The organism is Rhodococcus sp. 14-2496-1d (assembly GCF_002259365.1).
Classification (GTDB): Bacteria; Actinomycetota; Actinomycetes; order Mycobacteriales; family Mycobacteriaceae; genus Rhodococcoides.
The window spans coordinates 395704-453374 of record NZ_NPFV01000018.1 but is presented as its reverse complement, the minus strand read 5'-3'; the positions used below and the strand labels follow the sequence as shown (position 1 = coordinate 453374).

Annotated in this window: 56 protein-coding genes (2 of these 56 only partly in view); 17 read left to right on the top strand and 39 right to left on the bottom strand. The window is 65.0% G+C overall.

Translation table 11 applies throughout. The annotated features are described in order from the left end of the window. Both CH296_RS15795 and CH296_RS15790 read left to right on the top strand, forming a co-directional pair. On the top strand, positions 1-35 hold the end of the coding sequence (locus tag CH296_RS15795; protein ID WP_094685164.1) for an NlpC/P60 family protein. 1504 nt of this gene lie to the left of the window's left edge; 35 of the gene's 1539 nt are visible here — the last part of the coding sequence; the start codon falls outside the window, past its left edge; the stop codon is at positions 33-35. 36 nt (positions 36-71) lie between these two features. Continuing rightward, complete coding sequence (locus tag CH296_RS15790) at positions 72-863, top strand: acyl-[acyl-carrier-protein] thioesterase (protein WP_371828352.1); 792 nt, start codon at positions 72-74, stop codon at positions 861-863. Here CH296_RS15790 and CH296_RS15785 read toward each other — a convergent pair. From CH296_RS15785 to CH296_RS15755, 7 genes are all read right to left on the bottom strand, one after another. Then, positions 767-2218 carry an AMP-binding protein gene (locus CH296_RS15785; protein WP_094685163.1) on the bottom strand — a complete coding sequence of 484 codons (1452 nt, stop codon included), beginning with the start codon at positions 2216-2218 and terminating at the stop codon, positions 767-769. The genes CH296_RS15790 and CH296_RS15785 overlap by 97 nt on opposite strands. After that, the gene (locus tag CH296_RS15780; protein WP_094685162.1) at positions 2208-2834 is read right to left on the bottom strand and encodes an energy-coupling factor transporter transmembrane protein EcfT; all 627 of its coding nucleotides are present in this window, start codon (positions 2832-2834) and stop codon (positions 2208-2210) included. Before CH296_RS15780 ends, CH296_RS15785 begins: the two co-directional genes overlap by 11 nt. Then, positions 2831-3511 carry an energy-coupling factor ABC transporter ATP-binding protein gene (locus CH296_RS15775; protein ID WP_032393986.1) on the bottom strand — a complete coding sequence of 227 codons (681 nt, stop codon included), beginning with the start codon at positions 3509-3511 and terminating at the stop codon, positions 2831-2833. The genes CH296_RS15780 and CH296_RS15775 overlap by 4 nt, the downstream gene beginning before the upstream one ends. A gap of 10 nt (positions 3512-3521) precedes the next feature. Continuing rightward, a complete protein-coding gene (locus tag CH296_RS15770) occupies positions 3522-4655 on the bottom strand; it encodes a thiolase family protein (protein WP_094685161.1) in 1134 nt (377 codons plus the stop codon). Further along, positions 4652-5773 (bottom strand): AMP-binding protein, encoded by a 1122-nt coding sequence (locus CH296_RS15765; RefSeq protein ID WP_094685160.1) that lies wholly within the window; start codon positions 5771-5773, stop codon positions 4652-4654. Before CH296_RS15765 ends, CH296_RS15770 begins: the two co-directional genes overlap by 4 nt. Further along, the gene (locus tag CH296_RS15760; protein ID WP_176459369.1) at positions 5770-6321 is read right to left on the bottom strand and encodes a biotin transporter BioY; all 552 of its coding nucleotides are present in this window, start codon (positions 6319-6321) and stop codon (positions 5770-5772) included. The genes CH296_RS15765 and CH296_RS15760 overlap by 4 nt, the downstream gene beginning before the upstream one ends. A gap of 105 nt (positions 6322-6426) precedes the next feature. Then, complete coding sequence (locus tag CH296_RS15755) at positions 6427-8529, bottom strand: HNH endonuclease signature motif containing protein (protein ID WP_143546369.1); 2103 nt, start codon at positions 8527-8529, stop codon at positions 6427-6429. 75 nt (positions 8530-8604) lie between these two features. Here CH296_RS15755 and CH296_RS15750 point away from each other — a divergent pair, with 75 nt between their 5' ends. Then, positions 8605-9114, top strand: a complete 510-nt coding sequence (locus CH296_RS15750; protein ID WP_094685158.1) for a GNAT family N-acetyltransferase — start codon at positions 8605-8607, stop codon at positions 9112-9114. Here the strand turns inward: CH296_RS15750 and CH296_RS15745 are convergent. The 3 genes from CH296_RS15745 to CH296_RS15735 form a co-directional block, all read right to left on the bottom strand. Further along, the gene (locus tag CH296_RS15745) at positions 9104-10051 is read right to left on the bottom strand and encodes a CPBP family intramembrane glutamic endopeptidase (RefSeq protein WP_179273055.1); all 948 of its coding nucleotides are present in this window, start codon (positions 10049-10051) and stop codon (positions 9104-9106) included. The genes CH296_RS15750 and CH296_RS15745 overlap by 11 nt on opposite strands. Before the next feature lie 113 nt (positions 10052-10164). After that, entirely contained in the window at positions 10165-10431 is a 267-nt protein-coding gene (locus CH296_RS15740; protein ID WP_045201033.1) for a hypothetical protein, read from the bottom strand. Between the two features lie 35 nt (positions 10432-10466). Then, entirely contained in the window at positions 10467-11123 is a 657-nt protein-coding gene (locus CH296_RS15735) for a GAP family protein (RefSeq protein WP_179277735.1), read from the bottom strand. A gap of 66 nt (positions 11124-11189) precedes the next feature. On the opposite strand from CH296_RS15735, the gene CH296_RS15730 reads away from it, so the two are divergent. Genes CH296_RS15730 through CH296_RS15720 form a run of 3 tightly spaced genes read left to right on the top strand, consistent with a single transcriptional unit; the run spans position 11190 to position 12909 of the window. Further along, the gene (locus CH296_RS15730; RefSeq protein ID WP_094685156.1) at positions 11190-11795 is read left to right on the top strand and encodes a TetR/AcrR family transcriptional regulator; all 606 of its coding nucleotides are present in this window, start codon (positions 11190-11192) and stop codon (positions 11793-11795) included. A 60-nt stretch (positions 11796-11855) separates the two neighbouring features. Next, positions 11856-12398, top strand: coding sequence for a GtrA family protein (locus CH296_RS15725; RefSeq protein ID WP_032393981.1), 543 nt, complete (start codon positions 11856-11858; stop codon positions 12396-12398). Then, positions 12385-12909: a histidine phosphatase family protein gene (locus CH296_RS15720; RefSeq protein WP_094685236.1), complete on the top strand. Its 525-nt coding sequence runs from the start codon at positions 12385-12387 to the stop codon at positions 12907-12909. The genes CH296_RS15725 and CH296_RS15720 overlap by 14 nt, the downstream gene beginning before the upstream one ends. A 17-nt stretch (positions 12910-12926) precedes the next feature. On the opposite strand, the gene CH296_RS15715 is transcribed toward CH296_RS15720, so the two are convergent. Then, on the bottom strand, positions 12927-13127 hold the full coding sequence (locus CH296_RS15715) for a hypothetical protein (RefSeq protein WP_032393980.1): 201 nt from the start codon (positions 13125-13127) through the stop codon (positions 12927-12929). 163 nt (positions 13128-13290) lie between these two features. Between CH296_RS15715 and CH296_RS15710 the strand changes: the two genes are divergently transcribed. From CH296_RS15710 to CH296_RS15700, 3 genes are all read left to right on the top strand, one after another. Further along, positions 13291-13881 (top strand): hypothetical protein, encoded by a 591-nt coding sequence (locus CH296_RS15710; protein ID WP_256980469.1) that lies wholly within the window; start codon positions 13291-13293, stop codon positions 13879-13881. 101 nt (positions 13882-13982) lie between these two features. After that, positions 13983-15179, top strand: a complete 1197-nt coding sequence (locus CH296_RS15705) for a sensor histidine kinase (RefSeq protein ID WP_179277734.1) — start codon at positions 13983-13985, stop codon at positions 15177-15179. Next, the gene (locus tag CH296_RS15700; protein WP_094685154.1) at positions 15176-15826 is read left to right on the top strand and encodes a response regulator transcription factor; all 651 of its coding nucleotides are present in this window, start codon (positions 15176-15178) and stop codon (positions 15824-15826) included. Before CH296_RS15705 ends, CH296_RS15700 begins: the two co-directional genes overlap by 4 nt. Positions 15827-15836: 10 nt before the next feature. Here the strand turns inward: CH296_RS15700 and CH296_RS15695 are convergent, their stop codons facing one another. Then, positions 15837-17159, bottom strand: a complete 1323-nt coding sequence (locus CH296_RS15695; RefSeq protein WP_094685153.1) for an NAD(P)/FAD-dependent oxidoreductase — start codon at positions 17157-17159, stop codon at positions 15837-15839. 130 nt (positions 17160-17289) lie between these two features. On the opposite strand from CH296_RS15695, the gene CH296_RS15690 reads away from it, so the two are divergent. Then, complete coding sequence (locus tag CH296_RS15690) at positions 17290-18189, top strand: LysR substrate-binding domain-containing protein (RefSeq protein WP_094685152.1); 900 nt, start codon at positions 17290-17292, stop codon at positions 18187-18189. Here CH296_RS15690 and CH296_RS15685 read toward each other — a convergent pair. Beyond that, positions 18165-19127: an MsnO8 family LLM class oxidoreductase gene (locus CH296_RS15685; RefSeq protein WP_179277733.1), complete on the bottom strand. Its 963-nt coding sequence runs from the start codon at positions 19125-19127 to the stop codon at positions 18165-18167. The two genes, CH296_RS15690 and CH296_RS15685, sit on opposite strands and share 25 nt — an antisense overlap. Positions 19128-19220: 93 nt before the next feature. On the opposite strand from CH296_RS15685, the gene CH296_RS15680 reads away from it, so the two are divergent. After that, positions 19221-19595, top strand: coding sequence for a VOC family protein (locus CH296_RS15680; RefSeq protein WP_094685151.1), 375 nt, complete (start codon positions 19221-19223; stop codon positions 19593-19595). Here the strand turns inward: CH296_RS15680 and CH296_RS15675 are convergent, their stop codons facing one another. Beyond that, complete coding sequence (locus CH296_RS15675; RefSeq protein ID WP_094685150.1) at positions 19596-20534, bottom strand: endonuclease/exonuclease/phosphatase family protein; 939 nt, start codon at positions 20532-20534, stop codon at positions 19596-19598. A gap of 132 nt (positions 20535-20666) precedes the next feature. On the opposite strand from CH296_RS15675, the gene CH296_RS15670 reads away from it, so the two are divergent. Both CH296_RS15670 and CH296_RS15665 read left to right on the top strand, forming a co-directional pair. Then, positions 20667-22307, top strand: coding sequence for a GMC oxidoreductase (locus CH296_RS15670; protein WP_094685149.1), 1641 nt, complete (start codon positions 20667-20669; stop codon positions 22305-22307). Between the two features lie 47 nt (positions 22308-22354). Beyond that, on the top strand, positions 22355-22696 hold the full coding sequence (locus CH296_RS15665; RefSeq protein WP_045199047.1) for a hypothetical protein: 342 nt from the start codon (positions 22355-22357) through the stop codon (positions 22694-22696). A 6-nt stretch (positions 22697-22702) separates the two neighbouring features. On the opposite strand, the gene CH296_RS15660 is transcribed toward CH296_RS15665, so the two are convergent. Beyond that, on the bottom strand, positions 22703-24322 hold the full coding sequence (locus CH296_RS15660) for an alkaline phosphatase (RefSeq protein WP_094685148.1): 1620 nt from the start codon (positions 24320-24322) through the stop codon (positions 22703-22705). A 121-nt stretch (positions 24323-24443) separates the two neighbouring features. Between CH296_RS15660 and CH296_RS15655 the strand changes: the two genes are divergently transcribed. Both CH296_RS15655 and CH296_RS15650 read left to right on the top strand, forming a co-directional pair. Next, positions 24444-24866 (top strand): VOC family protein, encoded by a 423-nt coding sequence (locus CH296_RS15655; RefSeq protein ID WP_094685147.1) that lies wholly within the window; start codon positions 24444-24446, stop codon positions 24864-24866. Positions 24867-25117: 251 nt separating this feature from the next. Continuing rightward, entirely contained in the window at positions 25118-25315 is a 198-nt protein-coding gene (locus CH296_RS15650; protein ID WP_094685146.1) for a hypothetical protein, read from the top strand. A gap of 12 nt (positions 25316-25327) precedes the next feature. Here CH296_RS15650 and CH296_RS15645 read toward each other — a convergent pair whose 3' ends face one another. The 19 genes from CH296_RS15645 to CH296_RS15555 all read right to left on the bottom strand — a co-directional run bounded on the left by CH296_RS15645 (position 25328) and on the right by CH296_RS15555 (position 51739). Then, positions 25328-25717, bottom strand: coding sequence for a VOC family protein (locus tag CH296_RS15645; RefSeq protein WP_094685145.1), 390 nt, complete (start codon positions 25715-25717; stop codon positions 25328-25330). Between the two features lie 182 nt (positions 25718-25899). Further along, positions 25900-29856: a DNA-directed RNA polymerase subunit beta' gene (locus CH296_RS15640; protein ID WP_032393969.1), complete on the bottom strand. Its 3957-nt coding sequence runs from the start codon at positions 29854-29856 to the stop codon at positions 25900-25902. Positions 29857-29953: 97 nt separating this feature from the next. After that, positions 29954-33460: a DNA-directed RNA polymerase subunit beta gene (gene rpoB, locus CH296_RS15635; protein WP_032393968.1), complete on the bottom strand. Its 3507-nt coding sequence runs from the start codon at positions 33458-33460 to the stop codon at positions 29954-29956. Between the two features lie 493 nt (positions 33461-33953). Further along, positions 33954-36530 (bottom strand): aminotransferase class III-fold pyridoxal phosphate-dependent enzyme, encoded by a 2577-nt coding sequence (locus tag CH296_RS15630; protein WP_094685233.1) that lies wholly within the window; start codon positions 36528-36530, stop codon positions 33954-33956. A gap of 212 nt (positions 36531-36742) precedes the next feature. Further along, entirely contained in the window at positions 36743-37633 is an 891-nt protein-coding gene (locus CH296_RS15625) for a hypothetical protein (protein WP_094685144.1), read from the bottom strand. Between the two features lie 58 nt (positions 37634-37691). Further along, the gene (locus CH296_RS15620) at positions 37692-38369 is read right to left on the bottom strand and encodes a hypothetical protein (protein ID WP_256978877.1); all 678 of its coding nucleotides are present in this window, start codon (positions 38367-38369) and stop codon (positions 37692-37694) included. A gap of 84 nt (positions 38370-38453) precedes the next feature. Beyond that, positions 38454-39701, bottom strand: a complete 1248-nt coding sequence (locus tag CH296_RS15615) for an MCE family protein (RefSeq protein WP_032393965.1) — start codon at positions 39699-39701, stop codon at positions 38454-38456. Further along, entirely contained in the window at positions 39698-40966 is a 1269-nt protein-coding gene (locus tag CH296_RS15610) for an MCE family protein (RefSeq protein WP_032393964.1), read from the bottom strand. The genes CH296_RS15615 and CH296_RS15610 overlap by 4 nt, the downstream gene beginning before the upstream one ends. A gap of 29 nt (positions 40967-40995) precedes the next feature. Next, entirely contained in the window at positions 40996-42279 is a 1284-nt protein-coding gene (locus CH296_RS15605; protein ID WP_032393963.1) for an MCE family protein, read from the bottom strand. Then, on the bottom strand, positions 42279-43277 hold the full coding sequence (locus CH296_RS15600; protein WP_032393962.1) for an MCE family protein: 999 nt from the start codon (positions 43275-43277) through the stop codon (positions 42279-42281). The genes CH296_RS15605 and CH296_RS15600 overlap by 1 nt, the downstream gene beginning before the upstream one ends. Next, on the bottom strand, positions 43274-44341 hold the full coding sequence (locus CH296_RS15595; protein WP_032393961.1) for an MCE family protein: 1068 nt from the start codon (positions 44339-44341) through the stop codon (positions 43274-43276). The genes CH296_RS15600 and CH296_RS15595 overlap by 4 nt, the downstream gene beginning before the upstream one ends. Further along, positions 44338-45693, bottom strand: coding sequence for an MCE family protein (locus CH296_RS15590; protein ID WP_032393960.1), 1356 nt, complete (start codon positions 45691-45693; stop codon positions 44338-44340). The genes CH296_RS15595 and CH296_RS15590 overlap by 4 nt, the downstream gene beginning before the upstream one ends. Continuing rightward, complete coding sequence (locus tag CH296_RS15585) at positions 45690-46550, bottom strand: ABC transporter permease (protein ID WP_027498223.1); 861 nt, start codon at positions 46548-46550, stop codon at positions 45690-45692. Before CH296_RS15585 ends, CH296_RS15590 begins: the two co-directional genes overlap by 4 nt. 5 nt (positions 46551-46555) lie before the next feature. After that, on the bottom strand, positions 46556-47350 hold the full coding sequence (locus CH296_RS15580) for an ABC transporter permease (RefSeq protein ID WP_032393959.1): 795 nt from the start codon (positions 47348-47350) through the stop codon (positions 46556-46558). 5 nt (positions 47351-47355) lie between these two features. After that, positions 47356-48540 carry an ABC transporter ATP-binding protein gene (locus CH296_RS15575; RefSeq protein ID WP_176459366.1) on the bottom strand — a complete coding sequence of 395 codons (1185 nt, stop codon included), beginning with the start codon at positions 48538-48540 and terminating at the stop codon, positions 47356-47358. A 446-nt stretch (positions 48541-48986) separates the two neighbouring features. Further along, a complete protein-coding gene (rplL, locus tag CH296_RS15570) occupies positions 48987-49376 on the bottom strand; it encodes a 50S ribosomal protein L7/L12 (RefSeq protein WP_032393957.1) in 390 nt (129 codons plus the stop codon). A gap of 93 nt (positions 49377-49469) precedes the next feature. Next, on the bottom strand, positions 49470-50051 hold the full coding sequence (gene rplJ, locus CH296_RS15565; RefSeq protein WP_032380459.1) for a 50S ribosomal protein L10: 582 nt from the start codon (positions 50049-50051) through the stop codon (positions 49470-49472). A gap of 339 nt (positions 50052-50390) precedes the next feature. Continuing rightward, on the bottom strand, positions 50391-50891 hold the full coding sequence (locus tag CH296_RS15560) for a class F sortase (protein ID WP_235387007.1): 501 nt from the start codon (positions 50889-50891) through the stop codon (positions 50391-50393). Between the two features lie 98 nt (positions 50892-50989). Then, complete coding sequence (locus tag CH296_RS15555; RefSeq protein ID WP_045199020.1) at positions 50990-51739, bottom strand: CHRD domain-containing protein; 750 nt, start codon at positions 51737-51739, stop codon at positions 50990-50992. 144 nt (positions 51740-51883) lie between these two features. Here CH296_RS15555 and CH296_RS15550 point away from each other — a divergent pair, with 144 nt between their 5' ends. Beyond that, positions 51884-52417 (top strand): RNA polymerase sigma factor, encoded by a 534-nt coding sequence (locus CH296_RS15550; RefSeq protein ID WP_032393955.1) that lies wholly within the window; start codon positions 51884-51886, stop codon positions 52415-52417. Next, positions 52414-53154, top strand: a complete 741-nt coding sequence (locus CH296_RS15545; protein ID WP_094685143.1) for a hypothetical protein — start codon at positions 52414-52416, stop codon at positions 53152-53154. Before CH296_RS15550 ends, CH296_RS15545 begins: the two co-directional genes overlap by 4 nt. Here the strand turns inward: CH296_RS15545 and CH296_RS15540 are convergent. The 5 genes in view from CH296_RS15540 to CH296_RS15520 are tightly spaced (at most 1 nt apart) and all read right to left on the bottom strand, a layout consistent with a single transcriptional unit that may run on beyond the window. Continuing rightward, on the bottom strand, positions 53133-55373 hold the full coding sequence (locus CH296_RS15540; RefSeq protein WP_094646917.1) for an MMPL family transporter: 2241 nt from the start codon (positions 55371-55373) through the stop codon (positions 53133-53135). The genes CH296_RS15545 and CH296_RS15540 overlap by 22 nt on opposite strands. Continuing rightward, the gene (locus CH296_RS15535) at positions 55374-56528 is read right to left on the bottom strand and encodes a hypothetical protein (protein WP_094685142.1); all 1155 of its coding nucleotides are present in this window, start codon (positions 56526-56528) and stop codon (positions 55374-55376) included. Beyond that, on the bottom strand, positions 56525-57265 hold the full coding sequence (locus tag CH296_RS15530) for a phosphatidylserine decarboxylase (protein ID WP_094685141.1): 741 nt from the start codon (positions 57263-57265) through the stop codon (positions 56525-56527). The genes CH296_RS15535 and CH296_RS15530 overlap by 4 nt, the downstream gene beginning before the upstream one ends. Next, entirely contained in the window at positions 57265-57462 is a 198-nt protein-coding gene (locus CH296_RS15525) for a hypothetical protein (protein ID WP_032393950.1), read from the bottom strand. Before CH296_RS15525 ends, CH296_RS15530 begins: the two co-directional genes overlap by 1 nt. Position 57463: 1 nt before the next feature. Further along, a protein-coding gene (locus tag CH296_RS15520) for an SDR family oxidoreductase (protein WP_045199011.1) crosses the window boundary here: on the bottom strand, positions 57464-57671 show its final stretch. Its footprint extends 1031 nt past the window's final position; only the last 208 of its 1239 coding nucleotides appear in the window; its start codon lies off the right edge, out of view; its stop codon occupies positions 57464-57466.

Genomic DNA, 57671 nt, shown 5'->3' with positions numbered 1-57671 from the left:
TGTTCGACGGTATGCGGGCCCGGCACATCGTCTGACAGTGCACATTCGGCCTGTCCGCGTACAGTGCCATCGTGACCAATGCACGCGTGGAACCGGCAGGCTTCGACGACGAACTGGCACCGGAGCCGCCGCCCGGTGAGGGTTTCGAGGCCAGCTGGCCGGTGCGGACCGGCGACATCGATCCGAACAACCGACTGCGGTTCGACGGCGTTGCCCGCTACCTGCAGGACATCGGCACCGACAACCTCGATGCCACACCGTTGGGCAAGACCGATCCGATGTGGATCGTGCGACGCACCGTCATCGACGTCTTCGAGCCGATCCACTTCCCGGACCGCGTCCATATGCGGCGCTGGTGTTCCTCGATGTCGACGCGATGGTCCAACATGCGGGTGGCACTGACGACACCGAAGGGTGGGCGCATCGAGACCGAGGGCTTCTGGATCAACATCAGCAAGGACACCGGAATGCCGACCCGCATCAGTGACGGCGCACTGGAAATGCTGGGACGCACCACCGATCAGCACCGGTTGCGATGGAAGGCGTGGTTGACCGAGCCGGTGCAGGCCGAATCGCCGACCGACCTCGAATTTCCTTTGCGTGCAACCGATATCGATCCGTTCAACCACCTCAACAACGCTGTCTACTGGCATGCGATCGAGGAGTTGCTGGTGGACGTGCCCGAGCTGGCTGCCGCGCCGCACCGAGCCGTCATCGAATACCTGAGCCCGGTGTTGGCGAACGAGCGTGTCACTCTGCGCCACCGCTACGACGGAGGGGCGCTCACCGTCTGGTTCGTCGTCACAGGAGCATCGGGCGAGCCGACGGTGCGCACCGTGGCCAAGGTTGCCGCCAGAGCCTGACGATCGAGCTTGCCGCGCGGCGTACGCGGCAGGCTGTCCACGATGGCGAGCACCACCGGCAGGCTGGGACCCGGCAGTACGGTGCGTAGGTGCCGGCGAATCCGAGCCACCGATATCGGATCGTTCTGCGCCACAACGACTCCGGCCGCAGGTTCCTCGCCGGTTCGGTCGTGGGGCAACCCGACCACCCCGGCCTCGAGCACACCGGGAACTGCGAGCAGGGCTGCCTCGATGGGAGTCAACTCCACCGTGAGACCGGCCCGGACGATCGTCTCGCTGCCGCGGCCGCGCAAGGTCAGGCGACCGTCGTCGACTCTGCCGCGATCGCCGACCGTCATCCATCCGTTTCTGTCCGGACCGTTCGTCAGGGTCGTGTGGTCTCCCACTCGGCTCAGATAGCCGTCGAACAGCATGTCGCTGCGGACGTACAGCAGCTCGTCCCTGATCTCGATCTCGACCCCGTCGAACACCTGCCCACTGATTTCTGCGCCATCGCGTTCACTTCGGTCGTAGGACACGAAACTCAGCTCGGACGCCCCGTAGAAGTGTGTCAGCCCAGCGTTCGGCAGTACCGCCGCCAGCGCTGCCCTGCCCGATTCCGCCCACCGCGCCGCAGACGAGAGCACCTCACGGACACTCGCCGATCGCACTCCCGAACGAGCGATGTCCCAGGCGATGGTCGGGACCGAATACAGATGGGTCGCAGCATCTTCGAGCGCCGCTGTCGGCTCCCGCAGGTCGACCGTCGCCCCCCGGGTCAGTCCGTGCAACGCACCGTAGAGGAAGTGCGTGTGATCGAGAGTACCGGGCGCGGACACCCGATCCCCCGGACCGAGATCGAACAGGGCATCGGAGCGATCCAGCGTCGCCGCCCATGACGCCTGGTTGCGCGCGAACAACTTGGGCGGACCGGTGGTTCCGGAGGTGACGCCCACGAGCAACTCCGATTTCGGTGTGGGCATGGCCTTGATTTCTGTCGGCCCGAGTGCAAGATCGCCCGGTGCGACCACGTTGCCTGCACCCCAACCATGCAACCGCCCGTGCCGACGCGGATGCGCGACAATCAGCGAGGGCCGGCACACCGCCATGGCGTCGGCGAATTCATGAGCCAACAGATGTCGATGCAGCAGAACGACACTCACCCCGGCACGCATCGCCGCGACGACGACCACCAAGGATCCGATATCCGACGTCGGCAGCACCGCGATGCGACTCGTGCCCGCCAACGAGCCCGCGGTGCGTTCCACCGCACCCCAGAATTCGCGATAGGAGATCTCCCCGGTCGCATCGACGACCGCCGCCTCGGGACTGTCGGAATGCCGCGCTATTCGGGCGGCGAGCAACTCACTCGTCATCGTCTCTTCTCACGTCATCGTCATCGACACCGCGCGCGACGAGCGCGTCTCCCATGGCGTCGGCGGTACGGAGAGCACGCACCAGGACCGGGGTTGCCAGCGCCGTCATCGACCACTGCAGTCCGCGTGCCTTACGCGCCTGCGACACCTCCTGCACGATGGACGCGAGCAGCGGGATGCACCGAATGGCGAGGGCCAGGAGCAGTCCGATGCGATCCGGATCGACGCCGAAGCGTCGGACGGGACCGAGCGCCCTGGTGACGGTATCGAGCATGTCGGTCACCCGGGTGGTAAGGGTGACCAGAGCCGCCAGAGCAACGGAGATCACCAGCACCCCACACACCACCACAGCCCGCTGCCAGGTAGTGATGATCACCTGGAACACACCGATGATCAACAGCATCCACAGCACCGGACGTAGTTGCGCCAGTGCCACTTTCGCCGGAATGCGAGCCACTGCGAACAACGCCGCGACAAGCAGCGCCACCACACCTACTTCGAGCGGAGTGCGCGCGAAGATCACCGTCGCCAGGATCGCGACGATCAGTGCCAGCAACTTCGATCCCGGGCTCATCCGGTGCAGCAGCGAGGTCCCGGGCCGGTAGAGACCGATCATCCGATCAGCTCTCGGTAGGCCGGAACGGCAGCGGCGGGAGCCCCGTCGAATGCGACACGCCCGTCGTCGATGACGATGACGCGCTCGAAGCTGTCCAACAGTGCCAGTTGGTGGGTCACGACGATGACTTGCTGATCCATCGAATCCAGAGCCTGCGCGACGACGCGACCATTGCGCAGATCGAGCAGCGTCGTCGGTTCGTCCGCAACGACCACCTCCGGCCGTCGGATGAGGACCGCGCCGATGGCGAGCAGCTGCTTCTGTCCACCCGAGAGCAGGTGCGCCGGATGGTCGCGGTGCCGATCCAGACGGAACCGGACCAGAATTTCGTCCACCCGCTCGGCCACCTCGGCCTTGCTCAGGCCGGACCTGCGCAACGAGAACGCGAGATCCTCTGCGACCGTGGGCATCACGATCTGCGAATCGGGATCGGTGAACACGAAACCGACCTTCTTGCGAACCTGCGCACCCTTCTTCGCGGCATCGACGCCGTCGACCGTGACGCGGCCGGTATCGGGCTTGATCAGACCGTTGATCATCCGGGCGAGCGTCGACTTGCCCGAGCCGTTGGATCCGATGATGCCGATGCGCCGCTCGTCGAACTCGAGGTCGATGCCGCAGAGCACCTGCCGTTCCCCGAACGAGTGCGAAATGTTCTCGAACCTGACCGTACTCATACAACCTCGCTCATGTTGCTCGCTCCACCAGCATCGCTATCCCTTGCCCGCCGCCGATGGCGCAGGCCGCCAGGCCCAATGCCGGTCCTCCGGGTTGCAGCATTCGAGATGCCAACCGTACCAGTAGAATTGCGCCCGATGCTCCCCACGGGTGCCCCATGGCGATGGCCCCACCCTCCGGACAGATAAGACCCTCGTCGAGGCCCAATTCGTCCGAGACCGCGAGCACGACCGACGCGAACGCCTCGGTGATCTCGACGGTGTCGATATCGGCGATGCGCACCCCGGTGCGGGCGAGCAGTTTCTCGATCGCCGGCACCGGACCCAGTCCCGGAAGAGCCGGGTCGGACCCTGCGACCGCGCTACCGAGGATGCGCAACGCCGGCATCCCGGCTGCGCGCTCGGCCGTGGTGACGGCCAGAACCGCTGCGCCGTCGGATATTCCGCAGGAGTTGCCCGCGGTGACGGTGCCGTCGGAGGTGAAGGTGGGGCGCAGCCTCCCGAGCCGCTGAGCGGTCATGTTGGGGCGGATACGCTCGTCGGTTGCGACGTCGTTCACGGTGACGATCTCGGCCGAGAAGTCGCAGACCGCCGCGCGCGCGAAAGACTGTGCCGCGTAGGCATCTTGGCGTTCGCGCCCGATACCGCGGATTCGCGCGAGGTCGTCCGCCGCCACGCCCATGTCCGGGTCCGCGAAGCCGGGTGGCGCGAACGGCGCTCGCGTGTAGCGGACGGGTGCTTCACCGTCGACCGGTGGCCAGAATCGCCACGGGCTGGTGCTGGCAGATTCGACGCCACCGGCCAGAATCAGTGTCTCGTCGCCGCTGCGGATGCGCGACGCGGCCTGCACGACGGCGTCGAGTCCGGATCCGCACTGCCGATCGACGGTGACACCTGGAACGTCGAGACCGAGACCCGCGAGCAGCGCCGAGACACGTGCGACGTCGCCGCCGGGACCGAGGCAGTTGCCGAGGATCACGTCGTCGATCGGGATGTCGAGTGAGCCGATCTCTGCCGCAACAGCTTTCAGCACAGGAGCGGCCAACTCGGGGGCGGTGACATCGGCGAATCCATGCCCGGCGATACCGATTGCCGTGCGTTTCGCCGCAACGATGACGGGCGCATGCACAGCAGGGATCATCATTGCAGGGCCGTTCCCTGCAATGCCCCTCGCGCGATCTTGCCGCTCGAGGTGCGGGGCAACTGCTGCACCACCGTCCAGCGTCGCGGCAGTGCTTCCTTGGCCATGATGGCGCGGGCGTCGGCGCGGACGAGGTCGAGGTCGCGGGTTCCGTCGAGTTCGACTATGGCAGAGACTGTTTCGCCGAGAACCGCGTGCGGTATGCCGATCGCTGCCGCAGCTCGGACGCCGTCGAGTGCGGTCAGGATGTTCTCCACGTCCTCGGCGATCACGGTGGTTCCGCCCACGTTGATCGCTGCATCCCCGCGGCCGTGGACGAGGAGTTCGGAGCCGTTCAGTTCGGCCAGATCACCGACGCCGAACCAATCGCGCGCACCCAGTGCAGCGTACGGCGATCGAACGAACAGGTACCCGTCCTCGGTGCGTGCTTCGACGTCACGGAGCAGTCTCAGTGACAAGTGCTCGCCCACGACTCGTGCCGCCACCAGCGACAGCTCCGCCGAGCCGTAGTACTCGACCAGCCTGATGTCCTGCGCCGAGATCGTCTGCGCGGCAGCATCGTCGAGACCGGCACCGGCAGCGACGCCAACCCTCGCGTGAGGCATCCGGTGGAGGACGTCACGGAGTACCGCAGGCACCGCATGAACGGCAGTGGCCTGCGCAGGATCGTCGGTGATGCACGCCCCCACCCACAGTGCGTGCACCGCGGCGAACAGGTGCATCGTGGCGTGCAGCGGTCCGGTGATCAGCACGGTGTCGGACTGTCGGATACCGGAGATGGCGGTGAACTCCGAGAAGCTGTCGACCCACGACGCGACGGTGCGAGCGAGCGGTTTCGGGCGACCGGTGGAGCCCGAGGTCGCCACCAGCAGGAACGGGTCGGGACTCTGCTCGTCGGCACGTTCCGGCCTGATGGCCGGATCCTCGACCCGCACCGCGCTGCCCTGCCTGGCCGCCGCGAACACACAGATCAACGCCTCGGGCAGATCGAGCGCCGTTGCATCGTGCACCGGGAGGTGAGGCCACTGCTCGACGGCTGCGTCGAGGTCCGTGTACGTGAGCACGCGACCCGCCCAGACGATCGCGGTGCCGTTGCCTCGACCTCCCAGCTCGAGGGTCACGCCTTGATCAGGCCCGGGTACGCACGGTGGACGCTCTTGGCGACGACGGTCGCGACGACGACTTTGGCGATGTCACCGGGCAGGAACGGTCCGTTGGACGTGACGGCGGCCCAGAGTCCGACGTCGGTGCGCAGAACGAGCCCGATGATGCCGAATGCGTAGACGACCAAAATTCCGCCGACCGCGTTGATCAGCAGGCCGAGCACGATCGAGTACTTGGGCAGGATTCGCGCAGTGAGCAGGCCGATCAGGAATGCGGCCGGGATCCAGCCGATGAGGTACCCGACGGTGGGCCCGGCCACCGCTGCGAGGCCGGTACGCCCGCCCGCCAGCAGCGGCAGACCGATCATCGTCAGGGCGAGAAACACCAGGACTGCCGCCGTGCCCTTGCGGGGTCCGAGGATGGCACCGGACAGGATGATGCCGAGGGTCTGCAGGGTGATGGGCACACCCGAGAATCCGACCGTGATGGATCCCGGCAGGCCGAGCGCGGCGATGAGTGCTGCGAACACTGCGATCTGCGCCATGTCGCGGGCCGAGACGTTCATTCGCCCGACCTTACGGCTCGGCCGGCGAGTACTGCGGTCTACATCTGACACGGGTGGCTCCTCGAGGAGTGGGACGGTGACCTGCCCCAGAGACTTGAACGGCGTTCAAGGTAGCAGGCCAGAGGCCCGTGCCACACCGGCGCGGGTGTTCTTCAGAAGGGCGGAGGGTCGTATCGGGTGCGGTCGTACCGAACACGCGCATGGACGACACGACAGTGTTCGAGGTAGGCCCGCCTCTTCTCTGCGAGCTTCCGCCTCTCGTTTTCCGTTGCTGCACAACGAAAGTCCTTGAGTGTCGGCGGTGCACACCCGCTGTACTCGAGCTCCCAACGGGTGGGTTCGGCCGGGGACAGCGACGTCCCGGCCGATGTACTTTTGCGGTGGCGGCGGTGGCGTCGGTGGCGTCGGAGAGGCGATCGAGAAGTCCGGCAACGTGACCCTGCGCAGACCGACAGAGTTCGACCACAGAATGGCCCCTCCGGCGAGCATCACCGCCGACCACGCCCCCGAGGTCTTCGCCTGATGATGGAACACGCACACCGGCTGAAGATTGGTCACGATCGTCCAACCGCCGCGCTCAGGATCGTCGTGATCGAACGGAACCAGATGATCGATCTGGCACCGAGCCGACGGCACGTCGCAATTCGGAAACGTACAGGTGCGATACGCAGCCCTAACGAACGCGACGACGCGGGCACCGGGCCGATACGTCACCGCCGACTGCGACGGAGCCGATTCGCCGCCATGACCGTCGGGAAAGATGCCGCGAGCACACTCGGGCTGATCGGCAATCCATGCAAGCCACCGTGCGACGAGCCCGTCACGGACAGACTCCTCCCCCAGTATCGGATTCACGGGTGGGCAACAGTGGGCATCCACGAGACGCGCGGACGAAAGCTCGGCGGCACCACGCACCCGGCCCATGCCGACGACCCGACGCAAAAGCGGCGGAGCCGTCGAGAACGGCCCGAACGGACCCGACACCGAACCAGACACATCGCCGCTGCGGGAGTCGGCACGGTCGGGGCCGAAGCCGGCATCACCGTTCGACTGCCCGCGGCCGGAGTCCGAACCACCATCGGGGCGTTGCGGGGCCGGTCCGTGGGGGCTGCACGTGCTGCCACCACCGTCCGGGCCACCATCGTCTGGACCACCGTCATCGGGGCCATCATCGTCCGGACCGCCGTCATCGGGGCCACCGCTGTCCCGGCCATCGTCGTTCGATCCGTCGTCGCCCGAATTTCTCTGTTCGGGTTTCAGCATCTCGACCAGCTCGGTGAGCAGCGCCTGCCATTTCGCGTCCGTGGCAACGATGCGCGCCACTTCGGGGTCGATGGGCGTGCCGTCGGCGAGGGTTGCGGGCTCCGAGGACAGTCCCAGCAGCGTCTCCACCGCCACCACGATCTGGAGGAGATGCCCGCGTCGAGGAGGGATATCGTCGGCAGCGCCGGCCACCGGGCAGTCGTCGCCGCGATCGCACTGACACACCAGTGAATGCTCGCCGTGCAGCAACGCCATCAGACCCGCGGCCCGCAGCGTGCCCGTCGATCGTGGGTCGCGCTTGCAGACCGTCCCGACGATCTCGACGATGAGTGCGTCCGCTTCGGCTGCTTCGAGATCGGTGATCTTCGCGATGAGCGACGCGATCCCACCCGGACCGGTGCGGTCGATTCGCACACCGACCTCCTCGGACTTCGCGGTCTCTCGGGCAGCTGCGGCTCCGACCGGATCGGCTTTCATCCACAGCCGCCAGATCCGGTTGCGCAACGCCTGCGGACGCATTCGGCCACCCGCCGCACAGACCTCGTGCTCGATTGCCGCAATCACCTCGTCACCGGCGCGGTGCAGCACCGAGGTGATCGTGACCACCGTCGACCAGTCGAAGCTGCCGGTCACGAAACGTAAGGCGGTCAACGGCATTCGATGCAGACGCTCCGCGACATCGTGCACAACGGACGCATCGCGACGCGTTCCGGTCATCGTCACGGCGAGATCGCACAGGGCACCGCGGACGGTCTCGCCCGGATCTCCGCCGTCGGCTTCGGCTGCTTCGAGGCGCATCTCGAGCACGTCGCAGTACGCAAGCACGGTCGCCGCCCGAGCAAGGTTCTCGTTGACACGGTTGAGTGCAATGACGTCGAGAAAGCCCGCGATACAGTCGTCGACCGGCGGCGTCTGCGCCACCCCCCACCCAGCGTTATCGAACATACATTCGATAGTACGAGAGGGGTCCGACAAGAAAATCCGACGAACAACACGAGCCGTAGCGGTACAACTACAACCGTGGCCGGCTACACGATTCGCGAGATCCGCCCAGGCGACGAAGAACAGCTCGGTGCAGCGCACGTGGCGATCTGGAAAGCGACGTACGCGGGAATGATGAACAGAGCCAAGCTCGATGCAATCCGCCCTCGCGACCGCATCGAACGATGGGAGCAGATCATCACCCGCCGCGACGAGCAGTCGAGCCGCGGCGTGCGGACCCGCTGCGCCGTCGACACCAGTAGTTCACGCATCGTCGGTTTCGCCACCGGCGGACCACCACGCGACGACGATCCGCCGGCACCGACCGAACTGTGGTCACTGAACGTCGTGCCCGAGCACCACGGCACCGGAGTCGCAACAGAACTCATGGCCACCGTCGTCGACCGGGAGGCATCGACATACCTGTGGGTGGCAGCGGCCAACGATCGTGCGGTGGCGTTCTACCGCAAACATCGATTCGAGCTGGACGGCACCGAGAAATTCGACCCGATCTGGGAGTGCCTCGAAGCCCGCATGGTCAGGGCTTGACGGGCGGCTCTCGTCTGGACTCGTCGGGGTCGAGTTTCTCGGGGTTCAGGACCACCTCGGCCACCACCGGAGTCGTCTCGACGGTCGCATCGCCGTACCGAACGGCCACCGTGTTCGGCAGGAACGCCTCCAGCGCACGCGGGGTGAGCCACCACAGCAGCGCCGCGAACAGGATCAGAATGTTGATCCACTGCAGAACGGTCGCCGAATTCTCGGATGGAATCACTCGATCGAACACCTGAATGTTCATCACCAGTCCGTGGACGGCGATCAACACCCACAGCCGCCGGTAGCGGTAGAACACCCAGACCGCCGCGGCACCCCAGCACAGTGCCCACAGAAATCCGCCGCCACCGAAGTACATGTAGAGAAGGCCTCGCATCGTGGCCGACAACGCCATGATCGCCCAGATCGGGAGCCGGCCCACGAGCAGCAACACCGGTAGCGCCACCAGAATCGGCTCCTCGCGTAGGCCCACGGTGAGAGCCGAAACTACTGCGAGCCAATCGGATTCGACCGAGGCCGGAACCGAGAAGCTGAATCGGACGATGTCCATGCGAGACAAGACGAGCAGCGCAGCAGACGCGGCACCGATCGCCGCGCACCAGGTGAGCGCGGCCTCGAGCGCAGTGCCGCGACGCATCGGCCACACCGCGGGCAACGTGCGACGACGAACGAAATACACCGCAGCGATTGCCGCCGCCCCTACCGCCACCTGCACCAGACCGACCGCAAGGTCCATCCATTGATCCGACAACGTGAGTACGGGCGCAGGTGCATTCGGCTCGCGGAAACGCCACAGCGCACCCACCAGGCCGATGAAGTAGACGACGCCCCAACCGGCCACCAGGCACAGAATCATCACCGTAGTACCGGCTGCAGTCAGGCCTCGCCGGCGCGAGTGAGCCATGGCATTCGCATCAAGACTGCTCGCCACCAGGTCACCACCATCCACTCAGCACCGCATCGCCTGTTATCGAACAGCTGTCGACCCCCGGACCTGTTTATCACGGGGGGACCGAAAATTCAGTACCGTCGCGGGGATGTGAGTCACCGTCGACCATCGCGGTCCGGTGTGTCGGTCGAATCCTCGCGTCCGAAAATGTCGTCGCGCAACTCCCCGACAATTGCTCGCCTGCCGGTGGCGCGCCGCGAGTCCCATACGTCCACCACAGCGAGGACCATCAGGACACAACCGAGTGGTCCGCCCTGGAACCAGAACACCCGCAGGTCCCAGAAGAACAGCGCCAAGACTGCCCCGACGACCATCATGACGATGCTGCGCGCATCGGTTACCCGAAATTTTCCTGCCCTCATGACCCATCCTTTCCTCGAGTCGACCGGGGCCGACGTCACACCAGGTTCATCTCGATGGCCGCATCTGCGACCAGCAGCGCACCCACGACGAGCAGCACCGTTCCCACCATGTCCTGACTCCAGCGTTGGACGCGGTGCATCAGACGCCGCTGAAGCGACGGAAACTGTTGCGATGCAGCCACTCTGACGGTTAGCAGAAGCAGAGCAGGCAGCAGGGTGATGAGTACGTAGACCGCGAGAATCGAGACCGAGAACGCCCGTCCCCGGCCGGACGCGGCCACCGCGTCGATCGCGGCGACGTAAGGCAGCATCGTCGCCACCTCGACCGTGCCCACTGCAACAGCGAGGAGGGCCACCCCTCGAGCGCTCGCCGGTGCCCGCATCCACCACGTAGCGCTCGGGCGTCGACGTCGCCGATCGCAGACGACGCCCGCAACCAGAACGACCACACCCACTGTCATCCGCACCCACGCATTTCCGGGCACGGCATGGGCCATGGACGTAAGGGTCACGTCTTCGAGCAGCGTCAGCAGCATGAGCCCGACCCCGAGATACAGCAGCCCCAGCACGCCGAGGTGCACCAGTACCACTCGAACTCGAAATGACGGCCGCAGCATCATCCACAGCGGAACCGCAAGAGTCCCGATGCCGATGCTGTCCACCAGCGCGAGTCCGGTCAGCTGTATTGACACAGCTGTACCGTAACAGGATTTCAGTACAAGTGTGTGAAAACGATTTGCTCGTGCTAGAACAGACCGATGCCGAAGATCGTCGACCACGATGCGCGCCGGGCGGAGATCGTCGCCGCCGTATGGCGCGTCATCGAACGAGCAGGAATGGACGGGGCGACGGTACGCAGCGTCGCCGCCGAAGCCGGCGTGTCCCCCGGATCACTGCGGTACTACTTCTCCGACCAAGGAGAACTCGTCCTGTTCGCGGCCGAAGCCATGACGCAACGCGTCGTAGCGCGGTTGGAGGCGCACTCCACCGAGGGCGACGGCCTGGCGCGAGCTATCCGCGTCCTCGAGGAGATGCTGCCCCTCGACGAGGACCGCAGCGTGGAGGCGTCGGTGTGGCTCGAAGCGATCGTGCGAGCGAGAGTCGACGAACGACTCTCCGCCCTCAAGACGGCCGGGTGGTTCGGCAGCCGGTATCTGTGCCGACTCGCGTGGGCACACCTGCACGACCTCGATCGACCGAACTCCCCCGCCTTCACCTTCGACACCGCCACAGACGAACGCGCGGCTGCCGAACTGCGCGCCTTCGTCGACGGGCTGACGTTGCAGGCAGTGACATATCCCGAGCAACTCGCGACCGAAGAGGTCCGTCGAATGCTGCGGGACCACCTGAGGACGCGGCTCTAGGCCCTCTTCGCAGCCGCGACGAATCCGGCCCGATCCGTTACTCGAGGTAACGTCGATGGGATGCATGTGTCCGACCGCCTCACCGACCACGTTCCCCAGCGCTGGCTCGAGCCCCTCGTCAAGCACGCCGAGGCCCTCAAGTTCCTCATCGTCGGAGCGATCACCTTCGTCGTCACCGTCGTACTGTTCTTCGGCCTGAAGTGGACGATCCTGCAGGACAAGCCGGTGACAGCGAACGTTCTGGCCGTGCTGATCGCGACGATCGTGTCGTACATCCTCAACCGGGAATGGTCGTTCACAGCACGCGGCGGACGACGTCGCCACCACGAGGCAGCGCTGTTCTTCGCCGTCGCCGGAACCGGCCTGGCAATCAACCAGCTACCGCTGTGGGTATCGAGTTACATGCTGGATCTGCGTTCGCCGAACGTGTCCTTCCTCACCGAGAACATCGCCGACTTCGTCAGCGGGTCCATCATCGGCACGTTGCTGGCAACCGCTTTCCGATGGTGGGCGATGCGCAAGTTCGTCTTCCCGGAGCAGGTGGACGTTCTTCCTGATCCCGCCGCCCTGACCGTTTACGGTGGACGGCATGGCGACCACTAGGACCCTCGTGCTGATGCGGCACGGCAAATCCGGCTACCCCGACGGAGTACCGGATCACGAACGCCCCCTGGCCGCCCGCGGCCAACGTGAGGCGGCGCTCGCGGGAGTCTGGATCGGCGAGCATGTCGGCACAGTCGACGCAGTGCTGTGCTCGACGGCTCTGCGCACCCGCGAGACCCTGGCTGCTACCGGTCTCGGCGACTTACCCACCCGCTTCGAGCGAGACATCTACGGCGGATCCGCCGACGAGATCATCGACGAAATCCGGTTGGCCGACACCTACTTCGACGACGTGACGGTATCGACCTTGCTGGTCGTCGGGCACGAACCCGGAATCCCTTGGACCGCACTCGAACTGGCGGCCGACGACGACACCGACCTGGCCCGCGAGGTGCGACACCGCTTTCCCACCTCGGCCATCGCAGTGCTGACCACCGAGGCGTCCTGGGCAGAACTGGCCGCAGGCTCGGCAACCATCACAGAGTTCTGCATCCCGCGCGCCGATCAGTGATCAGTGTCTGTCGGTAGTCAGCGACGCCCGGCGTAGAGGTACCGAACTCCGCCTGCTGCGATGAGGAGCAGCAGGAACGCGGGGAACCCGAGCAGCCACCAGACCAGTCCCGCTACCGCCAGTACTGGCACGGCGGCGATCAATGCGATGCCGGGGTTCTCGCGCACCGTCTCCAACGCGGACTGTGCGTGCACTCTGTCGATCTTCTTGCCTGCCATGACGGACTCCCTGTCGCCTGCGTGTCCTGTATGCGTAATTCCACAGTAGCGCGTTCGGCTACGACTTTCGGTGGAGAGCCGCGTCGTACCTTCGGCCGAACCACCAGGTACGACGCCTCCGCGGGGGTATTGCGCGCGCGACGGCTGCGGTGAGATCGGGTCCATGAACAATCCGATTCTGCTGACGATCGCGATCTGCGAGGTCGGCTTCTGGGTTCTGGTGATCGGTGGCCTGTGCCTGCGTTACCTGGCACGCATGCGACGCGCCAGCACTGTCACCCTGGCTCTGCTCCCGGTCCTCGATGTCGTCCTCGTCGCCGCAGTGGCACTCGACCTGCACCGAGGCGGGGAGGTCGAATTCGCCCACCGCCTCGCGGGGATCTACCTCGGCTGGACCGTCGTGTTCGCGCACTCGACGGTCGCCTGGCTCGACGTGCGCTTCGCGCACCGATTCGCCGGTGGACCCGCACCGGTGAAGCCCCCGAAGACCGGCCCGCGGGCCTACCGCAACGAGATTCGGGGATTCGCGAAATGGCTCGTCGCCGCCGCCATCGCGCTGGTGATCACCTACGCATTGGCCTACACCGTGGCAGACTCGGAGCAGGCAGCAGCGCTGAAGACCGTGATCCAGCCACTGGGCGTCATCACGTTCTTCTGGTTCGTCACCGGACCGCTGTGGGTGCTGGGTTCCAAAACTGCGGGTACGAAGAGCTCGAGCTCGAAAGATGCGGCAGGAGAACGGAGTCGACTCTGATGCTGGGTGGTGCTCGGGTGCCGGCTGGTTCCAGGATGCTGCGCAGGTTCAGACCCGCGTGGCGGCCGCGCAATCCCGTGGTACTGCCGATCGAGATGCTCATGGCCACTCTCTTCTACGCCGGATTCCAACTCTCCACCGGCACGGTCGGTGACACCCGGGACGAACTGGTCAGCAGCCCACCCCTGATCGCGGTGAGTGTCGTTGCCCTGCTGGCGATGACCGCGGTGACGTGCGTGCGCCGATCCTTTCCCGTCACGGCATACCTGTCGGTGGTGGCGATCAGCGTCGCGCTCATTCTCGTCCTGCCGGACCGGACTCTCGGGTTCACCCCGCTGTACTGGTTCGCCATCGTCGCCTTGGCAATTCGGGTGACCGGGCCACGCCTGTTCGCCCCCATCGCCGTCGGGCTGATTCTCGAAATCGCAGTCAGCGTCGACACCCGCCTGTCCTACCCGGATGCCGCGGCCGGCCCCGGTGGCACGATCGGCGTGGTCGCCGAACAGATCGCGAACCTCGCCATCAACTACACGGTGCTCATCGCACTGGGCAAGTACATCGCACGAAACCGCGCGCAGGAACTCGAGAGCGAGGCCGCCCTGGGCCGAGCCGAACTCGAACACCGGCAACAGCTGAACGCAGCCCTGGACAACGAACGAAGAGCCATGGCACGCGAACTACACGACGTCGCAGCCCACCACCTGACCGGCATGCTCATCCAAGCCAAGGCAACCAAGACACTCATCACGAGCAACCCCGAGCAGGCACGCGAACTACTCACCGGCGCAATCGATCACGGCCAACGGACCCTCGACAGCCTACGCCAGATCGTCGGCATACTGCGCCCGAGCGAGACGAACGACAGCGCTCCGCAGCCGATGATCGCCGACCTTCCCGAACTGATCGAGCAGTCACGAATGTCGTTTGGGCGCATCGACACGAGCATCCTCGCAGACAGCGACGACACCGACAGCGCGGTGCAGTTGACGTGCTATCGCGTCGTTCAGGAATCGCTGTCCAACGCCCGACGCCATGCGCCGAACTGCGATGTCTACGTAGAGGTATCCAACCTAAACTCGGCCATCGAGGTGACCGTCACCAACACGCTCACGCCGGACAGCTCCGAGCTGCGCGAGTCCTCGGGTCAGGGGTTCGGCATCCCCGGAATGCGTGAGCGGACCGCACTACTCGGCGGCACCCTCGATGCAGGATCGTCCGACGACCGAACGACGTGGACCGTGCGTGCTCGACTACCTGTCGGCGGAAAGATCTCTCGACCACAGGAGATGCCGGCATGATCACCGTCCTCATCGCGGACGATCAGCCCGTGGTTCGGCAGGGATTCGAGCTGTTCCTCGCCGGCCATCCCGATATCGAGGTCGTCGGGCACGCGAGCTCGGGAAGGCATGCCGTGCAGCAGGTGTCGGCACTGCGACCGGACGTCGTACTGATGGACATCAGGATGCCGAACGGCGACGGACTGACCGCAACGCGCGAGATACTGGCACAGTTCGAGAGCGTTCGCGTCATCGTCGTCACCACGTTCGACCTCGACGAGTACGTGTTCGCAACTCTCGACAGCGGAGCGTCCGGCTTCCTGCTCAAGGACGCCGACCCCGACGAACTCGCCGACGCGGTGGTCACCGTCGCCGACGGCGGAGCGGTCCTCTCTCCACGACTGACCCCGCGCTTGATGACAGAGTTCGCTCGCCGGGGCAGGCCGATTCGAACCACTCCCGTTGCACAGCAACACGACCTGAGTCTGCGCGAAATGGAAGTGGTTCGACTACTTGCGGAGGGACTGGGCAACAACGAGATCGCCCGTTCACTGCAGGTCGAACAGAGCACCGTGAAGACCCACATCGGCAACATCTGCCGCAAACTCGAGGTCAATACCCGAGTGCACGTGGTGATCTGGGCCTACCGCAACGGCATCGCGACCTAGGTCTTCACAACTAGGCCGCTCTGCGCTCGTCTTCGTCGGCAGTGTCGCTGGTGTGCTCCTCCAGCGAAGCGGAATGGTCGGTGTACTGGAAGTGCGGTCGCTTGTCACCGATGTACGAGGTCATCCACGACACCACCGCAACGTAGCGGTTCCGGAAGCCGACCAGGTACATCAGGTGCACCGCGAGCCACATGATCCACGCGATCGGTCCCGACATGTCGACCTTGCCGAACAGCCGCGCCACCGCGCTGAAGCGGCCGACGATCGACATGCTGCCCTTGTCGGTGTACTCGAACGGCGTTCCCGCGTCGACCTTTCCGATGATCATCTTCGCAACGTGCCTGCCCTGCTGCATCGCCACCGGCGACTGACCGGGCAACTTGTTCAGCGACGTCACGTCGCCGATCGCGTAGATGTCCTTCGCCGAACCGACCGTCAGGTCGTCGTGCACGAGAAGCCGTCCGGCACGGTCGGTCTCACACCCGGTCCGCTCGGCAACGGTGGCCGCCAGGTCACTGGCCTGCACGCCCGCCGACCAGATGACCGTCTTGGCGGCGAACGTCCTCGACGTCTTGGTGTCCACGTCCTGCACCGTCACCACGTCGTCGGCGATATCGGTGACCATGGCACCGGTGACGACGTCGACGCCCGACTTCTCGAGCTTCGTACGGGCGTACGCGCTGAGCTTGCCGCCGAACGCCGGCAGCACTTCCTTGACACCGTCGACGAGGGTCACCGTGACGTCGTCGGGATCGATGTCCGGGAACGAGCCGGCGAAGTAGCGGTGCGCGAGATCCCTGATCTGACCTGCGAGCTCGACACCCGTCGCGCCTGCACCGACGACGACGAAGCTCAACAGCTCCTTGCGAGCAGCCGAATCGGTTGTCAGGTGCGCGGATTCGTAGCAGCTCAGAATCTGCTCACGCAGAGCGATCGCGTCGTCGACGGTCTTGAGCGCGAACGTGCGGTCCTTGAACTCGTCGCGACCGAAATACGCCTGCGTGGCTCCCGTGGCGACGATGAGACGACCGAAGCTGATGGTGTGGCTCTGCCCGGCACCGATGTAGGTGACCTGGTGCGCCTCGGGATCGACATCGACGACGCGTCCGAGACGCACGTCGGCCGACTCGTACTGCGCGAGAATGCGCCTGATCGGCGGGGCGATCTCGCCCGTCGAGAGCATTCCGGTTGCGGCCTGGTAGAGCAGCGGCTGAAAGAGGTGTTCGGTGGTGCTGGAGATCAGCGAGAACGTCACACCGGCCTTGCCCAGAGACTTGGCGGCGGCCAATGCTCCGAATCCCGATCCCACGATGACGACGTCGTACGTTTGCACAGCACTTTCCTTTTCGGCTCGAGTCTTTTCCTCTACGAAGAACTACCTCCATGAAACTCCGACCGCGATGCTCTATCAACGCGGAAGTTGAAATAGCATCTATGAGCAGAACTCATGATTGAATAGCCGCATGGAACTGCGGCAGCTGAAATACTTCCTCGCGGTCGGGGAGGAACTGAACTTCTCCCGCGCCGCCGAACGCTGCTACGTCTCGCAATCGGCGATCAGCCTGCAGATCTCCAAGTTGGAACGAGAAATCGGTGAGCCCCTGTTCGAGCGAACCTCTCGTACCGTCCGATTGACCGTTGTCGGAGCACAATTGGTGTCCATCGCCCGGCACATGGTGGAGCTGGAGCAAGCCGCCCTGGCGCTGACGACGCGCAAACGTAATCAGCTGCGCCTGACCGGAAACATGACCTTCGCAGCCAACGCCATCTCCGCCATCGTCGCGGTACGCGAGCGCCATCCCGACGCCGAGATCGACTTCGTCCTGAAACGATTCGCAGAACAGATCGAAGCGGTGACGTCCGGTGACTGCCAGGTGGCGCTGATCCGCGGCAGCGTCGAACGCTCCGGTCTTCACGTCACCGAGCTGTGGACCGAAGATCTCGTCGTCGTCCTCCCCGAGGGGCATCCTCTGGCGGGTGAGAGCAACCCGAGTCTGAGTCAGCTCGCCGGCTACCCCCTGCTACTTCCCAAACGGAGCGAGCAGATCCTGCTGCACCGGGTGATCGAGCGTGAGATGAAACGGAGCGGACTGCCACTGAGCTTCGGCCCGCCCGTGGCGTCCGATCACACCGCCAGCGCCGAACTCCTCAAGAACCCACAATGCTGGTCCATCCTGTACGCCAGCACCGCCGACAGCACCCCCAAGACCGGCCTGGTCTTCCGCACCGAGGCCGACCGCAGGCTGAGACTCCCGGTATCGGCAGTGGTCGACGCGACCGTGCCCATCACCGACATTCAACGCGACCTGGTGGCCGCCCTGGCAGCGACGGCACCGGTTCAGCGCGCCACCCCTGCGAGCTGAGCGAACGCGGCATCGGCGTCGAGCAATTCGGCGCGATCGTACGTCGACGTCGACGCCATGATCTCGTTCGCGCGGGTGCGCTCGACCACCTCCTCCAGCCGCGGACGGACCTGCCCGGCCGTGCCGAGGATGCTCGACGCCAACGACGCCTCGATTCGGTTCCGCGTCTGCGGCGTCCACTGTGATTCATCGATCCCCGACGCCGGTTGCAGAGCCGGGAACTCACCCTCACGTCTGGACCTGGCCATCGCCCACGCCTCCGGGACGGCGAGCCTGCGGGCATCGGCGGTGTCCGCTGCGATGGTGACGTCCAACGAAACGATCACGTACGGTGAGGGATTCGACGGCGAGGGACGAAAATACTTGCGGTAGAGCGCCAATGGATCGTCCTGATGCACTATCGGTCCGCCGACGACGACCGGAAGCCCGGCGCGAGCGGCAACCTCGAGACCGGCTCCCGTCGCGAGTACGAACACCGGTGGAGACGGGACAGTGGGCCGGGCCGTCACCGAACCCGAACCGTCCAGATACGAACGCAATTCGGCGATGTCGGCCTCGAACGTGTCGGTCCGCTCACTGCGCAATGCTGCCCGAACCGGCTCGGTGAAACCGAGGGAGCGACCGACACCGAGGTCGATCCGGCCGGGAAACAGAGACTCCAACATCAGAAATTGCTCGGCCACGACCAGCGGCTGATGGTTGGGCAGCATCACTCCGCCGGATCCGACGCGGATACGCGAGGTGCGCGACGCAACCGCCGCAGCCAGCACCGCCGGCGCACCCGACGCGATCCCGGGAACGCCGTGATGCTCGGCCACCCAGAACCGATGCAGCCCGATCTTCTCCGCATGAATCGCTCGTTCGACGGAATGCCGCAGTGCCGAGGCGTCGTCGAAACCGGATCGAGTGCGGGACCTGTCGAGCAATGAGAAGAACACGGATATCTCAACCGCCGAGGCGTCGGGCATATTTCTCGAAGTGTTCGTTCGACGCGGACCGAATGTGTCCGCAATGACGCTCATCATTGCGGCATGAACCTCACCATGAAGATCGAACTCGTCACCCTGGCCGTCACCGACGTGGACCGCGCCAAGGACTTCTACGTCTCGATCGGTTTCAACGCCGACCACGATGCCCGCCCCTGGGACGGCATCCGATACGTCCAGCTCACTCCCCCGGGCTCGGCGTGCTCCATCGCGATCGGCGAGAACATCACCGACGCCGAGCCGGGCAAGGGCGCCGGAATCCTGATGGTCGTCGACAACGTCCAGCAGGCCTACGAGCACCTCACCTCAGCCGGCCTGACCATCGACCCGCCGAAGGACGAGGGCTGGGGCACGTTCGTGTACTTCGCCGACCCCGACGGCAACAAGTGGTCGGTGCAGCAACTGCCCGCACAGTCCTGATCAGCGCTGACCGGGACCGAAGGCCAGCCGAGCCAGGATGCCGCGGTGGTCGGAGCCGGGAATCGTCACGCCTTCCACCGATCCAACGGCCAGATCTGCCACCAGAACGTGGTCGATGGCGATCACCGGCGGATACCACGTGTGCGCCGGGTACGTCCTGAGCATGCCCGCCCCCGTGGCCACCGCCGCATCGACGAACCGGCCGTCCTGTAGATCTCGGTACCGCCGATGGTCCTGCGTCGCGTTGAAGTCGCCCGCCACCACCACCGGACCGTCGTCGACGGGGATCTTGGCCAGCAGCTGGCGCAACAGCCCCAGCTCACGTACCCATTCGGACGGCTCCCGCGGCCACGGCGGCACCGGATGGACTGCGAACACCAGCGGCCGGCCCGGCATCTCCACCCGCGCGGAGAGCAGCTCTGTCACGAAACCGTCGTGACGCTGCTCGTCGACCAGCGGGAAGCGACTGTAGATTCCGGTGCCCTCGCCGCCGGGAGCGGCGCTGACGTGCGCGTACGGCAACGAGCCGGACAGCACCGGGCGAAGGCGGGCGTCGGCCTCCGGCGTCAGTTCGACGAGAGTGAGCACGTCGGGTCGGTGCCGCTCGACCAGCGCGACCAACGCGTCGGGATCGGCCTGACCCAACCAGATGTTGGCATGCAACACCGTCAGCTCCGACTCCGCCGCCGTCCGGGAGCGGTGCCTGTACAGAGGAATCTGTGTAGCGGCGGCGCCCACCGATACAACCGCGCCCGCCGCCAGCCCCCACCAACCGAACGCCACGGCCGCGAGAACAGTGCCCGGCACCACGGCGAGCATGAGGACATGTGCCAAAGCACCGAAGACGAGCATCGCCTGCCCACGGGCGTCGACAAGGTGCGCTGCGATGCCCACGACCGCTGCCAAGAGCAGTAACAGAGCCACCGATGCCGAAACCATGAGCGGAGTGTGACAGGCAAACCTGAGGCCGAGCTGGGAGCCGTCCCTATATCCGACCGAAGTGTTCGCTTTCTTACAGCAAACACGACACAATCGAGAGCGCTGTCCGCACGTACTAGGGGGAAGTTTTCCGTGAATCGAAGGCAACTGCTGCGTTTGGCCGCTGCCGGAATGCTCGGCGCTGCCGCCGCTCCGGTCCTGGGCTCCGCCGGGGCACCGGGTTCTTCCACAGCAGGCGCACTCCCCATCGGTGCCGAACGAATCCGATCACTGGTCCCCGAGCTGTTCGCCGATCCCCCGCGCCCACCGGACCACTCTCCCGTCCTCGTCATCGGCTCCGGATTCGGTGCCAGCGCTGCCGCCCTTCGTATGGCACAGGCCGGCACCCAGGTCACCGTCCTCGAACGTGGACTGCGCTGGCCACGTGACCCGTGGCGCGAGATCTTCACCGCCGACATGACCGCCGACGGACGCGGACTGTGGCAGCAGACCTCGTTCACCAACATCACCGGAATGCCCGTCGGACCGGTCGACCTGTTCGGCGGCGTACTCGACACCACCCGGTACGAGAACCTCTCGGTCTGGCGCGGCGCAGCCGTCGGCGGTGGCTCGATCGTCTACACCGGCGTCACCATCGCCCCCGACAAGAAGTTCTTCGACGCCTCCTTCGGCGGACGCCTGAACTACGACGAGATGGCCGCCACCTGGTACCCGAAGGCGCGCTCGATGCTCCGGCCGTCGCCGATGCCCGAGGACGTCTACAACAGCCCGAACTTCTCGCACTCGCGCACCTGGGACGACCACGCCCGGCGGGCCGGGTTCACCCCACAGGCAGTGGACGGCAACTGGAACTGGAACGTCGTCCGCGACGAGCTCGCCGGACGCTCGCGGCCGTCCGCGACCGTCGGCGCGAGCACCTTCGGCAACTCCAACGGTGCCAAGCACGACCTGACGCAGAACTACATCCCCCAGGCCGAGGCAACCGGCCGCGCGACGGTGTGCCACAGCCACCGCGTCGCAGCGATCGGCACCGAATCCGGCGACCGCTACCGCGTCGAGATCGAACGCCTCGACCCGTTCGGCAACATCGTCGAGACACGCACCGTCACCTGCGACACGCTCGTCCTCGGAGCCGGATCCATCGGCACCACCGAACTGCTGATGCGCGCCCGCACCACCGGCGCACTGCCGAACCTCAACGAATTCGTCGGCACCGGCTGGGGCACCAACGGCGACGCGTCGATGACACGGTCGCTCGGGCCGATGTCCGCCGGACCGCAAGGTGCGCCCTGCGCCTCCCGCATCGTCGACGACTCCTCACTGCCACTGACCGTCGAAAACTGGTACGTGCCAGGCGTTCCCGTCAACCTCGGATTCATCGGCTCACTCGGCATGACCATCGACCCACTGCGCGGAAACTTCGGATTCGATTCCGCCACAGACCGATTGACGCTGAATTGGCCGAAGGGCGGCAGCCGGGACACCGTCGAAGCCCTACGCGCAGTACAGAATCGGATGGCCAAGGCCGGCGGAACCATCGTCGCGGCCGAACCGTTCACCCGCGACGTCGACGACACCTTCACCGCCCACCCCCTCGGCGGCGCGGTGCTGGGCGACGTCACCGACGGCTACGGCCGGGTGAAAGGCCACCCCGGGCTCTACGTCGTCGACGGTGCGTTGATCCCGGGCAGCACCGGAGCCGCGAACCCGTCGCTGACCATCACCGCACTCGCCGAACGCAACGTCGCACAGATCATCGCCGACGGTCGCTGACCGGCCGACATGTGGGTAGACCCGCGCGCAGCGGGTAACCCACCGGTATGCCCGCCAACGATCCGACCGAACGCACCATCGCCGACCGCGACGTCGAAAAGCGCTGGAACGACCCCGTCGTCTTTCGCAGAGCGGCCGGATACTGTGCGGTCGTGGTGGCGGTGGCTGCGGCACTGACCGCGCTGTTCCTGGTCGTCGACCGCACGAATCCCGTGTTGGCAGCGTCGGTGCCCGCAGTGTGCTTCCTCGGCGGCATCGGAGCTCTGACGTTGGGATACAGGTCCTACCGTGCCGGTGGCACGTGGCCGATCTGGCAGGGCGCGGCATGGTTGCTGTTCACCGTGATGCTGCTCGGTCTGGCGATGCCGATGTTCGCGATCCGTCAATGACCGGCGTCAGCCCAGCTGAATCTCGGGGCGGCCTTCGGGGACGGTGACCGTCGCTGCGGTTCGTACCGATGCCCCCGGTGTGGAGACGCGATCGAGAACCCTGACCTCCGAACGCCATTCGGTGTTCGTCAGCGTGCCACGGAGATAGCCGCGCCGAGCATTTCCGTACTTGACGTGCGGAGAAGCTTCGGCGATGGCCGCACCGGCCGAGTCGACATCGGCACCGTCCTTACCCGACGCGATCGAGGTGGTCGCGATCTCCACACCTTGGATCGGCGACGCCTGATCCTGGTAGTCGCGGCGCAGTTCGGAGACGATCGTGCGATGAATGTCGCCGACGATCGACGCGACGTTCTTCGTGCCGCGATCCCTGGCCCCGTCCAGAATTCGGTGCCGAGACGCCTCGTATCCGCTCCACGGGTCCATCCCGACCTTGCGATCGCTGCCGAGCCCACGGGCCAGGTCCGAGATGACCGTCTGGTGCGCCAGGAAGTTCCACCTCGACGGTGATGCGAAACCGTCGAGTATCCACTTCTCCTGCGCTGCACCAGTGATCGTGCGCGACGGATCTGCCGTCTCGGCGTCCTGCGCATGCTCGCCGTCGCCGTGCGCCTGATCGCTGCGGTACTGCCGCGTGTCCAGTACCGAAAAGTCCACCAGATCTCCGAACGAGAACCGGCGATAGACCGTCATGTCCGGTCCGACGGGCTTCAGATTCGCCCGAACCGGAGTGTTCTCCCACCACGCCTTGAACGCATCGGCTCTGCGCAACAGGAACTCTCGCGGATCGTCGTCGTCCTGGCTGATCTGCGAGGCCCAGTTGTTGTCCACCTCGTGATCGTCGAACGTCGAGACGAACGGTGCCGACGCGTGGGCCGCAGCAAGATTCTCGTCCGCCTTGTACAGCGCATATCGGTCGCGATAGTCGCTGAGCACCATGGTTTCTCGGGCAGCGGATTCGGTGCGCGGCTCGCCGTGCCTGGCACCCTCGTCCTTGATCGCGTACTCGTAGATGTAGTCGCCCAGAAAGAACACCACATCGAGATTCGACGCGGCCAAGTCCTGGTACGCGCCGAAGTAGCCGTCCTCCCACTTCTGGCACGACGCCCACGCGAAGTCGAGCTTGCTCAACGGTTGACCCTGTGCCGGTGCAGTTTTGGTGCGGCCCACCGGGCTGGCATGCGGTCCGACGAGGAAGCGATAGAAGTATTCGCGAGCTGGCTCGAGACCTCGGACGTCGACGTGAATCGACCAGCCGTCGAACTCGGTGGCCAGCTCGATACCTTCGCGGGTGATGCTCGCGAATCGCTCGTCCGCCGAGATCTGCCACCGCACCGGCACAACGCCGGGAGTCATTCCACCCAGTGGCGCGAAGGGATCGGTGGCGAGTCTGGTCCACAGCACCACCGAATCGGGCAGTGGGTCGCCGGATGCCACGCCGAGGCGGAACGGGTAGTCCGGGGTCACCACGGACTGCGCACCTGCCGTCGCCGTGGTTCCCGCGAGTTCGGGAGTGAACGCCAGCGCCCCCACCAGCGCACTCCATGTCAGGAACTGTCGACGCGTGGCCCCAGCACGCACAGAGATGTCCTGCCCGAACCGTATCTCATTACCCCGTCTCACCATCCTTCGAGGCTCTCGCGCCCGAGCGAACTGTGCCCGTCATCGATCGAACGGGAAAGTGAACACGACGTTGTCATTCGATTCAGGACCGAAGTCGTCCGCGACCTCGGCCACACTCGAGCGCATGACGAACATCGACCGCACCGGCTCCCAAATCGACCACCTCAACATCGGCGTCACCGATCTCACCGCCAGCGCCGAGTTCTACGGTGCTGCACTCGCACCGCTGGGGATCAGCGAAATCATGCGGGTACCGCACACCCCCGAGGCCAACCAGCTCGCCATGATCGCGTTCGGCTGGGCGAGCGTGAAGCCCTTCTTCTGGATCGTCGACGCACCGGGATCGGCCATCGGACCCCACACCCATCTCGCGTTCAGCGCCCCGGATCGCGCCACCGTCGACGCCTTCCACGCGGCAGCACTCTCGGCAGGAGCAGTCGAGCTCCGGCCGCCGGGACTGCAGCCGGAATACCACGCCACGTACTACGGATCCTTCGTGCGCGACCTCAACGGCATCGACCTCGAAGCCGTCTGCCACCACGAGTGAGCACCCCGGAGCCACCTGATGGAGGTGTCACTGCGGCCGAGGCAGCGTCCCGTTGGTTCGCACGTGGTCGCGCAGACGAGTGAGGATCGATCCGAGAGCGTCGACCTCCTTGGTTGCCAATCCGTCGAAGAACAATCGATGCACCAGCTCGACGTGACCCGGTGCCGACGCGTCCAGAGCCGCCCGGCCCGCCTCGGTCGGAACGGCATCCGTGGCGCGGCCGTCGGTGGTCGAGACCGTCCGCTCGGTGAGTGATCACCGCACTCCTCACCGACTCCGCCGGCCTGTCCTTCTCCGTCACAGTCGAACCCGCCGTGCTGGGCGACGTCGCACGCATTTCCTGGGCACTCTCGCCACCCGACGCCCCAGCCGTCGTCACCGGCCAGGACTTCGCCGTCATCAAGGACGGCACGATCGCCGAGCTGTACACGTTCATCGACCGGAGATAGCCGGTCGAACCGTCAGGCTTGCACGACCCACACCGAATTGCCGTCGGGATCACGCAGCGCGAACATGGGCGGAACACCCTCGACTTCTTCCATGAAGTCGTCGAGATCGACTCCGCCGAGTGCACTCAGACGCTTGTGTTCGGCCGCGACGTCGGCTGTCTCGACACCGATGGATCCGCCGCCGGGCGTTCCTCCCATCGGCGGGTTCAGGGCGAGCCGTGCCGTCGATCCCGGCGGGGCCACCTCCAACCACCGGTATTCGTTTTCGGGGCCGAACCGCAGATCGCCGCGAATCTCGAAGCCGAGCACGCGCGAATAGAAGTCGAGAGCCGCGTCCTGATCTGCGACGGTGAACATGGCCACGCCGATGTTCACGATGGTGCTGGATTCTGGGTTGGTCATGCCGTTACTGACCCGAGTGGCACGGAGAACTCACCGCGGACGCCGATACGAACTCCCCACCAGATACGACAAAGCCCCGCACCGACCGAAGTCGATGCGGGGCCTTTGTCTGCAGGCTCTGTCGTCGTGAGCGGAAATTCGTAGTGGGCTACGAAGTTCTGCTCACATGCGACGGAGTCGCTCTAGCGGTATTCGTTGGAGAAACCGTAGTCGTCGAGCGGCACTGCAGCGCCGGTTCCCTGGCCGAAGCCATCCGGGCTGTAGTACTGATCGTCGTACGACGGCACCGCGTATGCCGCGGCACGCGCCTCCTCGGTCGGCTGCACCGTGATGTTCCGGTACCGGTTGATGCCGGTACCAGCCGGGATGAGCTTACCGATGATGACGTTCTCCTTGAGACCTATGAGCTTGTCGCTACGGCAGTTGATCGCCGCATCGGTCAGCACACGAGTGGTCTCCTGGAAGGACGCAGCCGACAGCCACGAGTCGGTGGCCAGCGATGCCTTGGTGATACCCATCAGGACCGGACGTCCGGCTGCGGGCTCGCCACCCTCGGAGACGACGCGACGGTTGCTCGACTCGAACTCGCTGCGCTCGGTCAGTGACCCGGGCAGGAACTCGGTGGAGCCGCTGTCGATGATCGTCACGCGACGGAGCATCTGGCGCACGATCGTCTCGATGTGCTTGTCGTGAATCGACACACCCTGCGACCGGTACACCTCCTGGACCTCGTTGACGAGGTGGATCTGCACCTGACGGGGACCCATCACACGCAGCACCTCGTGCGGATCGGCAGCACCTTCCATGAGCTGCTGGCCGACCTCGACGTGGTCACCGTCCGCCAGCAGGCGCTCGGTGCCGTCGTCGTGCTTGAAGACGCGCAGACGCTGACGCTTGGAGAGCTTGTCGTAGACAACCTCTTCGCCGCCGTCGTCCGGGACGATGGTGATCTTGTAGAAACGATCGCCGTCCTCGAGCTGGATGCGTCCCGACACGTCCGCGATCGGAGCCTTGCCCTTCGGCACACGTGCCTCGAACAGCTCCTGCACGCGAGGCAGACCACCGGTGATGTCATCTCCGGCGACACCACCCTGGTGGAAGGTACGCATGGTCAGCTGGGTTCCGGGCTCACCGATGGACTGCGCGGCAACGATACCGACGGCCTCACCGATGTCGACCAGCTTGCCGGTGGCCATCGAGCGGCCGTAGCAGGTGGCGCAGACGCCGGTTCCCGTGGTGCAGGTGAGCACCGAGCGAACCTTGACCGACGTGATGCCCGCAGCGAGCAGCGCGTCGATGGCCGGGTCACCGAGATCATGTCCGCGAGCGACGATGACCGTGCCGTTCTCGTCGACAGCGTCGTTCGCCAACGTGCGGGCGTACGTGCTGGTCTCGACGTGAGCGTCGCGGATCATCTTGCCGTCGGCGGTCTTCTCGGCGATCGTCGTGACGATGCCGCGCTCGGTGCCACAGTCGGTTTCCCGAACGATGACATCCTGCGAGACGTCGACCAGACGACGCGTCAGGTAGCCCGAGTCGGCGGTACGAAGCGCCGTGTCGGCCAGACCCTTACGAGCACCGTGCGTGTTGATGAAGTACTCGAGAACCGTCAGGCCTTCCTTGAAGGAGGACTTGATCGGACGCGGGATGAACTCACCCTTCGGGTTGGTCACCAAGCCCTTCATGCCGGCGAGCGAGCGAACCTGAGTCATGTTTCCGGCTGCGCCGGACTTCACGATCATCGGGATCGGGTTGTCGTCGGGGAAGTGGGCCTCCATGGCCTTACCGACCTGCTCGGTCGCGTCCTGCCAGATCTTGACCAGTGCGGAGTTGCGCTCGACCTTGTCGAGTGCGCCACGCTGGTACTTCTTCTCGATCTGATCGGCCTGAGCCTCGAAGGTCTCCATGATCTGCGGCTTCTCCGGCGGCACGAGGACGTCGGAGATCGAGATGGTGACACCCGAACGCGTGGCCCAGTAGAAGCCTGCATCCTTGAGCTTGTCGACGGTCTGCGCGACCACGATCATCGGGTAACGCTCGGCGAGATCGTTGATGATGGTCGACTGACGCTTCTTCGGCATCTGCTCGTTGACGAACGGGTAGTCCGCCGGAAGCAGCTCGTTGAACAGCACGCGTCCCAGAGTGGTCTCCGCGGTCCACGCGTCGCCGCGGTTCCAGCCCTCGGGGAACAACTCGTTCTCGATGTCACGCGGCGGGCGCTGCGTGGTGAGACGAACCCGAATCTGCGACTGCACCGTGAGCGCTCCACGGTCGACGGCCATCTGAGCCTCGGCCGGGGAGGAGTACGCCCCGAACTCGGCCTGATCGGTCGATGCGTCGACGCGCTCGCCGACAGCACCGGCGTCGAGACGCGTCAGGTGGTACAGACCCGTCACCATGTCCAGACGCGGCATGGCGAGAGGACGGCCCGATGCCGGCGAGAGGATGTTGTTCGAGGACAGCATCAACACGCGTGCCTCGGCCTGAGCCTCGGCGGACAGCGGGAGGTGGACGGCCATCTGGTCACCATCGAAGTCGGCGTTGAACGCCTCACACACGAGCGGGTGCAGCTGGATGGCCTTGCCCTCGACGAGCTGCGGCTCGAACGCCTGGATGCCCAACCGGTGCAGGGTGGGTGCACGGTTCAGCAGCACGGGGTGCTCGGCGATGACCTCTTCGAGAACGTCCCACACCTGCGGACGCTGACGCTCGACCATGCGCTTGGCCGACTTGATGTTCTGCGCGTGGTTCAGATCCACCAGGCGCTTCATCACGAACGGCTTGAACAGCTCGAGAGCCATCAGCTTCGGCAGACCACACTGGTGCAGCTTGAGCTGCGGGCCGACGACGATGACCGAACGGCCCGAGTAGTCGACGCGCTTGCCGAGGAGGTTCTGACGGAAGCGACCCTGCTTGCCCTTGAGCAAGTCGGACAGCGACTTGAGCGGGCGGTTACCCGGTCCGGTGACCGGACGCCCACGACGGCCGTTGTCGAACAGGGCGTCGACCGACTCCTGCAGCATCCGCTTCTCGTTGTTGACGATGATCTCGGGGGCACCGAGATCGATCAGACGCTTGAGGCGGTTGTTGCGGTTGATGACGCGGCGGTACAGGTCGTTGAGGTCGGACGTCGCGAAACGTCCACCGTCGAGCTGCACCATCGGACGAAGCTCCGGCGGGATGACCGGGACAGCGTCGAGAACCATGCCCATCGGCGAGTTGCGGCCGGCCTGGAACGCAGCGACGACCTTCAGACGCTTGAGCGCACGCAGCTTCTTCTGACCCTTGCCACTGCGGATGGTCTCGCGAAGAGACTCCGCCTCGGCATCGATGTCGAAGGTCTGCATGAGCTTCTGGATCGACTCGGCACCCATGGCACCGGTGAAGTACTCGCCGTACCGGTCGATGAGCTCGCGGTAGATGAGCTCGTCGACGATGAGCTGCTTGGGAGCGAGCTTGGTGAACGTGGTCCAGATCTCCTCGAGACGATCGAGCTCACGCTGCGCGCGGTCACGGAGCTGACGCATCTCACGCTCGCCACCGTCCTTGACCTTGCGGCGCACGTCGGACTTGGCACCCTCGGCTTCGAGCTCGGCGATGTCGGCCTCGAGCTTCTGCGCACGAGCCTCGAGATCGGCGTCGCGCTGATCTGCGACGGCCTTCTTCTCGACCTCCATCTCGGCCTCGAGCGTCGAGAGCTCGTTGTGACGGAGCTCGTCGTCGACCGTGGTGATGACGTAGGCAGCGAAGTAGATGATCTTCTCGAGATCCTTCGGAGCCAGGTCGAGCAGGTAGCCCAGACGCGACGGCACACCCTTGAAGTACCAGATGTGCGTGACGGGAGCCGCCAGTTCGATGTGGCCCATGCGCTCACGACGCACCTTGGCGCGAGTGACCTCGACGCCACAGCGCTCACAGATGATGCCCTTGAAGCGGACGCGCTTGTACTTGCCGCAGTAGCACTCCCAGTCCCGAGTGGGGCCGAAGATCTTCTCGCAGAAGAGGCCGTCCTTCTCGGGCTTGAGCGTGCGGTAGTTGATGGTCTCCGGCTTCTTGACCTCGCCGTAGGACCACTGACGGATGTCGTCCGCAGTGGCAAGGCCAATGCGAAGTTCATCGAAGAAGTTGACGTCGAGCACGTAACTTCCTTTCCCCGTTATGGGTGTTGTGATACCGAATCAGAAAAAGCGTGATCACCCCCGTGCCTGCAGTGACGCAGGCACGGGGATCACAGAACTACTGAGCGAGGTCGTCGACCGTGGCTGCTTCGTTGCGGGAGAGGTTGATTCCCAGGTTGGCTGCGGCACGCTCGAGGTCTTCGTCGTCACCGTCGGCCATCGTGATGGCTGCGCCGTCCGAGGACAGCACCTCCACGTTGAGGCACAGCGACTGGAGCTCCTTGAGGAGCACCTTGAAGGACTCGGGGATACCGGGCTCCGGGATGTTCTCGCCCTTGACGATCGCCTCGTACACCTTCACGCGGCCGACAACGTCGTCCGACTTGATGGTGAGAAGCTCCTGCAGCGTGTACGCGGCACCGTAGGCCTGCATGGCCCAGCACTCCATCTCACCGAAGCGCTGACCACCGAACTGTGCCTTACCACCGAGGGGCTGCTGCGTGATCATCGAGTACGGCCCGGTCGAACGAGCGTGGATCTTGTCGTCGACCAAGTGGTGCAGCTTGATGATGTACATGTAGCCCACCGACACCGGGTACGGGAACGGCTCGCCGGAGCGGCCGTCGAACAACGTGGCCTTTCCGTCGGGTCCGACCATCTGCTCGCCGTCGCGGTTGGGGATCGTGCTCTCCAGCAGGCCGGCGAGCTGATTCTCCTTGGCACCGTCGAACACCGGGGTGGCGATGTTGCTGTCGGCCGGAGCCGCCAACATCTCCTCGGGCAGACGCTCGGCCCAATCGGGCTTCGTGCCGTCCGCGGCGATCTGAACGTTCCAACCGGTCTTGCCGATCCAACCCAGGTGGGTTTCGAGGACCTGACCGATGTTCATACGACGCGGAACACCGTGGGTGTTGAGGATGATGTCGATCGGGGTGCCGTCGGGCAGGAACGGCATGTCCTCCTGCGGGAGGATCTTGCCGATGACGCCCTTGTTGCCGTGACGGCCGGCGAGCTTGTCGCCGTCCTGGATCTTGCGCTTCTGAGCCACGTAGACGCGGACCAGCTCATTGACGCCGGGAGGCAGATCGTCGTCGTCGTCGCGCGAGAAGACGCGGATGCCGATGACCTTTCCGTTCTCGCCGTGCGGAACCTTGAGCGAGGTGTCGCGAACTTCGCGAGCCTTCTCACCGAAGATGGCGCGCAGCAGGCGCTCTTCGGGGGTCAGCTCGGTCTCGCCCTTCGGCGTGACCTTTCCGACCAGCACGTCGCCGTCACGAACCTCGGCACCGATCCGGATGATGCCGCGCTCGTCGAGGTCTGCGAGGACCTCGTCGGAGACGTTCGGGATGTCGCGAGTGATCTCCTCGGCACCGAGCTTGGTGTCGCGAGCATCGATCTCGTGCTCCTCGATGTGGATCGAGGTGAGAACGTCCTCTTCCACGAGGCGCTGCGACAGGATGATCGCGTCCTCGTAGTTGTGGCCCTCCCACGGCATGATCGCCAGCAGCAGGTTCTTGCCGAGTGCCATCTCACCGTTCTCGGTGCAGGGGCCGTCGGCGAGGACCTGGCCGGACTCGACGCGCTGACCCTCGTCCACGATCGGACGCTGGTTGGCGCACGTGCCCTGGTTGGAGCGCGCGAACTTGCGCATCCGGTAGGTCTTGCGCGATCCGTCGTCGGCCATGACCGTGACGTAGTCGGCGGAGACCTCTTCGACGACACCGGTCTTCTCGGTGATGACGACGTCACCGGCATCGACGGCTGCACGCAGCTCCATGCCGGTTCCGACGATCGGCGACTCGCTGCGAACCAGCGGGACGGCCTGACGCTGCATGTTGGCGCCCATCAGGGCACGGTTGGCATCGTCGTGCTCGAGGAACGGAATCATCGCGGTCGCGACGGAAACCATCTGTCGCGGCGAGACGTCCATGTAGTCGATGTCGTCGGACGAGACGAACTCGACCTCTCCACCCTTACGACGGACGAGAATCTTGTCCTCGATGAAGTGGCCCGAATCGTCGACCGGAGAGTTCGCCTGCGCGAGCGTGTGGCGATCCTCCTCGTCGGCGGTCAGGTAATCGACCTCGTCGGTGACCTTGCCGTCGACGACCTTGCGGTACGGGGTCTCGATGAACCCGAACGGGTTGACGCGTGCGTACACCGAGAGCGATCCGATCAGGCCGATGTTCGGGCCTTCCGGGGTCTCGATGGGGCACATGCGGCCGTAGTGCGACGGGTGAACGTCGCGGACCTCGAGGCCGGCGCGCTCACGAGAGAGACCGCCGGGTCCCAGTGCCGACAGGCGACGCTTGTGCGTCAGACCCGACAGCGGGTTGTTCTGGTCCATGAACTGCGAGAGCTGGGACGTTCCGAAGAACTCCTTGATCGCAGCGACGACGGGACGGATGTTGATCAGGGTCTGCGGCGTGATCGCCTCGACGTCCTGAGTCGTCATACGTTCGCGCACGACGCGCTCCATGCGGGACAGGCCCACGCGGATCTGGTTCTGGATGAGCTCGCCGACGGTACGCAGACGACGGTTGCCGAAGTGGTCGATGTCGTCGACCTCGACCGGAACCTCGACGCCGTCGGGTGCGGTCATCGAGGTCTCACCTGCGTGCAGACGCACCAGGTACTCGATGGTCGCGACGATGTCTTCCTCGGTGAGGGTCGACGCCACGATGGGCTGACCCGAGTTGAGGCCGAGCTTCTTGTTGATCTTGTAGCGACCCACGCGAGCGAGGTCGTAGCGCTTGTCCTTGAAGAACAGGTTCTCCAGCAGGGTCTGCGCCGACTCCTTGGTCGGCGGCTCGCCCGGACGCAGCTTGCGGTAGATGTCGAGGAGTGCCTCGTCGGTACCGGCGGTGTTGTCCTTCTCCAGGGTGGCCATGAGGATCTCGGAGAAGCCGAAGCGCTCCGTGATCTGCTCGGTGGACCAGCCGAGAGCCTTGAGCAGCACCGTGACGGGCTGGCGACGCTTGCGGTCGATACGGACACCGACGGTGTCGCGCTTGTCGACGTCGAACTCGAGCCATGCGCCGCGGCCGGGGATCACCTTGACGCTGTGCAGGTCCTTCTCGGTGGTCTTGTCGATCGAATGATCGAAGTAGACGCCCGGAGAACGCACCAGCTGCGATACCACGACACGCTCGGTGCCGTTGATGATGAAGGTGCCCTTGTCGGTCATCATCGGGAAATCACCCATGAAGACCGTCTGGCTCTTGATCTCACCGGTGTTGTTGTTGATGAACTCGGCCGTGACGAACAGCGGAGCCGCGTACGTCATGTCCTTGTCCTTGCACTCATCCGTCGAGGCCTTGACCTCGTCGAACCGTGGGTCGGAGAAGGACAGAGACATCGAGCCCGAGAAATCCTCGATCGGAGAGAGCTCGGTCAGGATGTCCTCGAGTCCACCGGCGACACTGCTGTCTCCCCGGGCGGCGGCACGGTCACGCCAACTCTGCGCACCTACCAGCCATTCGAACGAATCCGTCTGTACATCGAGGAGACCGGGTACCTCCAACGGCTCGCGAATGTTCGCGAACGAAACCCTCCTCGGGGCTCCCGGTGTTCCGACAACTGCCTTGGTCTGGCTAGAGACTGCCAAGATGCGTCCTTCCAGCACCTCACGCGGGTCGCTCGTGCAGTGCGACCGCCGCTGTATCTGTTTGCTATATGTGGGGCGAATTTCGGCTGGTGCAACCAGACCGAATCCCCATCACAGCGGCCCGAAAACGTGCTTTCGGGTAACAGCGATCGAGAGGTGGACAGGAGGCAGCCAGCGCAACGTCCAAAGGTACCCCAAATGTGCGCACAGCGCAACGGGGGCATCAAAAGTAGCACCCGGGGTCCATTCACGCGCTGACTCGGCGAAAGCGTGTCGCCTGCCGGACGCCCGATGCCGAAACCACTGCGCTTCGAAAACCACTGGGGGTGCTCCTGACGACAAGACTGACCCGTGCCGCCCCCTTCGTCAAGAGGTTCGGCCCGATCCGTTTTCCGTGAGACCGCACTCGAACCGGTCGCGTCGATGGACCACTGCACCGCCGAGACGTATGCAATGGTCCATTGACGCAGCCGGAGGCGGGGACGCCGACGCGCCCCCGCCCCCCTGCCGTCTACCGGTCGGCCTCGCGCCACCGCGTGGCCTCGGCGAGCGTGAACCCGTGGACATCTGCCAGCTCACCCAACCGCTCCACGCTGTCGCCGTCGAGGGTGGTCCCGATGCTGCGCAGACCGAACTCACCCGACAACGCGATCAGCATCGTCTCGGCCATGCAGGCGTACGTCAGCCCCGGAGCCAACCCGTAGGTCAACCCGAAATCCGAACCCGACGGCACCCGCACGATGCCGCCGTCGAACACCGTGACGTCGGGCCGCTCACTGCGCACGTCCCGGCCGATGTTCGGTGGCTGCGCCACATCGCAGACGATGGCACCCTCCATCAGATCCGTCGGATCGATCAGCGCATGCGGTGCCGACGTGGCAGCGATGACGATCAACGAATCCTTCACCGCAGCAACAGGATCGGTGAAGAACTCGACATGGCGCGATCTGATCAGATCGTCCAGATCGCCGTCGACCGCGTGCGCGGCCCCGGCCAGATCCCCCGAACCCGCACCGACCCGAGCACTCGACACCATCTCCTGCGCGGCCGCCCACAACTTGGGCGCGATGACCGAACTCTCCCCCTTCCTGCCGACCAACACGATGCCGCCGACCTCGCCGGCCAACTGCTTGCCGATGGTTCGCCCGATCGCCCCGGCGGCACCGAGAATCGTCACCCGAGCCCGCGCGACATCGATACCGCGTTCACGACACACGCGTCGGACAGCCCGCAGACTCGCCGCAGCGGTGAACGTGTTGCCGGTGGTGATCGGTCGCGTCGTCGCGCCGAGGCCCAACCCGTTCCCGGTGATCACCGACGAATAGCCGCCCAACCCGACAACCGTCGCACCGCGCGAGATCGCCAGCTCGACGGCCCCGCCCACCACAGCGAGCGCACGCTCGGTCGGCAGACGCAGCAACTGCTCGGAGGTGTACGGCAGCCCGACCAGATCGCCGTGCGCCGTCGCATCCCCACCTCCGACGACCCGGCCACTGCCGATGACGAACGACGCAGGTTCGAGCTCGGACGTCGACGCCGCGAACCGCTCGAGCAGATCCTGCCGCTCGCCGTGATCGAACACCTCGAGTGCCGGATCGAACGCCGCGAAGAACCCCAGATCGAGAGGGTGCGCGATGAACGCGAAGCGACGATCCGTCGCCCGCACCGCGATATCGGGCGTTCGACCCGGACGCAACGCCTCGAGAGCGGGCGGAGTGGCGACGGTCGGGCGGCCGAGCAGATGCCCGAACAAACCGTCCATGTCCCCCGCTGCCGCGTACCCCAACGCCCGATCCAGTGCTGCGACCAGCCGCGAGCACTGCACCGCCGACACCGTCAGCGGCGGTTCGATCCGAATCACCCTGTTACCGAACAGGGTCGGAGCCACTCGAATCCCCTCGACGTTGAGCAGGTACGAGCAGATCACCACGGCCAGATTGTGTTGATCGGCAATCGATCCCAGCAACGACTGCCGCCCGACCATGTTGACGTCCGCGGTGAATTCCATGCCGAGCAACAACCCGCGTCCGCGCACCTCGGTGACCACCGACGGGTACTTCTCTGCCAACGCACTCAGATCGTGCTTCAACTGCCGCCCGAGAACGGCTGCGTTCTCCACCACCGCGTAGTCGTCCCGGGTCAACTCGTCGAGAACCGCGATACCCACCCGCGCAGCCAATGCGTTGCCCGCGAACGTGGACGTGTGGCGCAGCGCGAAACTCTCGTTCACCAGCCTCGGCGCACACAACACCGCACCCACCGGCACGATGCCGCCACCGAGCGCCTTGGCGACGGTCAGGATGTCCGGCACCACGCCCTCGTGCTCCACCGCGAACATCCTGCCGGTCCGGCCGAGCCCGGTCTGCACCTCATCGAGGGCCATCAACACCCCGTGCCGATCACAGATCTCCCGCACGCGGCGCAGGTAACCGTCGGGCGGACACACCACGCCACCCTCACCCTGAATCGGTTCCACCAGAAACACCGCATAGTGCCCGGGGGCTGCCGCCAGTGCCGCGTCGAGCGCATCCGAATCACCGAACTCGATGTGATCGAATCCCTCGACCGGAGCACCGAAACCGCTCTGGTACTTGACGTTTCCCGTTGCGGACAGAGCACCGAGAGTCTTGCCATGAAAACTGTTCCCGGTCGTCAGTACCCCCAGCCGACCGGTGTGCGCTCGCGCGATCTTCAGCGCCACCTCGGTGGCCTCGGTACCACTGTTGACGAACGTCGCCCGCGTCAATCCGTCGGGTGCGATGCGCCCCAACCGATCCGCCAGTTCACCGGCCGCGCTCAACACCGAAGGCTGTACGAAAATCGCCTCTCCACTGCAACGAACGTCGTTGACCGCCTGCCAGATCGGAGTGGGACCGTGCCCGAACGGGAGTGCACCGTACGCCCCGGCGAAGTCGAGATAGCGACGACCCGAGGCGTCGAACAGGACCGTCCCGTCGCCGCGCACGTACTCGCGATCCAGATTCAGCGCAGACAACAGCCGATACAGTTCGGGATTGACGTGCTCGGCAAACCCCGATCGACCGGACCTGGATTCCACCACGGAATATTCGATAGTTGTGTCAGTCATGACCAGCATGCTCCGTTTTCATCGGATCCACCCCTGGCTGTCGAGCTTCGATTGGTTGTCCCGAACAACCAGGGCTCGTCCCAAGCCAGGACGCAATCGCGATGGTAACGCGATGGAAAGCCGGTGACAGATGGCGGAAAAGCCGACGAAAAAGCCCCGTCCGAGCAGGGCTTCTGCGTCGAACGGGGCCGAATCGAATGCTGGCTGAGCTCCTACTGATCGTCGATGGCCGACAGCTTCCAGGTGCCGTCGACCTTCTCCATGTTCACCGTCAACGGACCCTCGGCACTGCCCGAGGCAACGCCGTTCTGGGTGGCACTGATGTTCACGTTGGCGATCAACTCGGCCATGCCGTTCTCCAGCCGCGTGACTCCGATATCGGTGACCATCGCTTCGGTCCCCGTATCCGTCTGCACCACAGCTGATTTGGTGGTTTCGGCAGTGGAGTTGAACTCGTCGAGCATCGACTGATTGAGCACTGCACGCGCCGCGTCGAAATCGGCGTCGATCGTGGCGGCCTTGTACGTGTACAGAGTCTGCAACGCATCGGTCGCAGCCGAGGTGACTTCCTGCGTCGCCGCGGAATCCACCCAGGCCGCATTGTCGATCGTGGCGAACGGCTTGAACGCGGCAACGGCAGCGAACGCGCCGAGCACGACGGCAATGACCGCAACGACGATCACGTGCTTCCAGCCGATACCCGACCCCGACGCGGTGGACGAGCCAGCGACCGTGGACGACTCAGCGGCGGTGGACGACTCGGCTGCGGTGGATTCGTCGGCAGATTCGCCTTCTGCAGGCTTGTCGAGTGCGGGTTCCTCGGTCGCGACCTTGTCGAGTGCAGGCTTGTCGAGAACAGGCTTGTCCGTTGCAGCCTTGTCCGTTGCAGGCTTGTCCGTTGCGGGCTTGTCCGTTGCGGGCTTGTCGAGAATCGGCGTGCTCGGCGGCGGAGTCGTGACAGCCGTCGTGTCGTCGGCAGCGGATCCCTCGGTGGTCGAGCCCGTGACGGTGGATGCAGCAGTCGGCTTCCCGGTGCCGGCCACCTTGCGGCGTACTTTGCTGGTGGTGGTGGGTGGAACGATCTTGCGACGCTGGGGAGGCACTACAGAACTCCTTCGAAACTCACTTCGGTACAGACGGAAGACACCACTGCCGGGTACCTCAGTTGCCGCCGGTGTCCGGCTGGGGAGCCGGCGTCGCTTCCGCACTGGGGTCGGCCGCGTTCGGGTCGGCGGGGCCGCCCGGATCGGTCGGGACGACGGGGTTGGTGTTCGGGTTGTCGAGCGAGATCCGTGAACCGATGGGGTCGACCTTGTTGGTCTTCCACACCCCGTCGACCTCCTCCATGGCCAGACGCATCGTCAGCTTGCTTCGCTCGACGCGATCGGGCCAGGTGGTGGTCGTCGCAATGACCACCAGAGCAGTGGCGGTGTTCTCGTCCGTGCTCAGCTCCGTCAGCGTGCCGTGCAGGACTTCGGCCTCGCTCTTGGCACCGGACTGACGAACCTGATCGGTGATGCCCGACCGCGTCTGCTCGAGGTCGTTGAGCATCAGGTCGCCGGTGATGGACGACTTCATGTTGTCGAACGACTGATCGATCTGCGCCGCGTCGACGGTGTTGAGGTTGACTGCCGCCTGCTGTGCTCCGGTGAGCGCCGCGTCCCTGGTGTCCGCGGTGGGCTTCTGGCTCAGAAGCGCGTTGCCCCAGCCGTACCCGAAGAACACTGCCGCTGCGAGGGCGGCCACGGCGATCACCGTCACGACGGCAAACAGGATTTTCGCGGTCTTGTTGCGCCCTGGAGTCGCTGGGGACTCCAGGGCTTCGGTGCTCGAGTTCACACTTTCCACCCTACTACTCGGTAATATCCGGCCGAACCGCCCTCGGCCCGACGATAGTGCTGAGCAGCAGTTTCACCGATTCCACTACTTCGGCGTCACGCCGATCAGCGGTGCCAACTGGGTGGCGATGGGGTTGAGGTTGAGCTTCTCCGGATCGACCTTGGGCTTGAGGTCCCACGGCTGCGGCACGTCCGGATCGGCGAACACGATGCGGTTCGCGCTACGCACACCCGTCACGCTGCCCTGCGGTGTAGCGCAGTTCGCGTCGAGGTTCAGCGGGTAGTTCTCCCGAGTCGGATCGAAGTTCGGGTTCTTCCGCTTCTCCTCGTCGAGGATCGCCTGGCTTCCCTCGTAGCCGACCGTGCACGGCGGCGGATTGTTGACCTCGAGCAACAGACCCTGATGGATCGTTCCGTCGTTCGGGACGATCGTCGAGATACCGGCACCGAGGGCAGGCAGGAACGTCAGGAACGGACGAAGCGCGACGTAACGCGGTTCGGCCTGAGCGGCAACCAGCGCAAGGTTGTTGATGTCGGTGGTCAGCGCCGGACCCGCATCGGTGATGAGACCACCGAGCTGATCGCCCGCCGCGGTACCCGTGTCGATCAGGCGGCGGATGTCGGGATCGCTGGACTTCAACTGAGCCGTCACCTGGTCCAGACTGGTGCTGAACTCACGAATCAGATCCGACTGCTCGGACTGCGTGTCGAGCACCGGCACCGCGTCACGGACCAGAGCAAGCGTCTGCGGCAGCGCCTCGTTGCCTGCCTCGGAGATGTTCCCGAGCGAATCGACGAGGGACGCGAGATCCGTGCCCTTGCCGTCGAATGCCACGCCGAGCTCGTTGACCACTCGCGTCAACGTGTCGAGCGGCACGGACCGAACCAACGTGTTCGTGTTGGCGAGGACGTCCTCCACCGGCACGGGTGTGGTGGTGTCGGCCTGAGCGATCTGCGAACCGTCGACCAGGAACGGGCCCTGATCGGTCTCGGGCTGGAGGTCGACGTACTGCTCACCGATCGCAGACCGGTTGGCCACGACGGCCTTCGTGTCGGCCGGGATGTCGGGCCCGCCGTTGTCGAGCATCAGTGCGACACGGACACCGTCCTGCGTCAGTTCCAGATCTCCGACGGTTCCCACCGGGACACCTCGGTAGGTGACCTCGGCGTTGGAGAAGATGCCACCGGAATCGGCCAGGTTCAGATCGACCTGGTACTGCCCGAAGCCGAGCATGTTGTCCAGGCGTACGTACTTGGCACCGACGAAAACCAGACCCAGAACCGCTACGACGACGAATAGGACCAACTGAATACGAACCAGTCTCGATCTCACTGTCCAACTCCGAATCGCTCGAGCAGATCGTTCAACGGTGCCAACGGATCGGCAGGTGCGGGCGCAGCGGCTGCAGCCGCCTGCTCGTTCGCAGGTGCACCCGGGCCGGGAACCGGTGACGGGATGATCGGCGGCAACGGCAGCAGTGAGATCGTCGGCCAACCCGGCCGAGGTCCGTTTCCGTTGTAGTACGGATTCGACGGGTCGACCACCGGCAGCGTGTTGCCGTACTTGGGCTGGATGTAGACCGGATCGCCTTCACCGACGCCGAAGTTGCGCAGCGCAGTTCCGATCGACAGGTCCAGTGAGAGGAACAGGTTGGCGGAGTTGCCCTCGATGATCTTCTCGGTGCCGTCGGCGAACGGCAGCGTGGGGATGACCGCGAGCGAGGTGACCACGTCGTCCGCCGAATCGGCCAGGGCCTGCAGCGTCGGGCGCAGTGCCCGCAGGTCTGCGATCAGATCGTCCTTGGAACGGTCGATCACGTCGGTGCCCACGGCTCCGAGTCGGTCGAGCGCGCCGAGCATCTCGGTCAGCTGCGGACGCTGCTGCTCGAGAACTTCGGTGGCGATCGGCAAGTCCTTCAGCACTGCGTCGATCTTGTCGGTCTGCGTGTTGACGCGGCCGCTGAGAGTGTCGAGACCATCGATGGCACGGGTGATGTCGTCCCGCTGCTGGTTGAGGCCGTCGATCAGCGTGTTCGCCTGCTGCAGAAGCTCTTTGGTCCTGCCTTCGCGACCGTCGAAAGCCGTGCTCAGTTCCTTGATGATCGGCGAGAGCTGCCCGACGCCGCCACCGTTGAGCAGCAGCGACAGCGCGCCGAGTACCTGCTCGATGTCGGTGGCGTGACGGGTGCGATCGAGTGGAATGGTGTCGCCGTCCTGCAGCCGCGCTGCCGACTCGTCACCGGGAGGTGCCGAGAGCTGCACGAACTTCTCACCGAGCAGGTTGGTCTGCTGCACCGATGCGATCGCATTGGCGGGCAGATCCACGTCGGAGTTGAGGATGACCTCGACGTCGGCCGTCCACCCCTCGTTCGGCACGGAGATGGAGTCGACCCGGCCGACGGCCACACCGTCGACCTTGACGGTCGACTGCGGGACGAGGTCGAGCACGTCGTCGAACTGCACCGTCAGGTTGAACGGGTTGTCACCGACATCGGCACCGCCGGGAAGCGGGATGGCATAGATGCCTGCCGACGAGCAGGCTCCGGCCGACAGAGCGACCACACAGACGCCCGCTCCGACGACCAAGGAACGCTTCACACGAGCTCGATTCCGTTTCACAGAGGTTCTCACTGTCCCCCACCTCCGATGTACGACTGCTCCAGTCCGGGCATCGTGCTGTTTCCGAGCCTCGGCGAGACGACGCCGGGAACGGTGCCGGGAACGGACACGTTCTGCTCGATGTCGTTGGTGAGAACACCGAACGGCAGCACGATCCGGTTCTGGTCGGCGATCGGGGCCTGGATCATCGTGGTGATGTTGGCGCACTGATCGATGATCGGCTGGATCTGCGCACCGAGGGCCTCGAAGCGCGGATCGCCGGGAACGAGCTTGCCGAGATCGATGAGCCGGCACACGGTGCCGAGCGGATCCTGCGTCTCGTTCTGGAGGTTGGCGCGCGAGGCGAGCGTGCCTGACTCCGCGTCGTAGGCGTTCACCAGGTTGCTGATGGCCAGCGGCAGCAATGTGAGCGTCTGCACCAGCTGCTCACGTTTGTCGGCGAGCGTCTGAGTCGGAACCACGAGACCGTTTGCGGCATCGGTCAGTTCGGTCCGGTTGTCCGCGACGAACGTCGCCACGTCGCCGAGCGAGACCGACAGCTGTTGAAGTGCAGCTCCCAGGTCCTCGCGCTGGCCCGACAGGAAACCGGTCAGGTCGGCCAACTGGGTGTTGAAGTTGCGTACCTGCTGGTCGTTGACGGCCAGGGCACTGACGAACGTCTGCAGGTTCTTGATCGTGTCGAAGACGTCGGTGCGCGAGTCGCTCAGCGTGCGGCCGGCAGCCGAGAGCTGAGTGATGCTGTCGCCCAACGCTTCACCGTTGCCGTCGAGGTTCGCCGCGCCGGTGTTGACCAGGTCGGTGAGCGCGCCGTCCTTGTTGGCACCGTCGGGACCGAGGGCGGTCGAGAGGTCGTTGATGGACTTGTACAATTCGTCGACCTCGACGGGGGTGGCGGTGCGATCGCGACCGATCGTCGTGCCGTCGGCCATGGTGTCGCCGCCGGTGTAGACGGGCGAGAGCTGGACGTAGCGATCGGCAACGAGCGACGGGCTGACCTGTACGGCCTTGGCGTCGGCCGGAATGTCGATCCCGCGGTCGACACGAAGCACGACCTCGACGTCGTCACCGAGCGGCGTGACGGAGTCGACCGTGCCGACCTTGACGCCCAGCACCCGCACCTCGGAGCCGGAGTAGATGCCGACCGATTTGTCGAAGTACGCGGTGATCTTGGTCGTGCCGGCCCTGGTGAACAGCCACCAGCCGGCGACGGCCAACACCAGCGCCACGATCACGACGACGGCGATGAGCGCGAGCTTGTTCTTGTTTCTCGGTGCTGCCTGCGTGTCTGTCATCATTCCCCCGGCAACTTGTCGAGCGAGGGCTGGCGGTAGCCAGGTATCAACGGAACTCCGGGAGGTGTGAGGTTGGCCAGCGTGATGTCGAGCCATCGACCGTTGCCGGTGACGTTTGTGTAGAGCCGAATGAACGGTTCGTACAGCTCGAGCGCGCGGTCGAGGTTGTCGTTGTTGCGCTGCAGGATCTCGATGACGCCGTTGAGCTGCTGCAGCATCGGGTTGATGGTCGCCTCGTTGTCGCGAACGAGACCGGTCAGCTCCTGCGACACGCGCTGCGTGCCGGTGAGCAGCTGCGAGATCGCCTGCTGGCGGTTGTTGAGCTCTTCGAGAAGCGGACCGGCATCGGTGATCAGCTTGTTGAACTGCTCGTTGCGGTCGGCCAACACCTTCGACGTCTCACCGGTGGCCTCGAACAGCTTCTTGAGCTCCTCGTCGCGGCTGGCCACGGTCTGCGACAACCGGGTGACGCCGTCGAGCGAGGCACGGATGTTCGGAGGCGTCTCGGAAAACGCCTCGGACAGAGTCCGCATACTCGTCGCGAGCTGATCGGTGTCGATGTCGTTGATGGTCGACGCCGCATCGGAGAACGCGTCGATGACGTCGTACGGGGACGTGGTGCGCTCGAGCGGGATCGGGTCCTTGGGGCTCAGTGTGTCCGGCCCACTCGGGTCCAGCGCGAGGTACTTCTGTCCCAGCAGGGTCTTGATCGCGATGGCGGCCCGTGACTCGTTACCGACCCAGGCGTCCTGCACCGTGAAGTCCACGAGCACTCGGTCGCCTTCGAGACGCACGTCGGTCACCTTGCCGACCTTGACGCCCGCGATGCGAACTTCGTTCGACGGCTTGAGACCCGCTGCCTCGCTGAACTCGGCGGTGTACACCGAGCCGGCACCGATGATCGGGAGCCGGTCGAGAAAGAAGACCGACATCGTGGCGAGCAGGATGATGGCGATGCCCAGTGCACCGATGGTGGCCGGACTACGACGAGATGTCATTGTTTGATCCCCCCAGCTTTGCAACGCTCTGCCGAGTTCGTGTACAGCGGCTGGTTGACGGTCGGAAGCCCGGTCGGCAGATTCAGGTTCGGCGAGTTACCCGGTCCGGCGACGATGTCGATGCCGCAGAGGTAGAACGTGAACCAGGATCCCTGCTGGGCCGTGCGAATGAGCTTGTCGAGTTTGACGGGCAGATTTCCGAGGACAGCGTCGACGTCGTCGCTGCGGCGGTTGATCGTCTCGGACAGTGTGTTCAACGCAGTCACCGATCCCTGGATCGACGGCCTGGTCGGCTCGAGCAGGTCGGCGGTCGCGTTGGTCAGACCGGCGAGCGAGGTGACGGCCGAGCCGACCACATCACGATCGGCCGACAGACCCGAGACGAGCTGCTGGGTGTTGACGATCAGGCTGTCGAGCTGGCCGTCGTTCTGGTTGACCGTCGCCAGCACGTTGTTGAGATTGGTGATGACCTGGCCGATGACCTGATCCTTGTCGGCGACGGTGTTCGTCAGCGTCGCCGTGTTGGTCACCAACTCGTTGATGGTGCCCGACTCCCCCTGGAACACCTGGATGATCTGGTACGACAGCTTGTTGACGTCGTCGGAGCTGAGCGTGGTGAACAACGGCCGGAAACCGTCGAACAGCGTGGTCAGATTCACCGCAGGCTTGGTCCGCTCCAACGGAATGGTCGCACCTTCGGTGATCTTCTGCCCCTGGTCCCCCGAGCCCTGCTCGATGGCGATGTAGCGCTGACCGACCAGGTTCCTGAACCGGATGGTCGCCGTCGAGCTGGCCGGCAGCCAATCCCGACTGCTCAGGGTGAAGTCCACTTTGGCTTCGCGCTCGTTGGCGATCTCGATCGAGTCGACCTGGCCGACGCGAACGCCGGCGATACGAATCTCGTCGCCCTCGTTGAGCGAAGTGACGTCGGTGAAGATCGCCGAGAACTTGGTGCCGCCGCCACCGCTGGAATTGGCGATGGTGAAGGCGAGGGTGGCCGTGGCAAGGATCGTGATCACGGCGAACACGATCAACTTGATGATCGGCGCGAGAAGGCCTCTCATGGCACGGTCACCTCCACTCCCCTCAATGCCGGTGCGCCGATAGCGGCCGCCCACGACGGAATACTGTCCGGTGCAACACCACTCGCCTGTCCGTAGATCACGGCGAGAGTGTCACGCTCGAAGTCCGAGCCCTCGTAACTCGCCGGCTGCGCAGACGCGGAAACGGCGGGAACGATGGAGCTCTGAGCCGACTTCGGGGGTCCCTGTCCTTCGATCACCTGCGGGCCCGGGTTACGGGTCGGCACCTGGTAGGAACCGTCGTTGATCGAACCTCCCGGATACTGCGGGAAGAACTCACCCGGTGCAGCAGGCTCGAAGCAGGTGGCTCCGCGATCGTCGAACAAGCGCGGCTCGTCCTGGTTCGGCAAGTAACGGCCCTTCGGGTTGACGAACGATGCGGACACGTTGATGCCGGGGTACTCGTCGCCCTCGCCGAGCACGACCTTGCCGCGCCTGGCACCTTCGGCGAACTGGGTGAACGTGCAGCCGAACGTCGGGGAGAACTCGGCCAGCAGCTCGAGGGCTTCCCGCGAGTTCGCGGCCAATCCGATCAGATTCTCGGAGTTGGTCTGCAGGAAGTCCGCGGTGGTGTAGGACGCAGAGGTCAGCGAACCGTACAGCGTTTCCAGGCTGGACTGCCGCTCCACCACGGTGTTGCCCGTCGTCCGCAGGTTGTCCAGTGCCGAGATCAACTCGGGCGCAGCGTCCGCGTACGTCTGGGAGAAGTCGGCGAGCCCGACGAGCGTCTGCTGAATGTTGGGCAGCTCGGTGTTCAGACCGGAGACGACGTTGGTCAGATTGTCGATGGTCTGTCCGAGCTGCTCGCCGCGTCCGCTGAGGCCCTGCGCCAACGACCCGAGGGTGTTGGCCAGATCCTGCGGCGGAATCGCCTGCAGCAGCGGGAGCAGTCCGTCGAGCAACTGCCCGACCTCGATGGCGTTTCCGCTGGTGTCCTGACGCAGGACCGTACCGTCGGTGATCGGCGACGCCGAGTCGTTCTCGGGCACGATCAGCGAGACGTATCGCTCACCGAACAGCGTCTTGGGAAGCAACCGCGCCGTGGCATTGGACGGAATCAGTGGAGCCTTGTCCGGGTCGATCGCGAGCTGCGAGGTGACCACGCCGTCGACGGTCGATGCCGAGCGCACCTCACCGACGATCATTCCGCGGACCTTGACGTCGGCGTTCATCGGCAGTGCATTGCCGACGGAGTCGGTTTCGAGACTGACGTTCACCACCGACTTGAACGTCTTGTTGTAGGACGTGATGCTCCATCCCAGGAACAGGATGAGCACCAGGAAGAACGCCAAACCGAGCAGTACTCGCTTCAGTCGCGACGGCGAGTCGATCATCCCGCAACCCTCACTGTGGTGGTCGTGCCCCAGATGGCGAGGCTCAAGAAGAAGTCCAGCACCGCGATCGTGACGATCGCGGTACGAACGGCACGGCCCACTGCGACGCCGACACCGGCAGGTCCGCCGGAGGCGTGGTAGCCGTAATAGCAGTGGATCATGATCAGGACGAAGGCGAAGATCAACACCTTCAGGAACGAATACAACACGTCTTCCGGAGGTAGGAAGAGGTTGAAGTAGTGGTCGTAGGACCCGGTGGACTGCCCGTTGAAGATGGTGCTGATCCCTCGGGACGCGACGTACGACGCCAGCAGTCCGACGATGTAGAGCGGGATGACGGCCACGAAGCCGGCGATCATGCGAGTGGTCACCAGGAACGGCACGCTGGGAACCGCCATCACCTCGAGGGCATCGATCTCCTCCGAGATCCGCATGGCACCGAGCTGGGCCGTGAAGCCACAGCCGACAGTGGCCGACAGCGCGAGTCCGGCGACGATAGGCGCGATCTCACGGGTGTTGACGTATGCGGACAGGAAGCCGGTGAGCACGGAGCTACCGAGCTGCTCGAGTGCGGCGTAACCCTGCAGACCGACGACGATGCCGGTGAAGCCGGACATCATCACGATCACGCCGATGGTTCCGCCGATGACCGCGAGCGCGCCACTGCCGAAGGTGACCTCGGCCAGCAGGCGGAGCACCTCCTTCTTGTAGTGCACAGCGGTCTTGGGAATCCACCCGATGGCCCGAAGGTAGAACGACATCTGCTCGCCGGCGCGGTCGAGCACGTTCAGTGGGGCATTGCCGACGCGCTTGACGCGCATCAGCGTGCGGTCACCGCGACCTCGTGCGATCGTCATCGCGGTTACGCTCCCTTTGCTGGGACGACCTGGAGATACACCAGGGTCAGGATCAGGTTGGCGAAGAAGAGCAGCAGGAACGTGATGACAACCGTCTGGTTCACTGCCTCGCCGACGCCCTTGGGTCCGGGATTGGGATTGAGCCCCTTGTAGGAGGCGATGATGCCCGCGATCAGTCCGAAGATCGCCGCTTTGGCTTCTGCGACATAGAGATCCGGGAGCTGCGCCAGCGCACCGAAGGACGCCAGATACGCACCGGGGGTACCACCCTGGAGGATCACGTTGAAGAAGTATCCGCCTGCGATACCGACGACCGAGACCAGCCCGTTGAGCAACAGTGCGACGAGGATCATCGCGAGCACTCGCGGAACGACGAGACGATGCACGGGGTCGATGCCCAACACCCGCATGGCGTCGATCTCCTCGCGAATGGTGCGCGAGCCGAGGTCGGCCGTGACTGCAGAACCGGCGGCACCGGCCACCAGCAGCGCGGTCACGATCGGACTGCCCTGCTGAATGACCGCCAGCACACTGGCCGCACCGGTGAACGACTCGGCACCGAGTTGCTTGATCAGCGATCCGGTCTGCAGCGAGACGACCGCGCCGAACGGAATTGCGACGAGCGCCGTCGGCAAGATGGTGACGCTGGCGATGAACCAGGCCTGTTCGATGAACTCTCGAAACTGGAACGGCCTACGAAAGGTGTTTCGGACGACCTCGACGAACAGTTCGACGATATTGCCGGCTTGTGTCAGAGCGGCGTTCGCCGGAGCGAACGCGGACTTCTTCGATCCCGCCATGTCTGCTATTGACCCCGACCTTGAGTCGGAGCCTGGTAGCCCTGCTGGTCGTAGCCCTGCTGGTCGTAACCCTGCTGGTCGTAGCCTTGCTGGTTGTACCCCTGCTGGTTGTAGCCCTGCTGGCCATATCCCTGCTGGTCGTACCCCTGCTGGTCGTAGCCCTGCTCGTCGTAGCCCTGCCGGCCTGCGTACACCGGCTGCTGACCCGGATCGGTGGTGTCGAGGCTTTCCTGGATGGCGACCTGCGCGTTGTGCGGCAGGGTGTGCATGATCTGGCGCACCCGTTCCTGCCTACGCCCGACGGCCTGACGAACCGGAGTACCGGGAGTGGCCTTCATCTGCGGCACGATGCCTTCGACGTCGTCGACGCCACCGGCGTGGTGCCCGGCGTCGACCATGGCCTGCTCCTGCGCCATCTGCGCCTCGTCCTTCTCCTCCGACATACCGATCGGGCCGATCATCGTTCCGTTGAGGAACTGCTTGACCACCGGCTCGTCGCTCGTCAGCAGCACCTCGCGCGGACCGAACATGACCAGCTGGCGACGGAAGAGCATACCGATGTTGTCGGGCACCGTCCGGGCGAGGTTGATGTTGTGCGAGACGATCAGGATCGTGGCATCGATCTCGGCGTTGATGTCGATCAGGGTCTGCGAAATGTAGGTGGTGCGAACGGGATCGAGGCCCGAGTCCGGCTCGTCGACCAGGATGATCTCGGGATCGAGCACCAGGGCGCGGGCCAGTCCGGCGCGCTTGCGCATACCGCCGGAGATCTCACCGGGCAGCTTGTCCTCGGCACCGAGCAGACCGGTCAGTTCGAGCTTCTCCATCACGATCTTGCGGATGTCGGACTCGGACTTCTTGGTGTGCTCACGCAACGGGAACGCGACATTGTCGTAGAGGTTCATCGAGCCGAACAGTGCGCCGTCCTGGAACAGCACCCCGAACAGCTTGCGGATCTCGTAGAGCTCTCGCGAGGAGCACTGCAGGATGTCGGTTCCGTCGATGAAGATCTTGCCCTGCTCGGGACGCAGGAGACCGATCAGCGACTTCAGGAAGACCGACTTGCCGGTACCGGACGGACCGAGCAGAGCACTGACTTCACCCTTCGGCAGGGTCAACGTCACGTCCTGCCAGATCTTCTGTACCCCGAAAGACTTGGTCAATCCCTCGACCGAAACCTCGACTCCCACGCTGACCTCCACAATTCGTACACATCGACCCAGATGTGGGTTGCGTCACTGTAACCCATGCACGTGTCCGCTCCGACACAGGAGCTTACCGCCCAGTAAGAACTTCCCCGAGTCAGGCTGTAGAGCTTGCATCAGTGTGGCTCATCTCACGCGACACGGACGCCGACTCGCCAGAACTGTGACAAGTCCCTGCGTGAGGAAGCTGTGACACACCACAAAAAATGACGGCCGAAACCCTTCGGAACGCTTCGGACTTCGGCGAGGTCGAGTAAACAGCGGCGCGGAGCGGGTGTCACGCGATCCGGCGGAGTCCGTGACCGATCACAACGACGACTCGGTCGGAGCTGCCGGAAACACAGAAAAGGGACCGCCCCCACCTGAGTGGGAACGGCCCCTCGACTCGCTCTCGAATTCAGAGCGTGAAGTACGACTGCAACGAAGCGGTCTTACTTGACGGAGATCTTCGCGCCGGCAGCTTCCAGCTTCTCCTTGGCAGCATCGGCTGCGTCCTTGGCGACCTTCTCCAGGATTGCCTTCGGAGCGCTCTCGACGAGGTCCTTGGCTTCCTTCAGGCCGAGGCCGGAGACGACCTCACGGACGACCTTGATGACCTGGATCTTCTTGTCGCCGGCCGACTCGAGGACGACGTCGAACTCGTCCTGCTCCTCGGCAGCGTCAGCGCCACCGGCTGCCGGTGCACCGGCAGCGGCGACGGCGACGGGAGCGGCTGCGGTGACCTCGAAGGTCTCCTCGAATGCCTTCACGAACTCGCTGAGCTCGAGGAGGGTGAGCTCCTTGAACTGGTCGAGCAATTCTTCGGTGCTGAGCTTCGCCATGGTGGCGGGTCCTTCCTGTAAGTACCTGGTCGCTGATCCGCGACTGGTGTTCGGTGATGGTGTGGAGCTGAGCTGTTCGCCGATACCAGCGGATCAGCTTTCGGCGGGAGCTTCCGCCGGTGCTTCTGCTTCTGCAGGTGCCTCGGCCGCGGCGGGTGCGCCGGCAGCCTTCTTCTCCTGCAACGCGAACGCCAGACGCGCGAACTGCGATGCGGGAGCGTTGAACAGGCCTGCAGCCTTCGACAAGTTGCCCTTCATGGCGCCGGCAAGCTTGGCCAACAGGATTTCGCGCGACTCGAGGTCTGCGATCTTGTTGATCTCGTCCACGGACAGCGTTGCGCCGTCCATGTAGCCGCCCTTGACGATCAAGGCCTTGTTGTCCTTGGCGAAGGCCTTGATGGCCTTCGCTGCGTCGACCGGCTCGCCCTTGATGAATGCAATGGCGGTCGGTCCGACGAACAAGTCGTCGAGGCCGGTGATGCCGGCCTCGGCTGCTGCGCGCTTGACCAGGGTGTTCTTGGCGACGGAGTACGTGGCACCTTCGCCGAGCGCACGCCGGAGCTGAGTCAGACCGGACACCGAAAGACCACGGTATTCCGTGACGACGGCAGCCGTCGAACCCTTGAACTGTTCGGTGATCTCCGATACTGCTGAGACCTTTTCGGGCTTTGCCATACTTCGCCTCCTCTCGTGGGAAGTTGTGTCGATCGCGAGAGGGCCGGAAAACGACGAACGCCCCGGCGCAAGAAGCACACGGGGCGTGAACGAGCGGGCAGCCACGAGGGCTGCATACAGGTTCCCTACCTCGTTCTCCTGCGTGGGCCGTCCGAAGCGATCTCGGACCTTCAACCGCGCAACTCCCGGAAGTGAATCCTTCGAGAAGGCGGTGACCAACGGTCTTGGGTAGAACTTGATTGGGCGATCAGGGCACGAGTGCGAGCATTCGTGTTCCGAACCGTTGACCAGGCTACAACACGTTCGATGCCAACTCCAAAACGTTCGGCGTTCGCACCGTCAGATGCGCACCCCGTAGAGAACCAGGTTGCGCTCGTAGCTGCCCACCGCTGCATCGAAGTCACCCGAACAGGTGATGAGCCGAATCTCGTCGGCAGGCACCGCTCCGAAGACCAGTGCGGTCGGGAACTCGGTTTTGCCGTAGTCACCGATCCGATCGATTCGGTACGTGGTTCGGCCACCCGCCTCGTCCTCGACCTCGACGACATCTCCGGTTCCGAGTTCCGAGAGGCGATCGAACACCGCAGGACCGGTCGTCGAGTCGACGTGCCCGGCTATCACCGTCGGACTGCCGATCGCACCGGGTCGGCCACCTCCGGTGAACCACCCGACGTCGTCGTAGTCGGTGGGCACCTGCATCTCCCCCGACTCGGTGAGCCCCAGGCCGATCAACGGCTCGTCGAGACCGATGTCCACGGCGCTCACCCGCGTCGGGGCCGGTGTCACCGAGTCCACTGCGGGCGCAGTCGGGGCAGTGCCCGACAACGGCTGCGAGGACACGGGGATGGCCGGTGGTGACGGCTGCGACGGCTGCGGTGACGGTGAGGAACAGCCCACCACCACCATCACCGCCGCTGCCGCGATCAGAACCGAATATCTCAGCTCCGCACCTCACGTCGAGCCGCGAACGTCACGCCCGCGACGACCATCGCACCCAGAGCCACTGCACCGACGACGGGCAGCACCGAGCTCGACGCCGAATCGGCCGCCGCGAGCGACGATCCACCGCCTCCGGTCGCAACGGACCCGACCGGAATCTGGGTGAGCTGGCCGCGCACCGCTCCCGCCGAGAAATCGACGGTGTGAGTGTCGGCGGCGAAGGCCGCGGGATCGGCTTCGATCCGATCGAGCGTGAATCCGGCACCGCTGTCGGCGGTGGCGCCGGCCGGAGTGAGCCCGGTGGTGAACGGTCCCTGCATGCAGCCGCTGCTGGTGCGTGGGCCGTCGCCGATGGGCGTCGGATTCGGGAATGCCAGACGCGGAGGTCCTGCTGCGCCCGCCGCAGCCTGGTGAATGTGCGTGGCGGTCTTGGCCGGGCTCATGTAGTCGCCGGTGACACCTTCGAGCGCAATGTCGTAGCAGACGATGTCGAGGTCGGAGTTGATGCGCAGCGTGAAGGTACCCATCGCGCCGGGCTGCCCCGGAGTGGCGACGCCCTCACCGTTGAGCACCTGGTCGGGAGTGGCCATGGCCGTGAACGCGCTGGTGAACGAATCCGGTTCGGCGACAGGCGTATCGGCACCGGCCGGGGCAGCGGCGAACAGCATCAGGGCCGCGGTACCACCGACGAGCGCTGTGGCGGTGGATCGGATCGACGTGGCCGGGCGTGGAATCGAGCGTCTGGTCATCTCGTGTGCCTTCCGTGGGAGTATCGGGCAAGCGAGCCCGTGCAAGGTGTACGAGTGCCGATGCCAGAATGTTCAAAGCTCGGTAAAGAAATATTCTCCGCCCTCGTCGTGAACGTTCGAGGGTCCACCGACGTATCCACTGTCATGAGCATCGGGAGCGTGATCGAACTGGACTTCGACGTCGCTGCCGCGTACGACGAGCACGCGTCGGCCATGCTCGGGTTCGCCGTCAACGCTCTGCGCGACAGAACTCTGGCCGAGGATTGCGTTCAGGAGACCTTCTTTCGGGCATGGCGAGCGCGATCCCGATTCGAGCCGAGGCGCGGGTCGCTGCGAACGTGGTTGTTCGCCATCGAACGCAATGTGATCGTCGACGTTCAACGGTCGCTGACGAGGATGCCGATGCCGGCGTCGGACCGGATCGAGGACATCGATCGGGGGTCGGGTGGGGTCACGCGTGACACCAGTCCCGACGTCGACGAGCGGCTCCGAATCATCGCCGCACTCGCCCTGCTGTCCCCCGAGCATCGGCAGGTCGTCGTCGCAGTGCACCTCGGCGGCAGCACCTACGCCGAACTCTCGGAATCGACCGGAGTTGCCGTACGAACACTGCGCACCCGCACCTTCTATGCACTGCGGGCCCTACGAGACCACCTCGACGGACAGGAGGAATCATGAGCGCATCACCCGATCGCCGAGCCGAGTTGATCGCCGCTGCCGTCGGCGACGATCTCGACGACGCCGAGGCCGCCGAACTGCGCGAACTCGCTGCGGCGGATCCCACGGTCGACACCGAGATCGCCCAATTGCGCGAGATGACGGACATCCTGGGCCGCCGTGGACCAACCGAGCCCTGGCTCGAATCCGCGACGCCACCCGACCTGCGCGAGCGAATCCTCGTCGCGACGGGCCGCTCCCCGCGAGAGCGATCCGGATCGCCGCGATTCGGTATGCAGCGATTCGGAATGCAGCGCAGATCGGCAGGTCTGGCCGCTGCGGCCGCGATTTTGGGGGTGGTGGTCGGCGGTGGGGCCGTGCTCGGGGTGGACGCCTACCGCCAGCCCGCGGATCCACCCACCGCGATCACCGGTCCACCCGGAACCCTCGGCGCGTACGAGGAAATCGCGTTCACGACGAGTGCGCCGAGCGTCGACGTAGAAGGAGGTCTGGTCGCCCACACCTGGGGCACCGAGACCGTTCTGGAGATGGAGGGCATCTCCGATCGTGGACCGTACGAGGTGGTTCTCGTCGACCGGTCGGGTGTCGAGCGCCCGTCCGGCACGTTTCTCGGTAGTGACATCACCATCGAGTGCCGCATGAACGCCGCGGTACTGCGCCAGGATGTGACCGACATCGAGATCCGCTCGGCCGGCGGCGAAATCCTCGCGAGCGCTCAGCTGCCGACGGCCTCGTAGCACCCGGAGTCGACTCTCCTGCGGTTCGACCCGGGCCACCAGTTCCGCTCACCGAAGAGCTTCATCATCGCGGGCACCATCATCATCCGCACCAGCACCGCGTCGAACAGCACTGCAATGGCGAGAGCGAAGCCGAACTGTTTGAGCTCGAGAACGTCGGCGGTGAGGAAGCTGGCGAACACGGCGATCATGATCGCGGCGGCGGCCGTGATCGGTCTGGCGGTGTGCTCGATACCGTCGACGACGGCCACGTCGTTGCTCGCTCCCCGCACGAACACCTCACGCATGCGGCCGATGAGAAACACCTCGTAGTCCATCGACAGGCCGAAGACCACTGCGAACACCGTCACCGGTAGATACACCTGGATGTAGCCCGGGCTTTCGAAGCCGAGAAGGCCCGACCCCCAACCCCATTGGAAGACGGCGACGGTCGCACCCAACGCTGCTCCGGTGACGAGCAGGTTCATGGCGACCGCCTTGAGCGGAATCACCACGCTGCGGAAGACGACTGCCAAGTACACGAGCGAGAAGGCGAGAACGGCGGCGACTACCCAGGCGAACTTGCCCGAGATCTCGTCGGAGGCGTCGACCACCAGTGCGGTGGTGCCACCCACGGAGACGCTCGTGCCGTCCGTCTCACCTGCAGCGACCGCCTGCTCACGCAGGGATCCGACGAGATCGGAGGCCTGAGTCGAGTCGATCGGCACCGACGGAACCACGATCAGCAGCGACCGCCCGGCCTCCGGCTGCGCCAAAGCGTAGGCGACGCGATCGTCCCCGCGCACGGAGTCGGCGAAGGCGTTGACGGTGGCCATCTGCTGCGGTTCCAACGGACTGTCGTTCTCACCCGTGAACACGATGGTGATGGGTGAGATGGTCCCGGGCGCGAACTTCTCGGTCAGGACCGTGTTGGCCCGTCCCGACGGTTCGGCGCTCAGCGCTTCGGCACCGAGGTCGACACCGTACGAGATGGAACCGATGGGAATCAGGCAGACGAGGAGGACCGCGGCCGACGCGGCCGTGTAACGCCACGGGCGCTCGATGACGTGCTGCGCCCATCTCGACCACCACGTGGGCACCGCGGCGTCGTGCTCGTCGACCGACGGGGGTTGGAATCTGCGCGGCAGCGACCACGCTCCGATGCGCGTGCCCAGTACCGCGAGAATCGCCGGCAGCAGGGTCCAGGCGACCACGACCACGGTGGCGATGGTGAGTGCGACGACCAACGAGATGCTGCGTACCGCGGGGACATCGACGATGGCCAGGGCTCCGAGTGCGATCAACACGACCAGTCCGGAGATGACGATGGTGTGCCCGGCGGTACCCATGGCCGCCCCGACGGCGCGCTCCGTCCGGTCCGGATCGTCCGAGGGTCCGGCTCGCCCGATCTCCTCCCGGAATCGACTGACGATGAACAGCGCGTAGTCGATTCCCAGACCCAGACCGAACATCGCCGCGACGGTGGTGACGAGAACGTCGAACGTCATCACGTTGGACAGCAGCGCGAACATTCCGAATGCTGCCAGGACGCCGATGCCGGTGGAGACCAACGGCACGATGCCTGCGACCACCGACCCCACCGCCAGGATCAAAACCACGAAAGCGATGGGAAGACCGATGCTCTCGGCCCGTACGGCATCCTCGGATTCGACGCGGGTGAGATCGACCGTCATCGGGGAATACCCTGTCACCGCCACCTCGACGCCGTCGCCGGATGCCGCGTCGATCATCTCCTGCACGCGTTCTGCGACCGCGATCCGATCGCTCGCCTCTCCGCCGATACCGACGAACGCCAGCGCCGACGTGCCGTCCTGCGAAATCGTCGGGACGAAGCCCGCGGTCTCGTAGGGGTCGACGACCCGCAGCACGTCCGGGGACTGCCGGAGCCGACCCACGACCTCCCCCACTCGCTCACGGAACGCCGGGTCGGATGTGTTCACCGATTCGGAGGTGAACGTGACGACGAGTTGTTCCGAGCCGAACGACTCGAAGTGACGCTCGATCAGATCGTCGGCCCGGCTCGATTCGGTGCCCGGCACCGAGAAGTTGGCTCCGACCAGCGAATTCTGCAGCGCCGGATACAGAACCGCCGATCCCACCGCCAGCAGCGTCCAGATCGCCAGCACCACCCAACGCCGACGCGCCACGAGCCGACCCCACCGGTCGCCGATGTTTCCCCTCGTCACCTGCGGGTCGAATCGCGAGATCGTGTCGGTCATCTACGTCAACTCCCGGCTGAAGATGCGGTAGGTGCGATGCGGAGCGAGCTTCGTTCGGGTCAGGACCGAGCCCCTCATCCACGGACTGTCATCGAGCACGGGAGCCGCTTCGACGCGAGTGAACCCGAGGTCGCGCATGCGCACCGACATCTCCATGATCAGCAGGGAGGACACGGCTCGATCGGGGCAATCGGGATCGACGAACAGCATGTCCACCCGCACGCCGTCGATGACCTCGGTTCGACCCGGACGCTTGACGTGCCACAGCGTCACCAGGTCTCGCGCCCAGCGAGACTTCAGGTGCGCCGCCTTCGCGGCGGCCTGATTGACGTCCGGGATTCCCATCAGGAAGCCGACGGGCTTGCCGTCGAGTTCGGCCAGCAGGGTCAGCCTGCGGTCGATGACCGGAAGCATCATCTTGAGCAACTCGAACAGCTCGGTGTAGGACAGCGGCGAAAAGCCCCAGAAGTTCACGAACGTCTTGTTGTAGAGGTCCCGCACGATGCGCGCGTCGCGCCGCAGCGTCCGGTACTTCATCGACCGGAACGTCACCTCGGATCGCGCCTTGATCTTCTCGAAGATCTGCATGTGCCGCGCGTATTTGGGGTCGTTGTAGATGATGCACGGGTCGTCGAAGAGGTAGCTGTAGAAGTCCTTGACCGCCATCAGACCCCACTTCTCGAAGTGGGCGGCGTAGTAGTGCGGATTGTGCGGCATGCCCACCAGCGGCAGTGCCGGGGTCTCGTCGACGACGATGCCTGCGCTGTAGAACATCGACGGCCCGAACGGTCCGGAGATGGTCGCGAGCCCGCGAGCCGAAAGCCATTGCGCCGCAGCGTCGAGCAATGCTCTCGCGACGTCGTGATCGTCGACGGCCTCGTAGAAGCCGAAGAAGCCCATCGACTCCCCCGTGTACTCGGTGAACGACAGGTCGTGGATGGCCACGACGCGGCCGACGGCGATTCCGTTCTCGCGCGCCAGGAATGCTTTCGTGATGCGAGTGGCGGCGACCGAGGACGGCGGTGCGATGAGCACTCGACGCAGGTCTATCGACTCGTCGGGAAGGCGGTGCGGATCGCCTTGGTAGACCAGGTCGGAGACGCCCTCGAATTCGCGCCAGCCTGCTTTGCCGTCGACCTCTTCGATCGTGATCATCGTTCCTCTTCGTTCTGTTGACTGCCGTCGACGAGGATCGGTGAACGGGCCACCGTCGTCTCCCCGGCGAACACGTAATTGCCTGGCCGGACGGTGATCTCGTCGACGAGTGCATCCGGCACGAACACATCGCACTGAGAACCGAAGCGGATCATCCCGTACTGCTCGCCGCGTTCGACGGTGTCACCGACGGCGACGTGCGCGACGATGCGGTCGACCCAGAGATCGGCAATCTGCGTCACCGTCACCACGGCACCGGACTCGTGCTCGATCGAGATGGTGAGCCGCTCGTTGGTGAGCAGGTAGTCGCAGCCCTCGTCGTACGGAGTGCGTCGGGTCAACAGGTTCGCGCCGACCCTGGCCATCGACTTGTTGAACGGTGCAGCCGACCGGTGGCGACGCATGCCGACGGTGCCCGCAACCGGAATTCGATTGCGGTGCACCGAGTATTCGGACATGTAGATCCCGATCAGGTAGCCGCTGTCGGTCGAGCCGACTCCGGCGATCTCGTCGAGAACGATCGTCCGCCCCTTCTTGACGGCGAACGCGGTACTGCCCGCCTCCACGCGTTTGACGTACGTGACGAACCCGTCGGCCGGCGCGACCACCGCCCGCGGATCGGCGGGCGGTTCGCGGTGCGGATCACGGAAGAAGAACCGCGTTCGCCAGTACACGAACAGCGCGAACGGAGCTGCCGGCACCACGGCGAGGCCGAGTGTCCACCGAATCCACGACATCAGCTGTGCCGCTGTTCGTCGACGCTCTCCGACCAGGTCACGAAGGCATCGGCCGCCCGGATCCGCACCGAGGCGGGCAGCAGCCCGATCAGCCCGCACACCACGTAGAAGCCGAGCGAGAGAACGCCGTTGGTCACCTCACGGCCGATGGGTACGTCCCGTAGGCGCACCGAGGTGGGTTCGAATCCCTCCGACACGTCAGTTGACGGCGGCGGGCGTGAGCGTCTTGAGCTGTGCTTTGTCGAAGTAGAGCTCGAAGAGGCGACGGTGATCGCACCACGAGATGTCGTGGTCGACCGGCAGGATGGCCTCGGGCTTGTGCACCAGGCGCATGAGCTTGTCGATGTTGTCGGCCAGCATCGTCTCGGCGAACCGAGGTGAGATGCGTACGCTGACGCGCTCCTTG

What these genes read in the sequence shown, in the direction of transcription:
- CH296_RS15730 (WP_094685156.1), top strand. Translation starts at nt 11,190, where the DNA reads ATGCCGAAGATCGTCGACCACGATGCGCGCCGGGCGGAGATCGTCGCC.
- CH296_RS15595 (WP_032393961.1), bottom strand. Translation starts at nt 44,341, where the DNA reads ATGAGAGGCCTTCTCGCGCCGATCATCAAGTTGATCGTGTTCGCCGTG.
- rplJ (WP_032380459.1), bottom strand. Translation starts at nt 50,051, where the DNA reads ATGGCAAAGCCCGAAAAGGTCTCAGCAGTATCGGAGATCACCGAACAG.
- CH296_RS15580 (WP_032393959.1), bottom strand. Translation starts at nt 47,350, where the DNA reads ATGGCGGGATCGAAGAAGTCCGCGTTCGCTCCGGCGAACGCCGCTCTG.
- CH296_RS15600 (WP_032393962.1), bottom strand. Translation starts at nt 43,277, where the DNA reads ATGACATCTCGTCGTAGTCCGGCCACCATCGGTGCACTGGGCATCGCC.
- CH296_RS15655 (WP_094685147.1), top strand. Translation starts at nt 24,444, where the DNA reads ATGACGAACATCGACCGCACCGGCTCCCAAATCGACCACCTCAACATC.
- CH296_RS15715 (WP_032393980.1), bottom strand. Translation starts at nt 13,127, where the DNA reads ATGGCAGGCAAGAAGATCGACAGAGTGCACGCACAGTCCGCGTTGGAG.
- rplL (WP_032393957.1), bottom strand. Translation starts at nt 49,376, where the DNA reads ATGGCGAAGCTCAGCACCGAAGAATTGCTCGACCAGTTCAAGGAGCTC.
- CH296_RS15725 (WP_032393981.1), top strand. Translation starts at nt 11,856, where the DNA reads ATGCATGTGTCCGACCGCCTCACCGACCACGTTCCCCAGCGCTGGCTC.
- CH296_RS15555 (WP_045199020.1), bottom strand. Translation starts at nt 51,739, where the DNA reads ATGACCAGACGCTCGATTCCACGCCCGGCCACGTCGATCCGATCCACC.
- CH296_RS15780 (WP_094685162.1), bottom strand. Translation starts at nt 2,834, where the DNA reads ATGATCGGTCTCTACCGGCCCGGGACCTCGCTGCTGCACCGGATGAGC.
- CH296_RS15770 (WP_094685161.1), bottom strand. Translation starts at nt 4,655, where the DNA reads ATGATGATCCCTGCTGTGCATGCGCCCGTCATCGTTGCGGCGAAACGC.
- CH296_RS15760 (WP_176459369.1), bottom strand. Translation starts at nt 6,321, where the DNA reads ATGAACGTCTCGGCCCGCGACATGGCGCAGATCGCAGTGTTCGCAGCA.
- CH296_RS15785 (WP_094685163.1), bottom strand. Translation starts at nt 2,218, where the DNA reads ATGACGAGTGAGTTGCTCGCCGCCCGAATAGCGCGGCATTCCGACAGT.
- CH296_RS15605 (WP_032393963.1), bottom strand. Translation starts at nt 42,279, where the DNA reads ATGACAGACACGCAGGCAGCACCGAGAAACAAGAACAAGCTCGCGCTC.
- CH296_RS15590 (WP_032393960.1), bottom strand. Translation starts at nt 45,693, where the DNA reads ATGATCGACTCGCCGTCGCGACTGAAGCGAGTACTGCTCGGTTTGGCG.
- CH296_RS15535 (WP_094685142.1), bottom strand. Translation starts at nt 56,528, where the DNA reads ATGATCACGATCGAAGAGGTCGACGGCAAAGCAGGCTGGCGCGAATTC.
- CH296_RS15690 (WP_094685152.1), top strand. Translation starts at nt 17,290, where the DNA reads ATGGAACTGCGGCAGCTGAAATACTTCCTCGCGGTCGGGGAGGAACTG.
- CH296_RS15540 (WP_094646917.1), bottom strand. Translation starts at nt 55,373, where the DNA reads ATGACCGACACGATCTCGCGATTCGACCCGCAGGTGACGAGGGGAAAC.
- CH296_RS15700 (WP_094685154.1), top strand. Translation starts at nt 15,176, where the DNA reads ATGATCACCGTCCTCATCGCGGACGATCAGCCCGTGGTTCGGCAGGGA.
- CH296_RS15530 (WP_094685141.1), bottom strand. Translation starts at nt 57,265, where the DNA reads ATGTCGTGGATTCGGTGGACACTCGGCCTCGCCGTGGTGCCGGCAGCT.
- CH296_RS15775 (WP_032393986.1), bottom strand. Translation starts at nt 3,511, where the DNA reads ATGAGTACGGTCAGGTTCGAGAACATTTCGCACTCGTTCGGGGAACGG.
- CH296_RS15645 (WP_094685145.1), bottom strand. Translation starts at nt 25,717, where the DNA reads ATGACCAACCCAGAATCCAGCACCATCGTGAACATCGGCGTGGCCATG.
- CH296_RS15660 (WP_094685148.1), bottom strand. Translation starts at nt 24,322, where the DNA reads ATGGTGAGACGGGGTAATGAGATACGGTTCGGGCAGGACATCTCTGTG.
- CH296_RS15550 (WP_032393955.1), top strand. Translation starts at nt 51,884, where the DNA reads ATGAGCATCGGGAGCGTGATCGAACTGGACTTCGACGTCGCTGCCGCG.
- CH296_RS15720 (WP_094685236.1), top strand. Translation starts at nt 12,385, where the DNA reads ATGGCGACCACTAGGACCCTCGTGCTGATGCGGCACGGCAAATCCGGC.
- CH296_RS15675 (WP_094685150.1), bottom strand. Translation starts at nt 20,534, where the DNA reads ATGGTTTCGGCATCGGTGGCTCTGTTACTGCTCTTGGCAGCGGTCGTG.
- CH296_RS15680 (WP_094685151.1), top strand. Translation starts at nt 19,221, where the DNA reads ATGAACCTCACCATGAAGATCGAACTCGTCACCCTGGCCGTCACCGAC.
- CH296_RS15630 (WP_094685233.1), bottom strand. Translation starts at nt 36,530, where the DNA reads ATGACTGACACAACTATCGAATATTCCGTGGTGGAATCCAGGTCCGGT.
- CH296_RS15665 (WP_045199047.1), top strand. Translation starts at nt 22,355, where the DNA reads ATGCCCGCCAACGATCCGACCGAACGCACCATCGCCGACCGCGACGTC.
- CH296_RS15545 (WP_094685143.1), top strand. Translation starts at nt 52,414, where the DNA reads ATGAGCGCATCACCCGATCGCCGAGCCGAGTTGATCGCCGCTGCCGTC.
- CH296_RS15710 (WP_256980469.1), top strand. Translation starts at nt 13,291, where the DNA reads ATGAACAATCCGATTCTGCTGACGATCGCGATCTGCGAGGTCGGCTTC.
- CH296_RS15585 (WP_027498223.1), bottom strand. Translation starts at nt 46,550, where the DNA reads ATGACGATCGCACGAGGTCGCGGTGACCGCACGCTGATGCGCGTCAAG.
- CH296_RS15740 (WP_045201033.1), bottom strand. Translation starts at nt 10,431, where the DNA reads ATGAGGGCAGGAAAATTTCGGGTAACCGATGCGCGCAGCATCGTCATG.
- CH296_RS15755 (WP_143546369.1), bottom strand. Translation starts at nt 8,529, where the DNA reads ATGTTCGATAACGCTGGGTGGGGGGTGGCGCAGACGCCGCCGGTCGAC.
- CH296_RS15705 (WP_179277734.1), top strand. Translation starts at nt 13,983, where the DNA reads ATGGCCACTCTCTTCTACGCCGGATTCCAACTCTCCACCGGCACGGTC.